49 protein-coding genes and 1 pseudogene (1 of these 50 running past the window's edge) are annotated in these 57671 nt (G+C 64.5%); 23 read left to right on the top strand and 27 right to left on the bottom strand.

Annotation, left to right across the window (positions count from 1 at the left end; translation table 11 throughout):
- A protein-coding gene (locus GGD65_RS28335) for an amidase (RefSeq protein ID WP_183237327.1) crosses the window boundary here: on the bottom strand, nt 1-243 show its 5' end (the start). 1107 nt of this gene lie to the left of the window's left edge; 243 of the gene's 1350 nt are visible here — the first part of the coding sequence; it begins with the start codon at nt 241-243; its stop codon lies beyond the left edge, outside the window.
- Between the two features lie 193 nt (nt 244-436).
- Between GGD65_RS28335 and GGD65_RS28330 the strand changes: the two genes are divergently transcribed.
- The 4 genes from GGD65_RS28330 to GGD65_RS28315 all read left to right on the top strand — a co-directional run bounded on the left by GGD65_RS28330 (nt 437) and on the right by GGD65_RS28315 (nt 4240).
- Nucleotides 437-850, top strand: a complete 414-nt coding sequence (locus GGD65_RS28330) for a Zn-ribbon domain-containing OB-fold protein (RefSeq protein ID WP_038957112.1) — start codon at nt 437-439, stop codon at nt 848-850.
- Nucleotides 851-853: 3 nt separating this feature from the next.
- Nucleotides 854-1993, top strand: coding sequence for a thiolase C-terminal domain-containing protein (locus GGD65_RS28325; RefSeq protein WP_183237326.1), 1140 nt, complete (start codon nt 854-856; stop codon nt 1991-1993).
- Nucleotides 1994-2096: 103 nt separating this feature from the next.
- Nucleotides 2097-3011 (top strand): SDR family oxidoreductase, encoded by a 915-nt coding sequence (locus tag GGD65_RS28320; protein WP_018315654.1) that lies wholly within the window; start codon nt 2097-2099, stop codon nt 3009-3011.
- A 116-nt stretch (nt 3012-3127) separates the two neighbouring features.
- Nucleotides 3128-4240 carry an SMP-30/gluconolactonase/LRE family protein gene (locus tag GGD65_RS28315; protein ID WP_183237325.1) on the top strand — a complete coding sequence of 371 codons (1113 nt, stop codon included), beginning with the start codon at nt 3128-3130 and terminating at the stop codon, nt 4238-4240.
- Between the two features lie 68 nt (nt 4241-4308).
- Here GGD65_RS28315 and ppc read toward each other — a convergent pair whose 3' ends face one another.
- The gene (gene ppc / locus GGD65_RS28310) at nt 4309-7107 is read right to left on the bottom strand and encodes a phosphoenolpyruvate carboxylase (RefSeq protein WP_183237324.1); all 2799 of its coding nucleotides are present in this window, start codon (nt 7105-7107) and stop codon (nt 4309-4311) included.
- Between the two features lie 845 nt (nt 7108-7952).
- Here ppc and GGD65_RS28305 point away from each other — a divergent pair.
- The 3 genes from GGD65_RS28305 (at nt 7953) to GGD65_RS28295 (ending at nt 10412) form a co-directional block, all read left to right on the top strand.
- Nucleotides 7953-8468, top strand: a complete 516-nt coding sequence (locus tag GGD65_RS28305) for a hypothetical protein (protein WP_183237323.1) — start codon at nt 7953-7955, stop codon at nt 8466-8468.
- 87 nt (nt 8469-8555) lie between these two features.
- Nucleotides 8556-8984 carry a hypothetical protein gene (locus tag GGD65_RS28300; RefSeq protein ID WP_018315649.1) on the top strand — a complete coding sequence of 143 codons (429 nt, stop codon included), beginning with the start codon at nt 8556-8558 and terminating at the stop codon, nt 8982-8984.
- 510 nt (nt 8985-9494) lie between these two features.
- The gene (locus GGD65_RS28295; RefSeq protein WP_179740078.1) at nt 9495-10412 is read left to right on the top strand and encodes an NADP-dependent oxidoreductase; all 918 of its coding nucleotides are present in this window, start codon (nt 9495-9497) and stop codon (nt 10410-10412) included.
- A gap of 66 nt (nt 10413-10478) precedes the next feature.
- Here GGD65_RS28295 and GGD65_RS28290 read toward each other — a convergent pair whose 3' ends face one another.
- From GGD65_RS28290 to GGD65_RS28270, 5 genes are all read right to left on the bottom strand, one after another.
- Nucleotides 10479-10883 carry a YccF domain-containing protein gene (locus tag GGD65_RS28290; RefSeq protein ID WP_018315647.1) on the bottom strand — a complete coding sequence of 135 codons (405 nt, stop codon included), beginning with the start codon at nt 10881-10883 and terminating at the stop codon, nt 10479-10481.
- An 89-nt stretch (nt 10884-10972) separates the two neighbouring features.
- Complete coding sequence (locus GGD65_RS28285; RefSeq protein WP_018315646.1) at nt 10973-12058, bottom strand: rhomboid family intramembrane serine protease; 1086 nt, start codon at nt 12056-12058, stop codon at nt 10973-10975.
- An 87-nt stretch (nt 12059-12145) separates the two neighbouring features.
- Nucleotides 12146-12940: an enoyl-CoA hydratase/isomerase family protein gene (locus GGD65_RS28280; RefSeq protein WP_179740076.1), complete on the bottom strand. Its 795-nt coding sequence runs from the start codon at nt 12938-12940 to the stop codon at nt 12146-12148.
- A gap of 160 nt (nt 12941-13100) precedes the next feature.
- Nucleotides 13101-14645: an acyl-CoA synthetase gene (locus tag GGD65_RS28275; protein ID WP_183237322.1), complete on the bottom strand. Its 1545-nt coding sequence runs from the start codon at nt 14643-14645 to the stop codon at nt 13101-13103.
- A 127-nt stretch (nt 14646-14772) separates the two neighbouring features.
- A complete protein-coding gene (locus tag GGD65_RS28270; RefSeq protein ID WP_092259438.1) occupies nt 14773-15582 on the bottom strand; it encodes a crotonase/enoyl-CoA hydratase family protein in 810 nt (269 codons plus the stop codon).
- A 116-nt stretch (nt 15583-15698) separates the two neighbouring features.
- Here GGD65_RS28270 and GGD65_RS28265 point away from each other — a divergent pair, with 116 nt between their 5' ends.
- Nucleotides 15699-16571 (top strand): SDR family oxidoreductase, encoded by an 873-nt coding sequence (locus GGD65_RS28265; protein WP_183237321.1) that lies wholly within the window; start codon nt 15699-15701, stop codon nt 16569-16571.
- A 278-nt stretch (nt 16572-16849) separates the two neighbouring features.
- Complete coding sequence (locus tag GGD65_RS28260; RefSeq protein ID WP_183237320.1) at nt 16850-18427, top strand: fatty acid--CoA ligase; 1578 nt, start codon at nt 16850-16852, stop codon at nt 18425-18427.
- Nucleotides 18428-18544: 117 nt separating this feature from the next.
- Here the strand turns inward: GGD65_RS28260 and GGD65_RS28255 are convergent, their stop codons facing one another.
- Nucleotides 18545-19819, bottom strand: coding sequence for an acyl-CoA dehydrogenase family protein (locus GGD65_RS28255; protein ID WP_183237319.1), 1275 nt, complete (start codon nt 19817-19819; stop codon nt 18545-18547).
- A gap of 213 nt (nt 19820-20032) precedes the next feature.
- On the opposite strand from GGD65_RS28255, the gene GGD65_RS28250 reads away from it, so the two are divergent.
- Complete coding sequence (locus GGD65_RS28250) at nt 20033-20812, top strand: enoyl-CoA hydratase-related protein (protein ID WP_179740068.1); 780 nt, start codon at nt 20033-20035, stop codon at nt 20810-20812.
- A 168-nt stretch (nt 20813-20980) separates the two neighbouring features.
- On the opposite strand, the gene GGD65_RS28245 is transcribed toward GGD65_RS28250, so the two are convergent.
- Genes GGD65_RS28245 through GGD65_RS28235 form a run of 3 tightly spaced genes read right to left on the bottom strand, consistent with a single transcriptional unit; the run spans nt 20981 to nt 23133 of the window.
- Nucleotides 20981-21358, bottom strand: coding sequence for a DUF6285 domain-containing protein (locus GGD65_RS28245; RefSeq protein ID WP_018315638.1), 378 nt, complete (start codon nt 21356-21358; stop codon nt 20981-20983).
- A gap of 3 nt (nt 21359-21361) precedes the next feature.
- Nucleotides 21362-22348 (bottom strand): phosphotransferase family protein, encoded by a 987-nt coding sequence (locus GGD65_RS28240; RefSeq protein WP_183237318.1) that lies wholly within the window; start codon nt 22346-22348, stop codon nt 21362-21364.
- Nucleotides 22345-23133, bottom strand: a complete 789-nt coding sequence (locus tag GGD65_RS28235; protein WP_018315636.1) for an enoyl-CoA hydratase/isomerase — start codon at nt 23131-23133, stop codon at nt 22345-22347. Before GGD65_RS28235 ends, GGD65_RS28240 begins: the two co-directional genes overlap by 4 nt.
- Nucleotides 23134-23300: 167 nt before the next feature.
- Between GGD65_RS28235 and GGD65_RS28230 the strand changes: the two genes are divergently transcribed.
- From GGD65_RS28230 to GGD65_RS28220, 3 genes are all read left to right on the top strand, one after another.
- Nucleotides 23301-24080, top strand: coding sequence for an SDR family NAD(P)-dependent oxidoreductase (locus tag GGD65_RS28230; protein ID WP_183237317.1), 780 nt, complete (start codon nt 23301-23303; stop codon nt 24078-24080).
- 107 nt (nt 24081-24187) lie between these two features.
- A complete protein-coding gene (locus GGD65_RS28225) occupies nt 24188-24568 on the top strand; it encodes a VOC family protein (protein ID WP_018315635.1) in 381 nt (126 codons plus the stop codon).
- Between the two features lie 293 nt (nt 24569-24861).
- Nucleotides 24862-26139: an acyl-CoA dehydrogenase family protein gene (locus tag GGD65_RS28220; protein WP_183237316.1), complete on the top strand. Its 1278-nt coding sequence runs from the start codon at nt 24862-24864 to the stop codon at nt 26137-26139.
- Nucleotides 26140-26553: 414 nt separating this feature from the next.
- On the opposite strand, the gene yghU is transcribed toward GGD65_RS28220, so the two are convergent.
- Complete coding sequence (gene yghU / locus GGD65_RS28215) at nt 26554-27429, bottom strand: glutathione-dependent disulfide-bond oxidoreductase (protein WP_183237315.1); 876 nt, start codon at nt 27427-27429, stop codon at nt 26554-26556.
- A gap of 319 nt (nt 27430-27748) precedes the next feature.
- Between yghU and GGD65_RS28210 the strand changes: the two genes are divergently transcribed.
- Both GGD65_RS28210 and GGD65_RS28205 read left to right on the top strand, forming a co-directional pair.
- On the top strand, nt 27749-28882 hold the full coding sequence (locus GGD65_RS28210; RefSeq protein WP_183237314.1) for a nitronate monooxygenase: 1134 nt from the start codon (nt 27749-27751) through the stop codon (nt 28880-28882).
- Between the two features lie 213 nt (nt 28883-29095).
- Nucleotides 29096-30610, top strand: coding sequence for an acetyl-CoA acetyltransferase (locus GGD65_RS28205; protein ID WP_183237313.1), 1515 nt, complete (start codon nt 29096-29098; stop codon nt 30608-30610).
- A 116-nt stretch (nt 30611-30726) separates the two neighbouring features.
- Here GGD65_RS28205 and GGD65_RS28200 read toward each other — a convergent pair whose 3' ends face one another.
- From GGD65_RS28200 to ltnD, 7 genes and pseudogenes are all read right to left on the bottom strand, one after another.
- Nucleotides 30727-31929, bottom strand: a complete 1203-nt coding sequence (locus GGD65_RS28200) for an efflux RND transporter periplasmic adaptor subunit (protein ID WP_183237312.1) — start codon at nt 31927-31929, stop codon at nt 30727-30729.
- A pseudogene (locus GGD65_RS28195) lies at nt 31916-35096 on the bottom strand (efflux RND transporter permease subunit). Before GGD65_RS28195 ends, GGD65_RS28200 begins: the two are co-directional and overlap by 14 nt.
- A gap of 168 nt (nt 35097-35264) precedes the next feature.
- The gene (locus GGD65_RS28190; RefSeq protein WP_183237311.1) at nt 35265-36959 is read right to left on the bottom strand and encodes a methyl-accepting chemotaxis protein; all 1695 of its coding nucleotides are present in this window, start codon (nt 36957-36959) and stop codon (nt 35265-35267) included.
- 237 nt (nt 36960-37196) lie between these two features.
- Nucleotides 37197-38888 carry a methyl-accepting chemotaxis protein gene (locus GGD65_RS28185; RefSeq protein ID WP_183237310.1) on the bottom strand — a complete coding sequence of 564 codons (1692 nt, stop codon included), beginning with the start codon at nt 38886-38888 and terminating at the stop codon, nt 37197-37199.
- 168 nt (nt 38889-39056) lie between these two features.
- A complete protein-coding gene (gene otnK, locus GGD65_RS28180) occupies nt 39057-40331 on the bottom strand; it encodes a 3-oxo-tetronate kinase (protein WP_018315626.1) in 1275 nt (424 codons plus the stop codon).
- On the bottom strand, nt 40328-41110 hold the full coding sequence (gene otnI, locus GGD65_RS28175) for a 2-oxo-tetronate isomerase (protein WP_183237309.1): 783 nt from the start codon (nt 41108-41110) through the stop codon (nt 40328-40330). The genes otnK and otnI overlap by 4 nt, the downstream gene beginning before the upstream one ends.
- 14 nt (nt 41111-41124) lie before the next feature.
- The gene (gene ltnD / locus GGD65_RS28170) at nt 41125-42042 is read right to left on the bottom strand and encodes an L-threonate dehydrogenase (RefSeq protein ID WP_183237308.1); all 918 of its coding nucleotides are present in this window, start codon (nt 42040-42042) and stop codon (nt 41125-41127) included.
- 104 nt (nt 42043-42146) lie between these two features.
- Between ltnD and GGD65_RS28165 the strand changes: the two genes are divergently transcribed.
- Nucleotides 42147-42833, top strand: a complete 687-nt coding sequence (locus GGD65_RS28165) for an aldolase (protein ID WP_183237307.1) — start codon at nt 42147-42149, stop codon at nt 42831-42833.
- Nucleotides 42834-43216: 383 nt separating this feature from the next.
- A complete protein-coding gene (locus tag GGD65_RS28160) occupies nt 43217-43618 on the top strand; it encodes a hypothetical protein (protein ID WP_183237306.1) in 402 nt (133 codons plus the stop codon).
- Between the two features lie 16 nt (nt 43619-43634).
- On the opposite strand, the gene GGD65_RS28155 is transcribed toward GGD65_RS28160, so the two are convergent.
- From GGD65_RS28155 to GGD65_RS28130, 6 genes are all read right to left on the bottom strand, one after another.
- Complete coding sequence (locus GGD65_RS28155; protein ID WP_018315621.1) at nt 43635-44339, bottom strand: ABC transporter ATP-binding protein; 705 nt, start codon at nt 44337-44339, stop codon at nt 43635-43637.
- Entirely contained in the window at nt 44323-45054 is a 732-nt protein-coding gene (locus tag GGD65_RS28150) for an ABC transporter ATP-binding protein (protein ID WP_018315620.1), read from the bottom strand. The genes GGD65_RS28155 and GGD65_RS28150 overlap by 17 nt, the downstream gene beginning before the upstream one ends.
- Nucleotides 45051-46034: a branched-chain amino acid ABC transporter permease gene (locus tag GGD65_RS28145; protein WP_018315619.1), complete on the bottom strand. Its 984-nt coding sequence runs from the start codon at nt 46032-46034 to the stop codon at nt 45051-45053. Before GGD65_RS28145 ends, GGD65_RS28150 begins: the two co-directional genes overlap by 4 nt.
- A complete protein-coding gene (locus tag GGD65_RS28140) occupies nt 46034-46867 on the bottom strand; it encodes a branched-chain amino acid ABC transporter permease (protein WP_244550725.1) in 834 nt (277 codons plus the stop codon). Before GGD65_RS28140 ends, GGD65_RS28145 begins: the two co-directional genes overlap by 1 nt.
- Before the next feature lie 195 nt (nt 46868-47062).
- The gene (locus GGD65_RS28135) at nt 47063-48307 is read right to left on the bottom strand and encodes an ABC transporter substrate-binding protein (RefSeq protein ID WP_026201530.1); all 1245 of its coding nucleotides are present in this window, start codon (nt 48305-48307) and stop codon (nt 47063-47065) included.
- A gap of 89 nt (nt 48308-48396) precedes the next feature.
- Nucleotides 48397-49212, bottom strand: a complete 816-nt coding sequence (locus GGD65_RS28130) for a putative hydro-lyase (protein ID WP_179740045.1) — start codon at nt 49210-49212, stop codon at nt 48397-48399.
- A gap of 119 nt (nt 49213-49331) precedes the next feature.
- Here GGD65_RS28130 and GGD65_RS28125 point away from each other — a divergent pair, with 119 nt between their 5' ends.
- The 4 genes from GGD65_RS28125 (at nt 49332) to GGD65_RS28110 (ending at nt 53679) form a co-directional block, all read left to right on the top strand.
- On the top strand, nt 49332-50249 hold the full coding sequence (locus tag GGD65_RS28125; RefSeq protein WP_018315615.1) for a LysR family transcriptional regulator: 918 nt from the start codon (nt 49332-49334) through the stop codon (nt 50247-50249).
- 33 nt (nt 50250-50282) lie between these two features.
- Nucleotides 50283-51533 carry a Zn-dependent hydrolase gene (locus tag GGD65_RS28120; protein WP_018315614.1) on the top strand — a complete coding sequence of 417 codons (1251 nt, stop codon included), beginning with the start codon at nt 50283-50285 and terminating at the stop codon, nt 51531-51533.
- Nucleotides 51534-51545: 12 nt separating this feature from the next.
- The gene (locus GGD65_RS28115) at nt 51546-52457 is read left to right on the top strand and encodes an NAD(P)-dependent oxidoreductase (protein ID WP_183237305.1); all 912 of its coding nucleotides are present in this window, start codon (nt 51546-51548) and stop codon (nt 52455-52457) included.
- A gap of 148 nt (nt 52458-52605) precedes the next feature.
- Nucleotides 52606-53679, top strand: a complete 1074-nt coding sequence (locus tag GGD65_RS28110; RefSeq protein ID WP_183237304.1) for a malate/lactate/ureidoglycolate dehydrogenase — start codon at nt 52606-52608, stop codon at nt 53677-53679.
- Nucleotides 53680-53862: 183 nt separating this feature from the next.
- On the opposite strand, the gene GGD65_RS28105 is transcribed toward GGD65_RS28110, so the two are convergent.
- Entirely contained in the window at nt 53863-54936 is a 1074-nt protein-coding gene (locus GGD65_RS28105; RefSeq protein WP_183237303.1) for a tartrate dehydrogenase, read from the bottom strand.
- A gap of 154 nt (nt 54937-55090) precedes the next feature.
- Here GGD65_RS28105 and GGD65_RS28100 point away from each other — a divergent pair, with 154 nt between their 5' ends.
- Nucleotides 55091-55867 (top strand): SDR family oxidoreductase, encoded by a 777-nt coding sequence (locus GGD65_RS28100; RefSeq protein ID WP_183237302.1) that lies wholly within the window; start codon nt 55091-55093, stop codon nt 55865-55867.
- Between the two features lie 122 nt (nt 55868-55989).
- Complete coding sequence (locus tag GGD65_RS28095) at nt 55990-57408, top strand: amidase (RefSeq protein ID WP_179740264.1); 1419 nt, start codon at nt 55990-55992, stop codon at nt 57406-57408.
- A 53-nt stretch (nt 57409-57461) separates the two neighbouring features.
- Here GGD65_RS28095 and GGD65_RS28090 read toward each other — a convergent pair.
- Nucleotides 57462-57671 (bottom strand): transposase (locus GGD65_RS28090; RefSeq protein ID WP_183236947.1); only part of this gene is annotated, 210 nt, incomplete at its 5' end.

Raw genomic sequence — 57671 nt, 5'->3', positions numbered from 1 at the left:
CAGATCCTTGATCGAGATCGGGATGCCGGCATAGCGCGATGGCGCCGCCTTGGCCTTGCGCAAGCCGTCCATCGCGTCGGCCGCGGCGAGCGCGGCGTCTTTGTCGACATAGAGGAAAGTGCGCTGGCCCTCCCCGGCGGGATCGGCGATCCTGGCGATGCAGGCTTCGACCAGCTTGCGGGCGGTGGTGCGGCCGCTTTCGAGGTCTTCGGCGAGCTTCGCCAGCGTCGGAAATTCGGGCATGTCTGTCTCACGGAATATTGTCGCGCGCAATCTATAGCGCTGGCTCAGTTCGACACAAGCATTGTGCGCATGATGGCATGCATGCGTATTGCTGGACCGTTGACGCACCATGGTCGATTGTCGCATCAAGCTCGAAACGGGCGGGCGTGAAAGCCTGCCTATCAAGATTTGCTTTCTGGGAGGGCGTTCCCACATGGCCGAACCGCAACGGGCGCGACCGAAACCGACGCCGGAGACCCAGCATTTCTGGGACGGCACGAAGGCGGGCGAATTGCGCCTGCAGCGCTGCGACGCCTGCGCGCATGTCTACTTCCCGCCGCGCCCGTTCTGCCCGTCCTGCGCCTCGCGCAAGGTCAGCATCTTCAAGGCGAGCGGCAAAGGCTTCCTCTACAGCTACGTGATCAACCACCGCCCAGCCGCGCCCGGCTTCACGCCGCCTTATGCGATCGCGGTGGTGGAGCTTGCCGAGGGACCGCGGATGATGAGCAACATCATCGACTGTCCGCAGACGCCCGAGGCGCTCGAGCTCGACATGAAGCTCGAGGTCGCCTTCCAGGCACTCGACGACAAGATCACCCTCCCCGTGTTTCGTCCGGCGAAGGGGTAGACCATGCGCAGAAACCAGGTTGCCATCGTCGGCGCGGCCGAGACCACCGAGCTTGGCGTCATCCCGAACGCCTCGCAGCTCCAGCTGCACGCGGATGCGGCGCTCAACGCCATCGCCGATGCCGGACTGAAGCTCTCCGACATCGACGGCTTTGCCACCGCGGTCGAGACGCCGCAGCAGGTCTGCCACTATCTCGGCATCAAGCCGACCTGGGTGGACGGCACCTCGGTCGGCGGCTGCTCCTTCATGCTGCACGTTCGGCATGCCGCGGCGGCGATCGAGGCGGGCCTGTGCAAGACCGTGCTGATCACGCACGCCGAGAGCGGCAAGTCGATGATCGGCAAGGCGCCGCGCTCGATCCCCGCCGACAGCCTGCAAGGCCAGTTCGAGGCGCCCTACGGCGTCTACGGTCCGCCCAGCATGTTTCCGATCCCCGTGCTGCGCTTCATGAAGACCTACGGCATCACGCATGAGCAGCTCGCCGCCGTCGCGGTGGTGCAGCGGGAATGGGCGGCGAAGAATCCGCGCGCGATGATGAAGGATCCGATCACGGTCGCCGACGTGCTCAATTCGCGCATGATCGCCTATCCGTTCCGCCTGCTGCAATGCTGCCTCGTCACCGACGGCGGCGGCGCGCTGATCCTGACCTCGGCCGATCGCGCCAGGGATTTTCCGCGCAAGCCCGTCTACATCATGGGCACCGGCGAGAGCGTGGAGACGCCGATGGTCAGCCAGATGGAGACCTTCAACTCCTCGCGCGCGTTCAAGACCGCAGGCCCCCTCGCGTTCAAGGAAGCCGGCATCGCCCACAAGGACGTCGACCACCTCATGATCTACGATGCGTTCGCGCATCTGCCGCTGTTCGGCCTCGGCGACCTCGGCTTCATGCCGCATGAGGAGACCGGCAAGTTCATTGCCGACGGCAACACTCGGCCCGGCGGGAAGCTGCCGCTCAACACCAATGGCGGCGGATTGAGCTACATGCATTCGGGCATGTACGGCATGTACGCGCTGCAGGAGAGCGTGCGCCAGATGCGCGGCATCGCGCCGGCGCAGGTGCCGAACGCGAAGATTTCGGTGTGCCACGGCGTCGGCGGCATGTTCGCGGCAAGTGGCACGATCGTGTTTACGAACGAGAGGTAAGGCACCGTCATTCCGGGCGCGCGCAGCGCGACCCGGAATCTCGAGATTCCGGGTCTGGTGCTTCGCACCATCCCGGAATGACGGGCACAACAGGAGGCATCCCATGACTAAATCACTGCAGGACAAGGTCATCATCGTCACCGGCGCTGGCCGCGGCATCGGTCGCGAGATCGCGCTGCTTTGTGCGGCGGAAGGCGCCAAGGTCGTGGTCAACGATCCCGGTGGAGCCTCGGATGGCGCCGGTTCGAACGCGGCGCCCGCCGAGGAGGTGGTCGAGGAGATCAAGAAGCGCGGCGGCACCGCGGTTGCCAATTTCGAGTCGGTCGCCGAAGCCATCCCCGCCAGCAAGATCGTGAAGACCGCGACCGATCATTTCGGCCGGCTCGACGGCGTCGTCAACAATGCCGGCATCTTGCGCGACATGATCTTCCACAAGATGAGCGTGGAGGCGTTCGAGGCCGTCATCAAGGTGCATCTGATGGGCTCGTTCTACGTCAGCCACGCCGCCGCGCGAATCTTCCGCGAGCAGGAGTCGGGCTCCTTCGTGCACTTCACCTCGACCTCCGGCCTGATCGGCAATTTCGGCCAGGCCAACTACGCCGCCGCCAAGCTCGGCATCGTCGGCCTCTCCAAATCCATCGCGCTCGACATGGGCCGTTTCAATGTCCGCTCCAACTGCGTCTCGCCGTTCGCCTGGACGCGCATGATCGGCACCATTCCGACCGAGACTGAGGCCGAGAAGGCGCGGGTCGAGAAGATCAAGCAGATGGGTCCGGAGAAAATCGCCCCGCTCTGCGGCTATCTGATCTCCGATGCCGCCAAGGACGTCACCGGGCAGATCTTTGGCGTGCGCATGAACGAGATATTCCTGTTCAGCCAGAACCGTCCGATCCGCTCGGTGCAGCGGAGCGAAGGCTGGACGCCGCAGTCGATCGCGGAACATGGCATGCCGGCGCTGAAGGGCTCGTTCTACGAGCTGGACCGCTCCGCCGACATCTTCACCTGGGATCCCGTCTAGCCGCATTTCCGGCATCCCTGCCCTGCGATCTCCGGTTGTCTCGGCCGGAGATCGCCCCGGTTTACGCCCGATTGCGGGCGAATGGTGTCCTCCCAACGAAACTTTGGGAGGAAACCATGACAAGAACACTGACCAACTCCGACGACACCTCTGTAACGGGCGGCCTCGGCCGCCGCACGCTGCTCAAAGGCACGGCGGCTCTCGCCGCATCCACTGTCCTCGCCTCGCGAGCCGACGCCCGCGACTTCGGCGCCAATGCCGAGCCGCAGCGCTATCCCGACCCCGACATCATCGCCATCGACCCCAAGCGCTTCAAGGCCAAGGTCGGCAACACCGCGATCAAGCGGCTCTACACCGGTTGCCTGTGGGCGGAGGGGCCGGCGTGGAATGCGCAGGGACAATATCTAGTCTGGAGCGATATCCCCGCCAACCGGCAGCTGCGCTACCTCGACGACGATGGCCACATCTCCGAGCAGTTCCACAAGCCGTCGAACGAGGCCAATGGCAATTCGTTCGACACAGAGGGACGCCAGCTCAGCGCCGAGCGCACGCGCCTCATCCGCTATGAGCACGACGGCTCGGTGACGGCGCTGGCCGAGCAGGCCGGTGGCAAGCCGCTTAACGGCCCCAACGACATGGTGGTGCATCCCAACGACAAGTCGATCTGGTTCACCGATCCCGGCTACGGCGCGATCAGCATCTACGAGGGCAAGCTGGCCAATACCGGTTCGCTGCAGCCGCACCAGAAGGAAGCCGTCTATCGCATAGATGCCCAGACCGGACAGGTGGCCAAGGTCGCGGACGAGCCGTTCAAGCCGAACGGCATCGCCTTCAGCCACGACTACAAGAAGCTCTATGTCTGCGACACCGGCATCACGCATTACCCTGAGGCCAAGAACGTGGTGTGGTCCTACGACATCGACGGCGCCAAACTGTCGAACCCGAAGAAGCTGATCGACATGACGCTCGACGGCAAGTCGGGCTTCCCCGACGGATTACGCGTCGACACCGAGGGCAACATCTGGGTCGGCGCCGGCTGGGTCGGTCCCGGCTATGACGGCGTGCAGGTGTTCGCGCCGAACGACGGCGCGCGCATCGGACAGATCCTGCTGCCCGAGACCTGCGCCAATGTCTGCTTCGGCGGCAAGAAGCGCAACCGCCTGTTCATGACCGCGAGCCAGTCGCTGTACGCGGTCTATGTGGAGACGCAGGGCGCGCATTTCTGTTGAGATAGGCGAATGGTGGGTGGCGAATGGCGAATAGAATCCATTCGCTACTCCCTATTCGCCATTCGCATTTACCCCGTATTCCGCAGCCCCGCCGAAATCCCATTGATGGTCAGCTGAATCCCGCGCAGGACCTGCTCGTCCGGGTTCTGCGCGCGGTGCTCCTTCAACAGCTCGACCTGCACGTGGTTGAGCGGATCGAGATAGGGGAAGCGGTGGCGCACGGAGCGCTCCAGCAGCGGATTGCCCTGCAGCAAGCGGTCCTGCCCCATGATGTCGAGCAGCGTCTCGATGCAGGAATGCCACTCGCGGCGAATGCGGCCGAAAATCTTCTCCCGCAAGGCTTCGTCGGGCACGAGTTCGGCATAGCGCGAGGCGATTGCGATCGAGCTTTTCGCGAGCACCATGTCCATGTTCGAGAGCAGCATGCGGAAGAACGGCCATTCCCTGTAGAGCTCTTTCAGGAACGGCATGCCCTGTTGCGGATGCTCCGCGATCCACTGCTCGACCGCGCTGCCAAAGCCGTACCAGCCCGGCAACATCAAGCGGCATTGCGCCCAGGAGAACACCCAGGGAATCGCGCGCAGATCCTCGATCGCGCGCGTCTTCTTGCGCGAGGCCGGACGGCTGCCGATGTTCAGCGTCGCGATCTCGTTGATGACGGTGGACGCCCAGAAATAGTCGACGAAACCGTCGGTCTCATAGACCAGGCCGCGATAAGCTCTAAACGCGAGGTTCGACAATTCATCCATCGCGGTCAGATATTCGCGGCGCGGCGCGCTCTGGCGCGGATTGAGCAGGCTCGCCTCCAGCGTTGCGGCGGCGAGGATCTCCAGATTGTTGCGGCCGACCTCGGCGTTGGAATATTTCGACGAGATGATCTCGCCCTGCTCGGTGATGCGGATCTGGCCGTTCACCGCGCCGCCGGGCTGCGCGATGATGGCGTCATAGCTGGGACCGCCGCCGCGGCCAACCGAGCCGCCGCGGCCGTGGAACAGGCGCAGCCGAACGTGATGCCGCTCGAACACGTCGACGAGACCGATCTCGGCCTTGTAGAGCTCCCAGCCCGAGGTGACGAAGCCGCCGTCCTTGTTGCTGTCGGAATAGCCGAGCATGACCTCCTGCACGCTGCCGCGGCTGTCGACGAGGCGGCGGTAATCGTGCAGCGACAGCATGCGATCCATGATGCCGCTGGAGGCCTGCAGATCCTCGATGGTCTCGAACAGCGGCACGATGTTGATGGCGCTGCGCCCGGAGGGATGGACGAGGCCGACCTCTTTTAGCAGCACCGCGACCTCGAGCATGTCGGACATGCCCTTGCACATCGAGATGATGCATTGGGGAATGGCGTCCGAACCGAACATCGCATGCGCTTCAGCGGCGGCATGGAAGACGTTGAGCTCGCCCATGGTCTCGTCGCTGTACTTGACGAAGGGCGAGACCAGCGCGCGCGTCGAGCGCAATTCATTGGTGAGCAGCGAGATGCGCGCCTCTTCGCCGAGCGCGAGATAGGACATGCCGGGATTGGCGGCGTCCATCAGCTCGGCGATGGTGCGTTCGTGTACCGCCGAGTTCTGGCGGATGTCGAGCCGCGCCAGGTGGAAGCCGAAGCAGTCCACCGCGCGCCGCAGCAGCCGCAGCCGGCCGCGGGCGATGACGCGGGCATTGTTGGAGATCAGCGAGCGGTGCAGCACGTCGAGATCGGCCTGCAGCTCCTTCACGCTCGCATATGGCGCACCCTTGCCGACCGGCCGGCGCGTGATCTCGACTGCGAGCTTTTCGGCCGTCGCGGTCAGGCGCGCGTAGATGCCGGAGACCGCCAGACGATAAGGCTCGCCACTCCGGTGCGGCGAGGTATCCGGCGAGCGCTCCGCCAGGTTGCGCAGCTCTTCCGAGACGTCGGCAAGATGCGCCGCGATCGACAATTCCGAGCCGAGCACGTGCAGCTCGTTCAGATAAAACTGCATCACCCGGCTCGACTGCAGACGCAGCGTGCCGCGCATCACGTCGGCAGTGACGAAGGGATTGCCGTCGCGGTCGCCGCCGATCCAGCTGCCCATGCGCAGGAACGAGGCGAGCTCGGAGGCGGCCTGCTCGCCGCCCTCCTCCAGCCGGTCCTCCAGCGCGTTGACCAGCCGCGGCACCTCACGCAGGAAGGTGTAATCATAGAACGACAGGCCGTTGGCGACCTCGTCGAGCACGTTGAGCTTGGTCCGGCGGAGCAGGTTGGTCTGCCACAGCGTCAGCACCTCGCGGCGCAGCTGCTCATCGCTGGCATCGGCCTCCTCCGCGGTCAGCGCCACGCGCTCGCGGCGGTCGAGCAGGCCTGCGACCTCCATCTCGCGGTCCATCGTGCTCTTGCGGCGCACCTCGGTCGGATGCGCGGTCAGGACCGGGCTCACCAGCGCGGACTTGAAGAAGCTGCGGAGTTGATCGGGCTTGATGCCGGCGTCCCGGGCATGGGCGAGCGTTTCCGCCAGCACGCCGGAGCCGCCGTTCTTCGCAGCGCTGCGGGCGCGCATCTGGCGGATGTTGTTCTGATCCTCGGCGATGTTGGCGAGGTGGGAGAAATAGCTGAAGGCGCGGACGATCCGCACCGTCTCGGAGGTCGACATGCTGTCGAGGATCTGCTCGAGCTCGCGGCGGGCGAGCCGGTCCTCGTCGCGGTGGAACCGGATCGAGGTCTGCCGGATGCGCTCGACCAGATCGAACACATCGGCGCCCTCCTGATCGCGCACGGTGTCGCCGAGGATGCGCCCGAGCAGGCGGATGTCGTCCCGCAGCCGCGCATCGGCCTCCAGCGCCTGGGCGTCCTCAGGGCGATTGGCGCGATGTTCAGCGCCGTCGGATGATATGGTCTGGAGGGACATGGCTCGCTCCTCTTCAAGAGCTCCCTTGAAGAGCTTCCTGGGCTCCTCGGCCCAGCGGAGTGTGCGATATTTTTCTACCGCAGTGCAAGACGAAGTTGGAGGCGGTGCAAACTGGCGGCCACGCTCGTGTCCCGGACGCGCCTGCAACGCTCAAGCGTTGCTGCGCAGAGCCGGGACCCCAAAAGCCACACCGTCCCTGCCGCCTTCTGGGCCCCGGCTCAGCAGCGCACCACGCCGCGAAGACGCGTCGCGCTCGCTGCGTCCGGGGCACGAGGCTTTCTCTTTGTACCGATAAGCACGCCTTCGCCTTCTCGCGGCGTATTCCGCCCGAGCTTTGCTGTCCGTTTCGCCCTCATCGAGAACAGAGGGCGCAGGGAAGGCCAGGCGCCGGCTGGCACCCGAAGGTCCGCACGCGACAAGACGCACGCGGGGTGACCACAGGTGACGCCGGGACATCCCGGCCTTCCCTGCGCAATGGTTTTACGGCTTATGGCGCGCTCTCCCCGGGGAGCGATGCACTATTGCCCCCGTCGCCTTGCGGATCACTGATGCGCGCACCCGGTCGGGGCGCCTCACCACCGCAAGCCTTGACGCCAGACTGCGGGCGTCAGGACCACACGCTTTTGCCGTCCGCGGACGTCCCTCCCCGGACAGCCGGAAGCTCGCGCGTGCTCGCCCCCGACGCCGAAAAGAAACGCTGTGACCGCGCCGTGTCGTGCCGCGGATCGCAATGGCTCACGGGATTTGCCCGCCCTGCCATCACCTCACGCGCCGGCGCTGCCGCGTCCATCGCATCCCGGCCTACGTATCGTGACGATCGCGAAACGCCCCTTTGACGGGCCGGGATGGAATGCGGTTTAGCCGAAATAACGAATTCGGTCAATCAGAATATTTTGCAGCGCCAGCGCTTGACCTGCATGTGGTGTGTTTTGCCCGACGGGCACCCCGAGGAATATGATAAGGATAGTCAATTGAACGGCCGTCATGAACGTAAAGACGCAGATAACAACGACATGGCACGCCATTCACATTCACAATGTGCAGTTCGGCTAATGGCGGACTTCTTCTTGATGATCTTCGGTTGGAGCTGGCTAGCCCCCATTTTCGTGACAATTGTGGGTGGAGTATTTGCCCTGCGGGCGCAAGGCAGGCGATGGATCATCCACCTCTGCGTTTTCGGATGTTTGTTAGCGGCCTTGCCCACGTTCATTAGTCTATGGGGCAGAATAGACCCGGACGCAGCGAGCGAGCCGACAAACGCCTTCACGGCGCTGCTTTATTTCATTGTAATGGCGGGGTTTGGTCTTGCGTACTCAATCTTCGCCTTGGTACTTTTCTACACGCGAAGGCGTATTGCCTAAGCTTTGATGATCGGCTTCGCGTCTGCTAGCGCGTAGGACGGGTTGAGCCTTGCGAAACCCATCATGTTGCGTCGTCGGCGGAGCTCGATGGGTTTCGCTTACGCTCTGAACCAGGCCATGCCGAAGTATTCTCCCATCGATGCAGGCGTAACGTTTGACTGCGACGAGAGCGACCTTCTCTCCATCAGGTGGGAGGCAGAATGCCTGGTGGCGGACTTTCTACTGCCTGCGACTGAAAAGCGAAGCCTTCGCGTTCGCTTCGATGGCGCGACCATCGTGCGTCTTTTGGACGAGATGCCGCTCAGTACTGAAGAACAGCCCACGAGAAACGAAGGTCTCGTTCCCCGACATTTCGCCTACCGCGTCGACGGTGCCGCGTTCGCCGATGCGCAGTCGGCGACATGGAAGAAGGTTCATCGTCCTGTGCAACATTACCAGTTTATCACCGGGTGGGGCTGCATGGACGTACTTTCCGGCGTTGAGCCGTCCTTCGAAATCGTCGAACTCGAAAAGTGACGTCGGCACCTAGGATGGGTTGAGCACTTGCGAAAGCCATCCTGCTTCGTCACAGGCGGAGCGATTGATGGGTTTCGCTGGCGCCTACCCATCCTACGGGCTGAGTCCGTCTGCATTGCGCAATGTGGCGACGATACCCTCGTGATCACAAGGTATCGTGCGGCCGGAAGGCCGCCCGTTGCCATCGACCGCCAGGAATTCCGGGCAGCAACTGCCTGGACGCCGAGCTGGGCCTGGATAGGGTTGTCAGCTCTGGCAATCTGTTCGCCGTCTCAATGGCCCTTGGTACAGCCGAATTTTGCAATCTTGGTACTGGTCTCATCACCAGGCGTGACGCATCTAACTGCTAGTACCACGAACGAAGCGATCCCGATCGGCAGTCTCAGTGGGAGCCCGTGTCAATGCAGACCGCGGACACTTCCACACTGTCTGGCAGTTTGTGGATAGCCGTCGCGGCTCACACTGACTGCAACCGTTGGGTCAAGAGACAATGACTGAGGAGACAATCCAATGAAGGCGATCGTTGTAACGGAACAGGCCGCGGGAACGGCGGGGATGAAGCTGGTGGACCGGCCCGAGCCGCAGGCTGCGATAAACGACGTCGTGGTTCAGGTTCATGCGTCGGGATTTGTCCCGACTGAGCTGACGTGGCCTTCGACCTGGACTGATCGCCTCGATCGCGACCGAACACCATCGATCCCTGGACACGAGCTGGCCGGAGTGGTCACTGCTCTTGGCTATGGAACGACAGGGCTGGTGTTAGGACAGCGGGTGTTCGGCCTGGCGGACTGGTATCGCGACGGCACGCTGGCCGAGTATGTGGCGATCGAGGCGCGCAATCTTGCGCCGCTGCCGGGCGACGTCGAGTTCACAGTGGGGGCGAGCCTGCCGATCTCGGGGCTGACCGCATGGCAAGGGCTGTTCCAGCATGGCCGTCTCAAATCGGGGCAGAGCATCCTGGCACACGGCGCGGCCGGCGCAGTCGGGTCGATGGTGACGCAACTCGCACGAGAGGCCGGCGCCTACGTCATCGGCACCGGACGCGCCGCTGACCGTCAGACGGTGCTCGATTTGGGCGCAAACGAGTTCGTCGACCTCGACAAAGACTCGCTGCAAGACGTCGGCAAGGTCGATCTGGTGTTCGATGTCATCGGCGGTGACATACAGAAGCGGTCGGTAGAACGCATTCGAGCCGGAGGAACATTGGTGACCATCGTCGGGCCGGCCGAGGCGCGGCCCTCCGATGGATTGGCGGTCGACTTCGTCGTCGAGGCGGATCGCGCCCAACTCAGTGAGATCGTCCAGCGGGCGCGGGACGGACGACTGCGGACGAACATCGGCAAGGTCTCGACCTTCGACGATGCGGTCGCCGCCTTAAATCCGACCGGGCGACGCAAGGGAAATACGATCATTCGCGTTCGTCCCTGAGCGAGCATGCTCATTGATGTCCGCAGCGCGCAGGATGGGGTGCACTTGCGAAACCCATCCTACGCCTCAAGCCGGCACGATTACCTTGCCGATCGGCCACAGCGCGATGCCTGCGAGCTTGAGATGGGCCCAGGCGAAGGGGATGCCGATGATGGTGATCGCGAGCGCCAGTGCGGTCAATAAGTGGCCGAGCGCCAGCCACCAGCCGGCGAGCACGAACCAGATGATGTTGCCGATCACGCCGAGCGGGCCGGTGCCGATATCCTCGACACCGGTCACGTCGTAGCGGCTGACCGCCCGCGAGCCGAACGGCAACAGCGTGTAGACGGCGATGTTGAACGCTGCCCGCGCCCAGGGCAGGCCGATGATGGTGATCGCCATGATGACCGCGGCGATCACCCAGCCGAACGCCATCCAGGCGCCGCCGAAGAGGATCCAGAGGATGTTGAGCAGCATGGAAACGGGGGTCATGGGATGATCCGGAGGTGGATGATCCCGTGCATATAGGCATGAAATCTGTCTCTGCTAAGACGGCCCCGATGTCCCCCTCCCCTCCAAGCTCATAATCCGTGACGCCGGCTGCGTTCGGCGCGCAGCGATGTGCCGACAAACCCAACATCCTCGATCCCGCGCGAGATCTCCTTTGAGCAGAGCCAAAGCGTCAGCGCGGCGGCGCCGATCGCGGCCAGCCCCGAGATGACAACAGGACTAGGGCAGAATGTGGCGAGTAAGTTGTCGAGCGGGACAGACCCGGTGGGCCAGCGCGGGCTGCAAGACGATGCCAGGGCCCAACCGGACAGCATCACGGCGGCCGCGTTCACACCGGCCAAAATCGCCACGACGATCGCAAGGCCCTTCTTGACGGAGAGTGCGAGATCAATCGTCTTCACGACGGCGCAATACGCGACCACGGCGACGAGAGCCGGGACCCATCCAGAACCCCCGGCTGCGATCGCCTGGGCCTGACCGCTCCAGGCCCACAGCGCAACGACGCACCCGAGCAGTGTCAGATTGACCTTCACGGCTTCGGGAAATTTGCAGCGAAGCACCCACACATTCGCTTTCTCGATCAGGTCCAGCACCGCGCAGGCGATCAGCCCGGCCGCAAAACCACCGAGATGCACGCCCCAGTCGATCCGCGAATTGCCGAGCGCAAACGCGATGTTCAATCCGATATTGATCGCGAAGAAGTCGAACCTGAGGTCGAGCTTGCCGAGGATCCACAGGCAGAGCAGCGCTCCGAGGATGCCCGAGGTGGCGCCGGACGCGCCGACCGTCAAATACGGCGTCGAATGGATGCCATTGCCGATGACGGCGCCGAACACCATCGCGCACAGGTAGATGACAAGGAAATAGGCCGGCCCGACCCGCCGCTCGAGATGTGCGCCCCACAGCACCAGGCACAGCATGTTCATGGTGAGGTGGACGAAATTGACGTGCAGGAAGCCATAGGCGACGAGGCGCCAGTATTCGTGCCGCGCGATCGCGGTCGCATACATGCCGCCGTAGCGATACAGCAGCTCCGCCGGCGCCGCCGGACCGCCCGCCTGGATGAAACAGAACCCCGATGCGAGGACCGTCACCGTCATCAGCACGTAGACGGCGGCATGGGGGACTTCGAAGAAACCGGCACGGTATGAGGGCATGGATGATCGCAGGGGATTGGCGTGGGAACGCCAACCTAGCCGAGCCGCTCGATGATTGCTACTCCAACGCGTACCAGACGCCCCCGGCTACCGCCCCTCGAATTTCGGCTCGCGCTTCTCCATGAACGCCTTCATGCCCTCGGCCATGTCCTGGGTTTTGAACAGCGGCAGGAGCTGGAGATAGACGTGGTGGACGTGGTCGTGGAAATTCTCGTTCAGACCCATCCGCATCATGCGCTTGGAGGCCTGCACCGCCAGCGGCGCGTTGGCGGCGATCTCACGGGCGATGGCCGTGGCGCGGGTCATCAGCTCGGCATCCGGCACGACCTCATTCGCAAGGCCCCATTCCAGGCACTCGCGCGCGCTCAGCGTGCGACCGGTGAAGATCAGCTCGGCCGCCTTGGCCCAGCCGAGCATGCGCGGCAGCAGCCATGTGCCGCCGGATTCCGGCACCACGCCGCGCTTGACGAAGGCGGCCGCGAGCTTCGAGGACTCAGCCATGATGCGGATGTCGCACCCAAGCGCGGTGTCCATGCCATAGCCGGCCGCGCCGCCGTTGACGGCGCAGATGGTCGGCTTGTCCATCGCCTGCAATACCGTCGGCGGCGTGTTGCGGAGGTTGATCGTGGTCGGAGAGGACGCCGCGCTGAGGCCGTTGCCGTCGCGCTCCTTGCGCAGATCAAGGCCGGCGCAGAACGCCTTGCCCTTGCCGGTGAGGATGACGACGCGGACATTCTTGTCCTCGTTGGCCTCGGTCAAAAGGCGCGCGAGGTCGTTCAGCATCGGACCGGAGATGGTGTTCATGCGCTCCGGCGCGTTCAGGGTGATGGTCGCGATGTGGTCGGCGACGGTGTAGAGGACTTCGTTGGCGGCGTCGGTCATGACAGATGTTTCCTTGTCCCTGATCTCGTAGGGTGGGCAAAGGCGCGTTTGCGCCGTGCCCACCAATCTTTCCGGATCACATTCAGAACGTGGGCACGCTTCCGCCTTCGCTCTTCGAGCTACGGCGGACCAGTCGCTTTGCCCACCCTACGGCACCGCCTCAGATCTTCCGCCCCGCCTGCTCCCAATAGGGATCGCGGAGGCGGCGCTTGAAGATCTTGCCGGAATCTTCGCGCGGCAGGCCGCTGCGGATCTCGATGTGTTTTGGAACTTTGTAATCGGCCAGATGCGCCTTCAGCGCGGCGCGGACGTCGGCGGCTGCGAGCGCGACGCCGGCTTGCGGCTCCACCACGGCCATCAGCGCCTCGCCGAATTCGGCGTCAGGGATGCCGAACACCGCGCAATCATGCACGCCGGGGACAGCGTGCAGCACCGATTCGATCTCGGCCGGGTAGATGTTGACGCCGCCCGAGATCACCATGTCGCGCTTGCGGTCGCAGATGAAGACGTAGCCGTCCTCGTCGATGTAACCGACGTCGCCTGAGGTGATGAAGCCGTCGCGGTCGATCTCCGAGCGCTTCTCCGGCTTGTTGTGGTAGGTGAAATCGGCAAGCGCGGCCATGCGGGAATAGATCTCGCCGATCTCGCCCACCCCGAGCACGCGGCCGTCCTCACCGAGGAAGCGCAGCTCCGCACCGGGCGAGATTTTGCCGACCGTGCCGGGCTTCTTCAGCGCGTCCTGGGAGGTCGCGAACGTCACCGCGCTGGACTCGGTCGAGCCGTAGAATTCGTAGATCACCGGCCCCCACCATTCGATCATGGCGCGCTTGACGTCGGCCGGACATGGCGCGGCGGCGTGGATGACGTGGCGCAGCGAGGAGACGTCGTACTTCTTGCGCACCGCCTCCGGCAGCTTCATCAGGCGGATGAACATGGTCGGTACCATGAAGATGGTGTCGATTTTGTAGTGGTCAATCAGTTCAAGGAATTCTTCGGCCTCGAAGCGCGGCATCAGCACCAGCGCGCCGCCGAGCTTGCCGGCGCGGATGCCGAACGAGTTCGGCGCGGAATGATACAGCGGGCCCGGCAGGATCGCGCGGGCGCCGGGCTTGAGCCCATAAATCATCGCGCGCATGCGCTCGCCCGCCGCCTGCTGCTCCGGCGTCGGAGCGTTGCGGCGTACGCCCTTGGGGTGGCCTGTCGTGCCCGAGGTATAGATCATGTTCATCGGCTGCGGCACAACGGGGCCGTCATAGGGCTGGAATTGCGCGAGCCAGGGTTCGAAATCGATGGCGAAGTCCGGCGTCTTCAGATGATCGGGATTGATCCTGTAGTTGGACAGGATCTCCGGCGGCGTCGGCACGCTGAGCACGGTGACGCCCTCAGGGATCGCATCGCGCAGGGCATGCAGCATGTCGGCGTGCCCGATCAGCACGGACGTGCCGGTGTCGTTCAGGATGTAGGTGATCTCTTCCGGCTTGAAGTGCCAGTTGATCGGAACGCCATAGGCCCCGAGGCGCATCGCGGCGTAGGCGGCCTCCAGAAAGGCGATGTCGTTGCGCATCAGCATGCAGACGCAATCGCCTTGGCGGACGCCGATTCTGGCGAGGCCGGAGGCGATGCGGTCTGCGCGGGCTCCGACCTCAGTGTGGCTGCGGCGCCGGTCGCCGGAGACGATGCCGAGGAAGTCAGACGTTTCGCTCATTGTTGTTTTTCTTTTTGCTGGAGTTGCCCCTCATGGTGAGGAGGCGCGAAGCGCCGTCTCGAACCATGAGAGCCCGTGGCCCATCCCTCGAGACGCCGCTGCGCGGCTCCTCGGGATGAGGACCGAGCTAATCCGCATACTTCGCCGCGCGCTTCTCCAGATTGGAGCGCACCGCTTCGGTCTGGTTCGCGCTGCCGATCAGCTTCTGCTGCTCGACCGACTCCGCCAGCAGTGCCGGACCTGGATCGACCGAGAGATTGTTCAGCAGCCGCTTGGCCGCGCGGATCGCATCGGGGCTTTTTCCCGCGATCTCGCGCGCGACTTCGAGCGCCGCCGCGCGCGGGTCGTCGCAGATGCGCGTGGCGAGGCCGTATGTCATCGCCTCCTGCGCGGAGAAGATGCGGCCGGTATAAGTGAGGTCGCGCAGGATGTCGTCGCGCACGAGGCTCGCAAGGATCGGCGTGCCCGCCATGTCAGGCACAAGACCCCATTTGATCTCCATGATCGACATCCGCGCGTCCGCGGAGAGGAAGCGCATGTCGGCGCCGAGTGACAGCTGGAAGCCGCCGCCGAAGGCGACGCCGTGCACGGCCGCGATCACGGGAACCGGAAGCTGGCGCCAGCCCCACACCGCCTGCTGCGGAAAATTCGCCTGGCCGTGGGTCCGCTTGGTGAGATCGCGATTTTCGCCACCCGGAATTCCATTGCCGCCCTTCTCCTTCATGGCGGCAAAACGCCCCATGTCGAGACCGGCACAGAAGGCGCGGCCCTCGCCGGAAAGGACCACAGCGCGCACGCTCTTGTCCTTCGAAAGCCGGTCGGTTGCGGCGACAAGGGCCTCGAACATCGCCTGATCCAGCGCATTCATCTTGTCGGCGCGCACCAAGCGCACGTCGGCGACGCCTTCCGAGATCGAGATCGAGACGCGCTCTTCCATGGATCAATTCTCCCCTGGTTCTTGCCTGTTCTTGTTCAGTGCCGCTTTACAGGACGCCGGCGGCCGGATTTAGTCAATCGACCAATTAACTGACATTCCGTACGGGAGAAACAGCCATGTTCAAGGAAAATCTTCTGGCCGGACGGCGCATTCTCGTGACCGGCGGCGGCACTGGACTCGGCAAGTCGATGGCGGCCCGCTTCCTCCAGCTCGGCGCCGAGGTGCATATCTGCGGCCGGCGCAAGATCGTATGCGACGAGACCGCGACCGAGCTGATGGCCGAGTATGGCGGCCGCGTCACCAGTCACGGCGTCGACATCCGCAACGCACTCGCGGTCGAGGAGATGGTGGAGACCATCTTCCGCGACGCGCCGCTGACCGATCTCATCAACAACGCCGCCGGCAATTTCATCTCGCGCAGCGAGGAGCTGTCGCCGCGCGGCTTCGACGCAGTCGCCAACATCGTCATGCACGGCACGTTCTACGTGACGCAGGCGATCGGCAAGCGCTGGATCGCGGCCAAGCAGCCCGGCAACGTGGTGTCGATTACCACGACCTGGGTGCGCAACGGCTCGCCCTACGTGGTGCCGTCGGCGATGAGCAAGTCGGCGATCCATGCCATGACGATGTCGCTCGCGGCCGAATGGGGCCGCTACGGCATCCGCCTCAACACCATCGCGCCCGGCGAGATCCCGACCGAGGGCATGAGCAAGCGCATCAAGCCGGGTGACGAGGCCGGCGCGCGCACCAAGGCGATGAACCCGATGGGCCGCGTCGGCACCATGGAGGAACTGCAGAACGTCGCGGTGTTCCTGATCTCCGGCGGCTGCGACTGGATCAACGGCGAGACCATCGCCATGGATGGCGCGCAGGCGCTCGCCATGGGCGGCAATTTCTACCAGCTCCGCGACTGGAGCGACGACGACTGGAAAACCGCGCGGGAGAGCATCATGGCGCAGAACGAGAAGGACCGGGCGAAGCGGGGGTAGTTGTCTGGCGCGAATGCGGAGGCATGTAAGGGGCTGACGTCTTCGCCCCACCCTCACCTGTCGTCCCCGCGACCGCGGGGACCCATAACCACAGGGAGGAGTTGTGGCGCGAGACGGTAACTCCGAGTCTTCGCAAAACTTCTCCCTGTGGCTATGGATCCCGGATCTGCGCGCGCTTGAAGCGCGCTTGTCCGGGACGACAGCCGGGCCCCATCTTGTCTTCACCCGCGGATGACGCCAAACTCCGCGGCATAAGAACAAGACTCCACGGGAGAAACATGTCCACACAGCCATTGACAACTCTCGCCGACATGGTGCGCGAGCGCGCTAAAAGCCGCGGCAACGCCATCGCCTACGAGTTCGAGGGCCGCACCACCAGCTTTGCCGAATTCGACGCGAGGACCAACAAGGTCGCCAACGCGCTGATTGCGGTGGGCGTCAACAAGGGCGACCGCATCGCCTATCTCGGCAAGAACAGCGACCTCTATTTCGAGCTGCTGATGGGCGCGATGAAGGCGGGCGTGGTGATGGCGCCGGTGAACTGGCGTCTCGCGGGGCCCGAGGTCGCCTTCATCGTCGACGATTGCAAGGCCGCGGTGCTGTTCGTCGGGCCGGAGTTCATCACGCAGGTCCGCCAGATCAGGGACCAGCTGCCGGGCGTGCGCACTGTCATCACCACCGAAGGCGGCGCGCCGGAATGGCAGGATTTTCCGGCCTGGCGCGATGCGCAGAGCGGCGACGATCCCGGGGTGCCGATCGCGACGCGCGACATCGCGATCCAGCTCTACACCTCGGGCACCACGGGCAAGCCGAAGGGCGCGATGCTGAGCCACGCCAACTTCCTCAACCTGGTGCAATCGGGCAATGCCGAGGACAAGCCGGAGTGGAACCGGTGGTCGACCGACGACGTCTCGCTGGTGGCGATGCCGGTCTTCCACATCGGCGGTTCCGGCTGGGGTGTGATGGGCCTATATCACGGCGCCCGCGGCGTGATCGCGCGCGAATTCGATCCGACCAAGATTCTGGATTTCTTCGAGCAGTCGGGCATCACAAAGCTGTTCATGGTGCCGGCGGCGATGCAATTCGTGGTGCGGCAGCCACGCGCCAGGACGGTCGATTTCTCGCGGCTGAAATACATGCTCTATGGCGCCTCGCCCATACCGGCGGCGCTGCTGAAGGAGTGCATCGAGGTTTTCAAATGCGGCTTCGTGCAGCTGTATGGGATGACCGAGACCACCGGCACCATCGTCGCGCTGCCGCCGGAGGATCACGTCGAAGGGCTGGAGCGGATGCGCTCGGCGGGCAAGGCGCTGCCGGGTATCGAAATCGCAATCCTCGACCTCGACGGCAAGCCGTTGCCGCCACGAGAGGTCGGCGAGATCGCGACGCGCTCGGGCTCCAACATGGCGGGCTACTGGAATTTACCGGAGGCGACCGCCGCGACGCTTCGTTCCGACGGCTGGCTGCGCACCGGCGATGCCGGCTATATGGACGAGGACGGCTATCTCTACATCCACGACCGCATCAAGGACATGATCATCTCGGGCGGCGAGAACATCTACCCCGCCGAGGTCGAGAGCGCGCTGTGCGATCACCCGGATGTGGCCGAAGCCGCGGTGATCGGCGTGCCCGACGACAAATGGGGCGAGGCGGTGAAGGCCGTCGTGGTGATGAAGCCGGGCAAAGAGGCGAGCGTCACCGACATCATCAACTTCACCCGGACGCGCATCGCCGGCTACAAGACGCCGAAGAGCGTTGAGTTCCTGCCGGCCCTGCCGCGGAATCCGAGCGGCAAGATCCTGCGGCGGCAGTTGCGCGAGCCGTATTGGGCGGGGAAGAATCGACGGGTGAATTGATCCGCGGTGCCGTAGGGTGGGCAAAGGCGCAAAGCGCCGTGCCCACGATCTCGTTCCGTATTCAAGGTGTGGTGGGCACGCTTCCGCTTTGCCCACCCTACGATTGCAGTGCAAGCCTCAATGCTTCCCCGGCCCCATATAACCGAACAGGAATCCCGCCACCTTGCGCATCTGGATCTCTTCGCTGCCCTCCGTGATACGATACCTGCGGTGGTGGCGGTAGATGTGCTCGAACGGCTTGTGGCGTGAGTAGCCCATGCCGCCGTGGACCTGCATGGCGCGGTCGGCGGATTCGCAAGCGAGGCGGTTTGCCCAGTAGTTGCACATCGAGACGCGATCCGAGAGCGTGCGCTCGATCTGCTCCTCGGTGAGCTGGTCCATCTCCCAGGCGGTCTTGCGGATCAGAAGGCGCAGCATCTCGGCCTGCGTCGCAAGCTCGACCAGCGGGAACTGGATCGCCTGGTTCTCGGCGAGCGCCCGTCCGAACGGCTTGCGCTCGCGCGCGTATTTCACACTCTCGTTGATGCAATAGACCGCCGCGCCCAGCGAGCTCGCAGCTTGGCGGATACGGTTCTGATGCACGAAACACTGCGCCAGCGACAGGCCGCGGCCGACCTCGCCGAACAGCGCATCCTCAGGCACGAACACGTCGGTAAAGCTGACGCGGGGGTGGTCGGTCGGCATGTTGAAGGTCCACATATATTCCTCGACCTTGACGCCAGGGCTCTTGGCCGGCACCAGGAAGCAGGTGATGCCGCGGGCGTCGCCGTCATTGCCGCCAGTGCGCGCAAACAGCGCACAATGCGTCGCGACGTGCATGCCTGTGGTCCACATCTTCTCGCCGTTGATGATCCAGCCCTTGACGTTGTCGCGGGTGGCGGGCACCGCGCGCGTCTCCATGTGGGTGGCGTCGGAGCCGTGATGCGGCTCGGTCAGGCCGAACGTGATGCGGTACTTGCCCCTGATCGAGCCGTCGATCATCGCCTTCTGATCGTCGCGGCCATAGCGATCGAGCATGGTGACGACGGGGAAGTTGCCGACGATGGAATGCTCGTTCTGCAGATCGTTGTGCAGGCCGAGACCCTTTGCGGCAAAATGCTCGCGGATCACGGCCATCCAGAGATTGGAGCCATCCTTGCCGCCATATTGCCTCGGCACCGGAAAGCGCAGATGACCGGCCGCGTCGGCGAGATCTTTCGCCTTGCGCAGCAAAGCCTCCCATTCATGCCGCGGCAGGCCGCCATTCTCGAAATCGGTGCGCGCCCATTCGCGGCGATGATCGAAGAAGCGGATGTTGTCGTCGGCCTCTTCCAGCGGCTTGATCTCGTGTTCGATGAAACGATCGAGCTCTCCGAGATAGGCGACGAGATCGGCTGGCAATGAGAAATCCACAGGTTCTCTCCCGGATTGATTTTATCGTTTTGCGTTAAGGCGCTAGGCGCATTTCCGCTTCGTGCGATTAAGCTGAGAAGAGCGCGTGCAAGTCAAGCAAAGCGAGGCGTGTGACGCGCGCAAGGCGCACCAGCGCAATTCGATGGTGCCCCAGCGCCCACGCGCGGTAATATGCCGGCAATATTCCTTCGGAAGAAAATGCGGGAGCGCGCGATGGAGCTGAAATTCTCAAAGGTGGAACGCAAGGGGCCGATCACGATCGTCACGCTGTCGCGTCCCGAGGTCTACAACGCGCTGCACACCGATGCGCATTTCGAGCTGCAGAAGGTGTTCGACGATTTCTCCGCGGATGCCGAGCAGTGGGTCGCGATCGTCACCGGCGCCGGCGACAAGGCGTTCTGCGCCGGCAACGATCTGAAATGGCAGGCAGCGGGAGGAAAACGCGGCTGGGACAAGGGCGGCTTTGCCGGCCTCACCGCGCGCTTCGACTGCGACAAGCCGATCATCGCCGCGGTGAATGGCGTCGCGATGGGCGGCGGCTTCGAGATCGCGCTGGCGTGCGACCTCATCATCGCCTCGGAGAATGCGACCTTCGCCCTGCCCGAGCCGCGCGTCGGCCTTGCCGCGCTCGCCGGCGGCCTGCACCGGCTGCCGCGGCAGATCGGGCTGAAGCGCGCCATGGGCATGATCCTCACCGCACGCCATGTCAGCGCCAAGGAAGGTTTTGAGCTCGGCTTCGTCAACGAGGTGGTGCCGCAGGGCGAGGCGCTGTCGGGCGCGCTGCGCTGGGCGGACATGATCACCAAGAACTCGCCCATGTCGATCCGCGCCTCCAAGCAGGCGATCCAGAAGGGACTCGGCGTCTCGCTGGAGCAGGCGATCGAGGAGCAGCGGGAGTATCCGGCGGTGAAGGCGATGGTGGCCTCGCAGGATTACATCGAGGGCCCGAAGGCGTTTTCCGAGAAGCGGCCGCCGAAATGGGTGGGGAAGTAGGACCGTCCCTCCCGTCACGACAACGGATTTCGCCAACATAACCGCTGTCATGCCCCGGCTTGACCGGGGCATCCAGCACGCCGCGGCATCTCAGTATATCGCTGCCCTCTCTGGAATACTGGATCGCCCGGTCAAGCCGGGCGATGACAGCGGAGAATGTGGCGCTGCCTACCCGCCTCGCCCCAGCTCCCGCTTGTACGACGCGTAGTTCGGCTGATCGACGGCGAGCTTGTCCATGGTGGTCGCCCACAGATGCTCGGCGAGGCCCGGCGTTGCGAGGCCAACCTCGCCGTTGGCGATGCGCTCGGCGAGCGTGTGGTTGAGTTCCGCCACCGATCCATCCGTGCCGAGCAGCGCGCGCAGGCGCTCGACCTCCGCAGCATCACTCCCCTCTTCCCGCGTCAGCTGGCGCGTCACGAGATCGAGGATGTTGATGGCGACGCGCAGCTTGAAGGCCTGGTGGCCGGAGATCAGCGGGGTGATGTCGTTGCGCAAGAAATCGGCGACTGACTTGGTCAGCTCGATCGGGGTTGGTTCGTCCTGCATGCGTCAGCTCCCGCGCGGCGCCAAGAGCCGCAACAGATCGATCTCGGTTTCGCTCGCGCGGCGGCCGATCATGGCGCGTTCCATGGAATGGTCAGGCCCCTCGCGAAAGCGCTGCATCATGCCGCCGCACATGATGCCCCAGCGCAGCGTGCCCATCACTTCCCAGAATTTCACGCGCACCGGATCGACTTGGCGGCCCGCAGCCTCATAGCCCGCGAACAGCTCCTCGCGCGAGCCAAAGCCGCCGACGGGCTTGTCGATCTCGCCGAAACGCCAGGAGTTGACGCAGACCCAGCCGAGATCCTCCATGGGATCGCCGAGATGGGCGAGCTCCCAGTCGAGCACCGCGCGCACGCCATTGCGGCCGATGATGAGATTGCCGTTGCGGAAATCGCCGTGCACCAGCGTCTCCTCAGCCGACGGACCCGGATCGTTGTCGCGCAGCCAGCGCAGCGCCAGCTCGAACACCGGCTTGGGCCAGTTCAGGCTGCGATAATCGCGCTGGAACTCGGAAATCTCCTGCGTCGCCGACCTGCTGCGAAGCTCGGGCAGCTTGTCCTTTGGCAGCCGATGAAGGCCAGCAAGAATGCCGCCGATCTGCCGCGCCAGATGCGGCCGCGCCGCCGCATATTCGTCATCGCGAAGAATCTTGCGCGCGATGGTCTCGCCCTCGACCCTTTGCATGATGAAGCCGGTGCCGAGATCATCCTCCGGCACGAGCACATGCATCACGCGCGGCGACGGCACGCCGGCCTCATAAGCGAGCTGCATCAGCTGCGCTTCAGCCGCAAGACCCGCCGCGCGCGTCGGCGCTGCGCCATAACCCTTCGGCGAGCGGCGCAGGATCGCGCCGATCCCGCCATCGGGATGCGTGATGTCGAAGCGCCAGGTTTCCTGACTGGCGCCGCCCGACAATCTGGCCGCGCCGGTGATGCCGGTCGCGCCCTTGCACCAGCGCCGGACGCTGCGTGAAAGCTCGGCTTCGATCATTTGCCTTTGAACTGCGCGGGACGCTTCTCCAGGAACGCGCCGACGCCCTCGCGGAAATCCTGGGTGTCGCCGGCCCGAAGCTGGCACTGGAATTCGAGATTGAGCTGATCCTCGAAGGAGTTTTCGGGGCTGTCCCAATAGAGCTTGCGGATCAGCGACAGCGCCACCGTCGGGCCGCTGGCAAGATCGCGCGCGAGCTTCATGGCCTCCTCCATCAGCACGCCGTCGTCATAGACGCGGTTGACGAGGCCCCATTCCAGCGCCTTCTCCGCCGGCAGCCGTTCGCCCATCAGAGACAATTCGATCGAGCGCGCCCGGCCGACGAGGCGCGGCAACAGCCAGGTCGAGCCGCAATCCGGTACGAGGCCGATGCGGCGGAAGGCCTGCAGGAAGTAGGAGGACCGCGCGCATAAAATCATGTCGCCGAGCAGCGCGAAGCTCATGCCGGCGCCTGCCGCCGGGCCGTTGACCGCGGTCACGATCGGGCAGTGCAGATTGCGGATGCGGCGCAGGAACGGATGAAAGCCGGTCTCCAGCGTCAGGCCGGCCTTGGTCTTCTTCGACTGGTTGTTGCGGCCTTGCAGATTGGCGCCGGTGCAGAACGCGCGGCCCGCGCCGGTCAGCACCACGCAGCGCACCTCGTCCTTCTTCTCCTCAATTGCATCGAGCGCCTCGGCGAGACCACCCAGCATGTCCACGGAGACCGCGTTCATCACCTCCTGATGGTCGAGCCTGAGGATCGCGACCGAGCCATCGAAATCGAGCGTGACGTGTTTGAACTGCATGGTTTCCTCGTCAGTTGCAGCCTGCGTCAGTTTCGCAGACCGGAATTACTTTTGCCGGGGCGCATATTTGATTTTTGGCGCGGTCTTGTCCATGGTGATCAGAGCATAGCAAGCAATCTTGCGCGCAGCGGCTGATGCGCCGCATACCCAAAAACAGGAAACGCGCCATGAACCTTTTCGACCTCTCCGGCCGCGTCGCCGTGATCACCGGCGGCAATGGCGGCATCGGCCTCGGCATCGCGCAGGCGCTCGCCAGCCAGGGCTGCAACGTCTCGATCTGGGGCCGCAACGCCGACAAGAACAAGGCTGCTGCCGCGAGCATGGCGGGGCTATCAGGCAAGGTCGATACCCGGGTCTGCGACGTTACCGATCCGGCTTCGGTCAATGCCGCGATGAAGGCGACGCTCGACATTTTCGGCCGGGTCGACGGCTGCTTCGCCAATGCCGGCATCGGCGGCGGTGGCCGGCGTTCCTTCATCGAGCGCACCGAGGAGGAATGGCGCACGATGTTTGCGACCAATCTCGACGGCGTGTTCCACGCGTTCCAGGCCGCGGCGAGACACATGACCGACCGCGCCAATGCCGGCGATCCCTTCGGCCGGCTGGTGGCAACCTCCAGCCTCGCCTCGATCTTCGGCACCGCGCGCAACGAGCATTATGCCGCAACCAAGGCCGCGATCAACGCGCTGGTGCGCGCGCTCGGCGTCGAGCTCGCCCGCCACGGCGTCACCGCCAACGCGATCCTGCCGGGCTGGATCAAGAGCGACATGACGTCCGGTCTCATGGCCAACGAAAAATTCGTCGCCAACGTCATGCCCCGCATTCCGGTGCGCCGCTTCGGCGAGGCATCCGATTTCGGCGGCATTGCGGTGTATCTGATGAGCAAGGCGTCGTCGTATCATACGGCCGACACGTTCGTGATCGACGGCGGCTACACCGCGTTTTGATTTTCGTAGCCCGGATGGAGCGCAGCGCAATCCGGGACAGCCAAAAGCAAGCAAGACCCGGATTTCGCTGCGCTCCATCCGGGCTACAACATTGAGGGAATGGGCAAATGTTCTCACACATCATGATCGGCACCAACGACCTCGACAAGGCCAAGTCGTTCTACGACGACCTGCTGAGCACGCTCGAAGTGCGGCCGGCCAGGGTCGACGGCCACCGCATCTTCTACATCACCAAGACCGGCGTGTTCTCGGTGTCGAAGCCGATCAACGGCGAGCCGGCGACTTGCGCGAATGGCGGCACGATCGGCTTTGCCTGCAATTCGCCTGAGCAGGTCGATGCGTGGCACGCGGCTGGCGTCGCAGCCGGCGCAAAATCAATCGAGGATCCGCCGGGCATCCGCCAGGGCCCGGGCGGCAAACTGTATCTCGCCTATTTGCGCGACCTCGACGGCAACAAGATCTGCGCGATGCATCGGATGCCGAGCTGACGTAACCGGCGCTGTCATTCCCCGCGAAAGCGGGGAATCCAGTACGCCGCGGCTTCTCGATTCAATCACTGCCGCCTCTGGGATACTGGATCGCCCGATCAAGTCGGGCGATGACGGCGGAGAGTGAGGCTCGCGCCTGCCGCCTCACTCCACCCCATTCAAACAACATTTCAAACGCCCTCGCGATATTCCATCGCGTGGCATGGCTGCGCGTGAAAAATGCGCGCTCGCACTTTGGCCGCGCTGCGACTATTCTTGCGCCCAGAACGATCTCAGCGTCCCCGGGAGGAACAATGACAAAACACACCTACATTCCCCGCACCACCAACTACACCCTCAATCCCGGCGACGAGCTCAACGACCTCCGGATGTCGGACCAGGTCCGGCCGCTCTACGATCACGTCAAGAAGTTCATCCGCGACACCGTCGAGCCGATGTCGATCGAGTTCGCCAAGGCCGGCGAAGGCAAGGAGGACCGCTGGAGCTTCACGCCGAAGCAGCTCGAGGTGCTGGAGAAGGCCAAGAACAAGGCCAAGCAGGAGGGCCTCTGGAACTTCTTCCTGCCCGACGACGAGACCGGCCAGGGCCTGAAGAATCTCGACTACGCCTATATCGCCTCCGAGCTCGGCAAGAGCCCGCTGGCGTCCGAGAGCATGAACTGCTCGGCGCCGGACACCGGCAACATGGAGGTGCTGGAGCGCGTCGGCACCAAGGAGCAGAAGGAGAAGTGGCTGAAGCCGCTGCTCAACGGCGAGATCCGCTCGGCCTATGTCATGACCGAGCCGAACGTCGCCTCCTCCGATGCCAAGAACATCTCGACGACGGCAAAGCTCGTCGGCGACGAATGGGTGATCAACGGCGAGAAGTATTACATTTCCGGCGTCGGCGACCCCCGCTGCAAGATCCTCATCGTGATGGTGAAGACCAATTCGGATGCAGCGCCCAGCAAGCAGCAGTCGCAGATCCTGGTGCCGCGCGACACGCCCGGCGTCGAGGTGCTCGGGCCGATGTACGTGTTCGGCCAGGACCACGCCCCGCGCGGCCACATGCACATGCGCTTCAACAATGTGCGGGTGCCGAAGGAGAACATGCTGCTCGGCGAAGGCCGCGGCTTCGAGATCTCGCAGCTCCGCCTTGGCCCCGGCCGCATCCATCACTGCATGCGCACCATCGGCAAGGCCGAGAAGGCGCTCGATCTCATGGTGCAGCGTGGCCTCACCCGCGAAGCCTTCGGCAAGAAGATCGCCCATCTCGGTGGCAACATGCAGATCATCGCCCAGGCGCGCTGCGAGATCGAGGCGATGCGGCTGATGGTGCTGAAGGCGGCCAAGGCGATGGACGTGCTCGGCAACAAGGAGGCCCGCGTCTGGGTCTCCATGGTCAAGGCCATGGTGCCCGAGCGCGCCTGCAAGATCATCGACCAGGCGATCCAGATGCACGGCGCTACCGGCATCTCGCACTGGACCCCGCTCGCCGAGATGTATCAGGACGTCCGCCATCTGCGCTTTGCCGACGGCCCGGACGAGGTGCACTGGATGGTGGTCGGACGCCACGAGCTAAGCATGGCGTAAAAGGTCTCTCCTCTTCCCGCTCGGGAAGAGCCGTAGGGTGGGCAAAGGCGCGCACTTCGCGCGCCGTGCCCACCGTCGCGACCTCGCAAGGAATGGTGGGCACGCTTTCGCTTTGCCCACCCTACGAAGATCGTAGGGCGGATTAGCGAAGCGTAATCCGCCGAACTTTCATGTGACGAAGATGGCGGATTACGCCTGCGGCTAATCCGCCCTACGCGCCTTGATCAGCCTTCGTAGGGTGGGCAAAGGAGCGTCAGCGACGTGCCCACCATCCCTCCATGTTGCGCTGGAAACCGTGGGCGCGCTTCGCTTTGCCCACCCTACGAAGATCGTAGGGCGGATTAGCGAAGCGTAATCCGCCGTCTTTCTTGCGAGATGGCGGATTACGCCTTCGGCTAATCCGCCCTACGAGACCTACGTCGCCGCTTCGACCTTGTCCTGCGTCTTCGTCTCGAAATCGCTCGCATCGTGCCGCTCGTGCAGCTGGCTGGCGGGATCGCCGGAGACGCGGTTGACCATGCGCCCGCGTTTCACGGCGGGGCGCTGCGCGATCTGGTCGGTCCAGCGCTGCACGTTCTTGTAGTCCTGCACCGAGAGGAATTCGCCGGCGCCATAGACCAGCCCCTTGGCGAGCGCGCCGTACCAGGGCCACACCGCCATGTCGGCGATGGTATACTCCTTGCCGCCGAGATATTCGTTGTCGGCAAGGCGCCGGTCGAGCACGTCGAGCTGGCGCTTGGTCTCCATCGCGAAACGGTCGATGGCGTATTCGATCTTGAACGGCGCATAGGCGTAGAAATGGCCAAAGCCGCCGCCGAGATAGGGCGCGCTGCCCATCTGCCAGAACAGCCAGGACATCGCCTCGGTGCGGCTCTTGATGTCCTTCGGCAGGAAGGCGCCGAACTTCTCGGCGAGATAAAGCAGGATCGAGCCGGACTCGAACACCCGGATCGGCTCCGGTCCGGAGCGGTCCATCAGCGCGGGGATCTTGGAGTTCGGGTTGATGTCGACGAAGCCGCTGCCGAACTGGTCGCCGTTGCCTATTCTGATCAGCCAGGCGTCGTATTCGGCCCCCTTATGGCCGAGCGCCAGAAGCTCCTCCAGCATCACCGTGACCTTCACCCCGTTCGGCGTCGCCAGCGAATAGAGCTGGAAGGGATGCTTGCCGATAGGCAGCTCCTTGTCGTGGGTGGGACCGGCGATCGGGCGGTTGATGCTGGCGAACTGCCCGCCATTTTCCTTGTTCCAGGTCCAGACTTTGGGCGGCACGTAGGCGGGGGTATCGGTCATGCGAGGAGCTCCGGCGGAAAGATGCGCCTGCATTAATTAGCCCGCGAATGGCCGATGACAAGCCCTCCGAGTTGCATTGCCGGGCGGGGCATCTCACCGTTTCGTCATGGCAGGCTCCGCCCGTCATCCGGCCGCCCGCAGGGCGAGCTCGGAATGACGGGCGTCAACTGGGACGCAGCGGCCTTCGGGTAGAGCGCGACGCCTACACACAAGATGCCTCGCCGAATCCGGCCTGTCATCGCCAGTGACGATCGGCTAGCGTCACCTTGCTTCGCGCGCGAAAGCAACGAGAACGCGAAGACCGCCGGGAGAGAGAGCCATGAAATCGCCGATCTGCGACATGCTGGGCATCGAGTTCCCGCTGCTGGCCTTCAGCCATTGCCGCGACGTCGTCGCCGCCGTCAGCCGCGCCGGCGGCTTCGGCGTACTTGGTGCCACCGTGCACACGCCCGATACGCTCGAACGCGAGCTGAAATGGATCGACGATCACGTCGACGGCAAGCCCTACGGCATCGACGTGCTGATCCCCGAAAACATCTCGACCTCGGGCGAGAAGGACGTCACCTGGAAGAGCCTGGAAGCGCGCGTGCCGCAGGAGCACCGCACCTACACGCACGAGCTCCTGAAGAAATACGACATCGAGCTGACGACCACCGAGGTCGCAGCCGATCAGCCGCAGCCGTTCGACGGAAAGACGGCGCTGCAATTGCTCGAGGTGTCCTTCAATCATCCGATCCGCCTGATTGCCAATGCGCTGGGCGTGCCGCCGAAGGCGATGATCGAGATGGGCAAGAAACACGGCGTGCCGGTCGCAGCGCTGGTCGGCGCCAAGGAGCACGCGCTGCGCCAGGTCGCGGCCGGCGTCGACATCCTCGTCGTGCAGGGCACCGAGGCTGGCGGGCATTGCGGCGAGGTCTCGACCATGGTGCTGGTGCCCGAGGTGATCAAGGCGATCAAGCCCATCCGCGACGTGCCGGTGCTGGCGGCCGGCGGCATCATGACGGGACGGCAGATGGCGGCGTGCATGGCGATGGGCGCGGCCGGCGCCTGGACCGGCTCGGTGTGGCTCGCGACGGTGGAAGCCGAGACCACCGAGATCTTTCGCGAGAAGATGATCGCGGCCTCTTCCCGTGATGCAGTCCGCTCGAAAGGCCGCACCGGCAAGCCGGCGCGGCAGCTCCGCTCGGTCTGGACCGATGCCTGGGACCGCGCGCCGGACAGCCCCGGCGCACTGCCGATGCCGCTGCAGAGCATCGTCAGCCGCGATGCCTTCAATTCGATCGACCGCGCGGCGGCGAGCGGCAACGCCAAGGCGCGCGATCTCGTCAGCTATTTCGTCGGCCAGGGTGTCGGGCTCATCGACAGCGTGAAGTCGGCGGGCGCGGTGGTGCAGGAGTTCAAGGAAGATTTCGCCGAAGCCGTCGAGCACATGAATGCGCTGGTGGCGGAGTGATGGAGTGTGTAGCCCGAGTGTCGCCCGCAGCCCATCCTTCGAGGCTCGCCAAGCGCCGCAAGCGTCGCTCGGCCCGCACCTCCAGCGACAATGGCTTCGCCATTGCGCGGGGATGACGCTTCCTCCGTAGCCGTCACCCTGAGGTGGCCGCTTCTTCAGCGGCCCTCGAAGGGCGACGGCGTGCCAAGAATCTGAAACGTGAAGCAAGAAGAAATGACCAATTCCCCTACCTCCGAAGACCGCATCCCCGTCATCGTCGGCATCGGCGAGATTGTCGATCGCCCGAAAGACATCACTGACGGCCTCGAGCCGCTCGACTTGCTGGAGCAGGCACTGCGGCGCGCGGAAACAGATGCCGGCGCAAAGTTGCTCGGCGAGGTGCAGTCGCTCGACGTCGTCAACTTCCTGAGCTGGCGCTACCGCGATCCGGAGCAGCTGTTGGCGCAGCGCCTCGGCATCACGCCTGCGCATTGCTATTACGGCCCGGTCGGCGGCGAGAGCCCGATCCGCTATATCCACGAAGCCGCCAAGCGCATCGCACGCGGCGAATGCAGCGTGGCGGCGGTGTGCGGCGCGGAAGCGCAATCGACCGCGACCAAAGCGGAACGCACTGGGGCAAAGCTCCCGTGGACACCGTTTGCCCATGATGTCGAGGAGCCCAAGCGCGGCGCGGCATTCCAGAAGCCGTTGGCGGTGAAGCTCGGCGTGTTTCGTCCCGTCACCGTCTATCCGTTCTACGAGGCCGCCTCAGCCGCGCATTGGGACCAGACGCCGCGCGAGGCGATGGCGGAGTCCGGCACGCTGTGGTCGCGCTATTCGGAAGCCGCCGCGCAAAATCCCAATGCCTGGCTGAAGCGGCGTTATGCGCCCGAGGAGATCACGACGCCGACCGCGGACAACCGGCTGATCGCCTGGCCCTACAACAAGCTGATGGTCGCCAACCCCAGCGTCAACATGGGCGGTGCGCTGCTGCTCACCAGCCTCGCCAAGGCGCGTGCGCTCGGCATCGCGGAAGACAGGCTGGTCTATCCGCTCGGCGGCGCCTCGGCGGAGGAGCCACGCGACTATCTGTTGCGCGACCAGTTCTACGAGAGCCATCCGCAGAACGCGGTGCTGAAAGCGGTGATGGACCTTGCCGGCGGCAACGGCAAAAACTTCGACGCCATCGAGCTCTATAGCTGCTTCCCCTGCGTACCCAAGATGGCGCGGCGAACGCTCGGCCTCGGCGCCGACGTGCAACCGACCGTGACCGGCGGCCTCACCTTCTTCGGCGCCCCGCTCAACACCTACATGACGCATGCGGCCTGCGCGATGGTGCGGCGTGTGCGCGAGGGCGCAAAACTTGGCCTGCTCTACGGCCAGGGCGGCTTCGTTACCAAGCATCACGCGCTGGTAGTGGCGAAGGCGGGGCCGCGCCAGGCGCTGGCGCAGGAGACGAGTGTGCAGGGCGAGGCCGACCGCAACAAGCGCGCGGTGCCGGAGTTCGTGACTGAGGCAAGCGGCAAGGGCAAGGTCGAGAGCTTCACGGTGCTCTACGGCCGCGGCGGCGAGGTCGAGCATGGCGTGGTGATGGTGCGGACGGAAGATGACAGGCGCACGCTGGCGCGGATTCCGGCGGGCGATAGCGCCACGCTGGCGCATCTACTCAACATGGACCGCACGCCGGTTGGCTCGCTCGGCGAGATCGCAATGGCGGCGGATGGCGTGCCGGAGTGGAAGGTTTCGTAGGGTGGGCAAAGCGGAGCGTGCCCACCGTCTTCACGTGATCAGGAAAGATTGGTGGGCACGGCGTAAGAGCGCCTTTGCCCACCCTACGAGAGCTGCGTCCGGGGCACGAGACCGCCCTACCCCTTCGGCGCCTGCTTCTCCGACGCGGTCGTCGGCTTGCCCTTCGCACCCGCACCGACGACACGCACTGCATCGCCGTCCGACAACCCGTCCGGCGGTGCCGTGATGACGCGGTCGTCCGCGGTGATCCCCGAGGCCAGCTCGATCTCGCGGCCGAGATCGCGGGCGATGGTCACGGGTTTGAACAGAACCTTGTCGTCCGCACCGACGGTGGCAACGCGCAGGCCGCTGCTGTTGAAGATCAGCGCGCTGGCGGGGATGCTGAGCGGCGCGGTATCGCGCTGGAGGTTGAGCTTGACGCTGGCATAGCCGCCGGGCATCAGCTCGCCTGAGGAATTGTCGAGCCCGAGCTGCATGCGCGTGGTGCCGGAGGCGACGTCGACGGCCTGCGAGGACGCCTCCACCGTCGCCTGGAAAGTCCGGTTCGGATACTCGGGCAGCGTGATCGTCGCCTTGGCGCCGATCTTGATCGCCGGCACGTAATTCTGGGGCACGTTGACGTAGACGCGCAGCTTGGTGATGTCGGAGATCACGAACATCGCCGGGCCCGAGCCGCCGCCGGCATTGATCAACGCGCCGACATCGGTGTCGCGCGCGGTGACGACGCCGTCGAACGGCGCGGTGATCTTCTTGTAGCCGGCCAGCGCTTCCAGCCGCTCGACATTGGCCTTGCCCGAATTGACGGCGGCATTCTTGTTGGAGAGATCGGCGGTGCGCTCGTCGATCTCCTGCGCGGAGACGAAGTTGGAGGCGACCAGCGTCTTGCGCCGGTTCAGCGTTGCTTCCGACAGCCTGGCGCTGGCCTGCTGGCTGGCGAGGTCGGCTCTAGCCTGAAGCAGTTGCTGATCGAGGTCCGGCGCCTCGATCTCGGCGATCACCTGCCCGGCCTTGACGCGGGCGCCGATGTCAGCGCTCCAGCTCTTCAGATAGCCCGACACGCGCGCGAAGATCGGCGCGCGATAATAGGCTTCCAGCCGGCCGGGCAGATCGATGGTGGCGTTGAGCGCCTTGGCGCTGGGCTGCGCCACCGCGACGCTGGGAACGGCCTGATCGTCGGTCCATTCCTTTAGCCTGGAGCCCTGCTCCTCGCGCGCGCGGATGCCGGTGCCGACGACGAGGCCGGCCGCGATCAGCGCCACCACGCCGAAGATGCCCAGTTTCCGGTGCGAAACCGGGGAGCGGGGTTCAGTGGGCGACATGCGGGGTCTCCAATGGGGCGGCGGCTTTGGCGCCTTGCTTTTTGTGGACCATACTGAACACCACGGGAACAAACATCAGCGTGGCGAAGGTTGCAAAGATCAGGCCGCCGATCACGGCGCGGCCGAGCGGCGCATTCTGCTCGCCGCCCTCGCCCAGACCCAGCGCCATCGGCGCCATGCCGATGATCATGGCAAGCGCGGTCATCAGCACGGGGCGGAACCGGACGAAGCCGGCTTCGAGCGCCGCGGCGACGGGATCGCCAAGCTCCTCGTAGCGCTCGCGTGCGAAGGAGATCACCAGCACGCTGTTGGCGGTCGCTACGCCCATGCACATGATGGCGCCGGTGAGCGCGGGGACCGACAGCGTGGTCCCGGTCGCGAACAGCATCCAGACGATGCCGGCGAGCGCGGCCGGCAGCGCCGTGATGATCACGAACGGATCGGACCAGGACTGGAAGTTCACCACGATCAGGAAATAGATCAGCACGACGGCGCCTAGCAGGCCGAACAACAAGCCGGTGAAGGCGCTGTTCATGGTCTGCACCTGTCCGAGCAGCACCACGGAGGAACCCTTCGGCACCTCCTTGGCGGTCTCGGCAATCACCTTGCGGATATCGGCGGAGACCGCGCCGAGATCGCGGCCCGAGGTCGTCGCAAAGATCTGCACCATCGACTGGATGTCGTATTGCGAGACAACCGCGCTCGAGCTCGAACGCTTGATGTCGGCGATGCCGCCGAGGATTGGTGACTGCGCATTGCCGGCCGCGGTGATCGGCAGCGTCTGCAGCGCGCTCAGCGAATCGATCTGGTACTGCGGCGTCTGCATCACGATCGAGTAGGACACGCCGTTCTCGGGGTTGAGATAGTAGGTCGGCGCCACCTGCGAGGAGCCCGCGAGATTGACCACGAGGCTGTTGGTGACGTCGCGCTCGGTCAGGCCGACATATTGCGCGCGGGTGCGGTCGACATCGATGTTGAAGGTCGGAGCGTTCGGCGATTGCTGGATGCGCGCATCTGCAACGCCGGGGATCCTGCGGACTTTTGCCAGCAGATTGTTGGCGTAAGCGAAATTGGCACTGAGATTGGCGCCGCGGATCTGCAGGTCGATCGGCGCCGGCGCGCCGAAGTTCAGGATCTGGCTGACGATGTCTGCGGGGAGGAACGCGAAGCTGACGCCGGGGAATAGCCGCGGCAATTGCTCACGCAGCACGCGTACGTGTTCTTCGGTCGGCTTGTGGCCCTCCTTTAGCTTGATCTGGATGTCGCCGTCCTGCGGGCCGATCACGCCGGTGTTGTTGTAGGTCATGTTGATTCCGGAGATCGGCATGCCGATGTTGTCGGTCATGGTCTCGATCTCGCCGGGGATCAGCTTGCGGACCGCCTTCTGCACGTCGGCGAGCTGGTTGGCGGTCTCCTCGACGCGGGTGCCGACCTGGGTGCGGACATGCATCAGGATGTTGCCGGCGTCGACCGCGGGAAAGAAATTGCGGCCGAGGAACGGCACCAGCGCGAAGGAGGCGCCGACCACACAGAGGAAGCCGATCACGAACACCGCGCGGTGCGCCAACGCGAGCCCGAGGAAGCCATGGTAACCGCCGCGGATGCGCTCGAACCGTGCCTCGAAGCCACGCTGGAACCAGACGAGCGGATTGCGCGATTTCGGCGGCCCGCCTTCATGATGGACATGCGCCTGCAACAAATAGTTCGCCATGGTCGGCACCAGCGTGCGCGACAGGATGAACGACCAGATCATCGCGAACATCACGGCTTCCGCCATCGGCACGAACAGGAAGCGCGCGACGCCCGAGAGGAAGAACATCGGCACGAACACGATGCAGATGCAGAGCAGCGACACGAAGGGCCGGCGTCACGATCTGGTTGGCGCCGTCGAGGATCGACTGCTCGACCGGCTTGCCCTGCTCCAGATGGTAATTGATGTTCTCGATCGTGACGGTGGCGTCGTCGACGAGGATGCCGACGGCGAGCGCGAGCCCGCCGAGCGTCATGATATTGAGCGTCTCGCCGATCGCCGACAGCATGATGATGGCGCCCAGCACCGACAGCGGGATTGAGACCGCGATAATGATGGTCGAGCGCCAGCTGCCGAGGAACAACAGGATCATGACGCTGGTGAGCAGCGCCGCGATCACGCCCTCGACCGCGACGCCCTGAATCGCGCCGCGCACGAACACCGACTGGTCGCCGATGAAGCCGATCTTGAGCGCGTCGGGGAGCTGGTCCTTGACCTCGATCACCTTCTGCTTGATGCCGGCGATGATATCGAGCGTCGAGGTCGCGCCCGCCTTCAGCACCATCATCAGCACCGAGCGGTTGCCGTCGACGTGGACGATGTTGGTCTGCGGCGGATTGCCGTCGCGCACGGTCGCGACGTCGCGCACATAGACCATGGCGCCGTTGACCGTCTTGATCGGGAGGTTGCCGAGCTCGTCGATCCTGAGCGGCGAGTTGTTGAGCTGGATGTTGTACTCGAACTGGCCGATCTTCTGGGTGCCGACCGGCGTGATCAGGTTTTGCGCGGCGAGCGCATTGGCGACGTCCTGGCCGGACAGGCCGCGGGCCTGCAGCGCGGTGGGATCGAGGTCGATCTGGACCTGGCGCTGCTTGCCGCCGAACGGGTACGGGATCGCCGCGCCGGGCACGGTGACCAGCGGCGTGCGGAGCTGATTGATGCCGATGTCGGCGAGGTTCTGCTCGGTCAGGCCGTCGCCCGACAGCGCCACCTGGATGATCGGGACGGTGGAGGCCGAGTAGTTCAGGATCAAGGGCGGCGTCGCGCCCGGCGGCATCTGCTTGATCAGCGTCTGCGAGATCGCGGTGACCTGCGCGTTGGCGGTGCGGATGTCGACGTTCGGCTGGAAGAAGATCTTGATGATACCAAAGCCGTTATAGGAATTGGCGGTGATGTGCTCGATGTCGTTGACCGTGGTCGTCAGCGCACGCTGGAACGGCGTCGTGATGCGGCCGGACATCTGGTCGGGCGGCAGGCCGGTGTACTGCCAGACCACGCCGATCACGGGAATGCGGATGTCCGGAAAGATGTCGGTCGGGGTCCGCAGCGCCGCGAGCGGTCCGATGATCAGCAGCAGGAGTGCCAGCACGACGAACGTATAGGGCCGGCTCAGGGCAATACGGACCAGAGCAATCATGCGCCAGGCAAATCCGGGTCAAGCGAGGATACGGAATCTGCCCCCACGGCGATCCCCATTCCCCTTTACCCGAGCACCGCCGGAAACGCTAATAACCAGAACTATCCTGCATTCACTTCCCTGCTACCGCACTGCGAAATCGACATCGCAGCTATGCGGCGGCCTGTCTCAGGCGGCGCGGACGGAGTTCAGGAACTTGCCGACCTCAAGCTTGAGACGGTTGGAATCGCGGGACAGCATCTGCGCCGCCGACAGCACTTGCGAGGATGCCGAGCCGGTTTCGGAGGCGTCGCGCTGGACGTCGCCGACATTGGACGAGACCTGCTGGGTGCCCTGGGCGGCCTGCTGAACGTTGCGGGCAATCTCCTGTGTGGCCGCGCCCTGTTGCTCCACGGCCGCGGCGATCGCTGCAGCAATCTCCGACAGGCGCGCGATGGTGCCGCTGATCTCGCCGATGGCACTAACCGAATCCTGCGTCGCCGCCTGAATGCCGCCGACCTGCTGGCCGATCTCGCCGGTGGCCTTGGCCGTCTGCTCGGCGAGCGCCTTGACCTCGGAGGCCACAACGGCGAAGCCGCGACCCGCCTCGCCGGCCCGCGCCGCCTCGATCGTGGCGTTGAGCGCCAGCAGATTGGTCTGGCCGGCGATCGCATTGATGAGCTCGACGACGTCGCCGATCCGCGATGCGGCCCGCGACAATTCGCTGACACGTTCGGTGGTGGCATGCGCCTGGCTGACCGCCTCGCTCGCGATCCGGGAGGAGTCCTGCACCTGGCGGCCGATCTCGCGCACCGAGGACGACATCTCCTCGGCCGCCGAGGCGACCGAATGAACGTTGCTGGAGGCGGCTTCCGAGCCGGATGCGACCACTGTCGCCAACTCCTGCGCGCGGCCCGCGGTCGAGGACAGCGTCGAGGCGGACGCCTGGAGCTCGGTTGCGGCCGACGACACGGTCTCGACGATCTCGCCGATCGCGGCCTCGAAGCCGTCGGCGAGCTTGGTCATGTCGGCCTTGCGCTGGGTCTCGGCACGGCGCTGCACCGCCTGCACCTCGTCGCGGCTGAAGCTGATGATGGTCTGCACGGTCTGGAGGTTGCGCAGCGCCTCGCCGATCTCGTCGTCGCGCTCGATCACGATGCGGTTGTCGAGCTTGTCCTGCACGAGGTTGACCAGAGTGCCGTTGAGCTGCTGCATCGGCCCCTGGATCGCGCGCATGGTTGCAAGTCCCGCGAAACCGACGACGAGGGCGCCAACGACGGCCAGCGCGGACAGCATCAGGCTGGCCGAACCGCCGGAGGCGAGCGCGCCGCCGATGCCGAGCGCGAGCATGAACAACGTCTGGAGCGCCATCGTCGTGACGAGGCGCGCCCTCAGCGTGCCGGTGAAGACGCTGAAGCGGTCGAGCCACGAGCGGCGACGGATGATGCCGGCGTCGACGCGATAACCGTGCGGCTTCTTCTCGCGGATCGCGCCGTAGACCTCCTCGGCGAGCTTGCGCTGATCGGCCGGCAGTTTTGTGCGGATCGAGGTGTAACCCTTGACCTGGCCATTCTCCCGGATCGGCGAGGCAGTCGCCAGCACCCAATAGAAGTCGCCGTTCTTGCGGCGGTTCTTCACCGCGCCGAGCCACGGCTTGCCGGCCTTCAGCGTGTCCCAGAGATTGTCGAACGCCTCCGGCGGCATGTCGGGGTGGCGAACGATATTGTGCGGCTGGCCCATTAGCTCGGCCGATGTGAAGCCGGCGGCCGCGATGAAGTCCTCGTTGAAGTAGCTGAGCTTGCCTTTGAGATCGGTGCGCGAAACGATCAGCGTCTCGTCGCTGACCGGATATTCGACATCGGTGACGGGAAAATTCTTGCGCATCGGAGCCCCAAATGAATTGATTATTTGTTCATTCCAATTCGGACGGCCGCTGTTCGAGTCGTCTTTGCGTTATTCTCATAAAGCGAATTTAACCAACCATGAAAGGGGAACCCCGTGCGCCTACGGGTGCTTCCCCATGATGCTACCTCTAGGCGAGATCATGCTACCGGCAGAAAAAGAAAACGAGCGGCGCTTTTGGCGCCGCTCGTTCCTGGAGGGATAGCTGTGTGCGAGAACTTACGCCGCGCGGACGTTGGTCAGGAACTTGCTGACCTCATTCTTCAGCCGCCCCGAATCGTTCGACAGCATTTGCGCCGCCGACAGCACCTGCGAGGAGGCCGTGCCGGTCTCGGTCGCGCCGCGCTGCACGTCGGTGATGTTGGAGGAGACCTGCTGGGTGCCCTGCGCGGCCTGCTGCACATTGCGGGCGATCTCCTGCGTCGCTGCGCCCTGCTCTTCCACCGCCGCTGCAATCGCCGACGAGATCTCCGAGAGGCGCTCGATGGTCGAGGAGATTTCCTTGATGGCGCCGACGGAGTCGTTGGTCGCCGCCTGGATGCCGGAGATCTGCTGACCGATCTCGCCGGTCGCCTTGGCGGTCTGCTCGGCGAGCGCCTTCACCTCGGAGGCCACCACGGCGAAGCCGCGGCCAGCCTCACCGGCACGTGCGGCTTCGATGGTGGCGTTCAGCGCCAGCAGGTTGGTCTGGCCGGCGATGGTGTTGATCAGCTCGACCACATCGCCGATGCGGGACGCCGCCTTGGACAACTCGCTGACGCGCTCGGTGGTGGCGCGCGCCTGACCGACGGCGTCGCCCGCCATCCGCGCCGATTCCTGCACCTGACGGCTGATCTCGCCGACCGACGAAGCCATCTCCTCGGTCGCCGAGGCCACCGACTGCACGTTGGTCGAGGCTTCCTCCGAAGCGCCGGCGACGGTGGTCGCCAGCCGCTGCGAACGGTCGGCGGTCGAAGTCAGCGTCGAGGCGGAGGCCTCTAACTGGGTCGAGGCCGACGACACGGTCTGGACGATCTCGCCGATCATGGTTTCGAATTCGCGGGTGATGTTGTCGACGCGGCGGCCGCGCTCGATCTTGGCTTCGGCATCCGCGGCCGCAGCCTCGTCGGCGGCCTTCTTGGCGATCAGCGCCTCCTTGAAGATCTGAAGCACGTCGGCCATGGCGCCGATCTCGGTCTTATCGCCCCGGTGCGGGACCTCGGCGGACAGGTCGCCCCTGCCCAGCGCCTGCATCGGCTCGATGATCGAGTTGATGCCCTTCGAGACGTCCTGGACGAGATAGAAGCCGACGCCGATGCCGATGATGATTGCGGCGCCGAGAATGATCGAGACCAGCATGAAAGCATAAGAATAACTGTCCGCAGCATCCTGTGCCGCCTGATCGCCGCCCTTGGTGTTGAGGTCGATGTCCTTCATCAGGACCTCATCCGACGCAAGACCGATCTTGTTGACGGTCTTGGTATTCAGCTCCTGCGCTTCGTGCGGGACCTTGCCGGCCTCCTTGCGCGAGAGCGCCATCACCTCCTCGGTGCCCTTCTTGTAGTCGTCCCAGAGTTTTGACCACTGGTTGTAGAGCGCCCGCTCCTCCGGCGAGGTGATCATTGCCTCGTACCGGCTGCGGATCTTGGCCAGCGCCTCGATCACTGTCACAGCCGTCTTTTCGTTAGCGAGCTTCTCGTCCAGGGTTTCGGACAGCATGTGCTGGCGGACCACGTTGCGATAGGTGATGACGCTCGCCCGAAGCTCGCCAAGCACCCGCACACTGGGCATCCAGTTCGTGGTGATGTCGATGGTGTTGGCGTTCATCGACCGCATTTTCATGACGGCCAGGAGACCCATGCCGGCCATTGCGACAAGCAGGAACGCCACGACACTGATGATCTTGGCGCGGATGGAAATGGTGGCGAGCATAATCGGGTCTCTTTGTGCTGGCGCGGTGCGCGTCCGGAAGTTTTACGAATCAACCAAAGGGAGCAGCACCAACATCCAACACCAGAGCACCTGCGCAGATGTTAACTACGACTCCGTACGAGTACGGAGCCTCAAAGAGATGAACACGTCGCTAAAAATGCTCTGCGCTCAGCGCATGAGCCTAAGCGCGTCGGAGAAAAATTCAGCGCCGCCGAAGTTTCCGGACTTCAGAGCGAGCAGCATGTCAGCTTGCGCGCCCACCGCATGCAGCACCGGGACACCTGCCGCGATTTCCACTCCCACGAGAAATCCGGGGATCTTCAACCGATCGACCACCGCACCGGAAGTCTCGCCGCCGGCAACGATCAGTCGCCGCACCCCTGATTTCACGAGGCTTTCCGCGATGTCGGCCATGGTCTGCTCGATCGCATGGCCGGCTGCGTCGCGACCGTGACGCGCCTGCAATGCGGCGACCTGATCGGGCGTCGCGCTCGAGGCGATCAGCACCGGGCCCTCCGCCAGCCGCGGCCTCGCCCAGTCCAACGCGCGCTGCGCTTCGCCGGCCCCCGTAATGATACGGTCAGGATCGAGATGAAGCACCGGCATGACGCGCTCGGCGTTGGCGATCTGCTGAAGCGTCGCCTGAGAGCAGCTCCCGGCGAGGCAGGCCGCCGGTCCACCGACGGCAGCGCCGGTCTCGCCGTTCGCCCTGGCCGATTTGACTTTACCCGTCGACACCAGCGCACGCGCGAGCCCGAGGCCGATGCCGGAGGCGCCGACCGACAGCCGATGTTCGGCGGCGACGAGGCCGATGGTTTCGAGGTCGCGATCGAAGACCGCGTCGATGATGGCCGCGCCGATGCCCTTGCCCGCCAGCTCGGCCAGCCGTGCCCGCACGGCATCTGCGCCGCGCGTGACGTTGGCGAGGTCGACGAGACCGATCTGCGTCCTACTCTGGCGCGCCAGCACGCGCACCAGGTTGGAATCGTGCATCGGGTTGAGCGGATGGTCCTTCAGCGGGCTCTCGTTGAGCGGCACGGCGCCGACGAAAAGGTTGCCCTGGTAGACGGTGCGGCCGGTCTCCGGGAAGGCTGGCGTCACCAGCACGGCACCTTCGCCGCTATCGGCACGCAGCGCGTCCATCACCGGACCGATATTGCCGGCGTCGGTGGAATCGAAGGTCGAGCAGATCTTGAACAGCACGTGGCCGGCGCCGCGGCCGCGCAGCCACTGATCCGCCGCACGCGAACGCGACACGGCAAGGCCGGCCTCGATCGAGCGGCTCTTCAGCGACACCACGACGGCATCGACCTCGGGCAGTGCGAGATCGTCCGCGGGCACGCCGATGGTCTGCACGGTGCGCAGGCCCGCGCGTGTCAGCGTGTTGGCGAGATCGGAAGCGCCGGTGTAGTCGTCGGCGATGCAGCCCAACGCAAGTGTCACGGCTTCACTCCTGCATAGGGCTTGAACCAGGCAAGGCCATCGGTGGTCTTGCCGCGCGGATTGTACTCGCAGCCGACGAAGCCGGCATAGCCGAGCCGGTCGAGCTCTTCGAACAGGAACGGATAGTTCAGCTCCTCCCCGTCAGGCTCGTTACGCGAGGGGATGCTGGCGATCTGGATATGGCCGATGATCGGCATCATCTCGCGCAGCCGCATCGTGACGTCGCCATGGATGATCTGGCAGTGATAGATGTCGAACTGGAGCTTGAGGTTCGGAAGCCTCAGCTCCTGGATCAGATCGCGCGCGAAGCCGAAATCGTTGAGGAAGTAGCCGGGCACGTTGCGCGCATTGATCGGCTCGAGCACGATGTCGATGCCGTGCGGGGCGAAGAACTCCGCAGCCCATGCCACCGATTTGTAGAACGCCTCGATCGCGACGCGCTCGCCGCGGTTGGCGATGCCGGCCATCAGGTGCAGGCGCTTGACGCCGGTCGCCTTGGCGTAAGGCAGCGCCGTCTCCAGGCCCGTCTTGAGATCGGAGAAGCGCGAGGGGAGCGCCGCAAAACCCTTCTCGCCGGCGTTCCAGTCGCCCGGCGGCAGATTGAACAGCGCCTGGGTCAGGCCGTTGCGCTTGAGGCGCTCGCCGACCGCCTCGGCGGGATGCTCATAGGGAAAGAGAAACTCGACCGCGGTGAAGCCGGCCTGGGCGGCGGCATCGAAGCGATCGAGGAACGGCACCTCGGTGAACATCATCGAGAGATTGGCGGCGAAACGGGGCATTGGAGTCCTCTTCGTTACTTGTCGCCGGGCAGCTTGACGCCTGTGACCTGCGCATACATCCGCGCCACCGAGGCGTCGTCGTCCCGGCCCATGCCGGCGGCTGATGTCATCAGAAACATCTGGAGTGCGGCAGCGGAGACCGGCACCGGGAACCTGGCACTGCGCGCCATGTCCTGGATGATGCCGAGATCCTTGACGAAAATCTCGACCGCGCTGCGCGGTGTGTAGTCGCCGTCCAGCACGTGCGGCATGCGGTTCTCGAACATCCAGGAATTGCCGGCGGAGGCCGTGATCACCTCATAGACCTTGCGGATGTCGAGACCCTGCTTGGCGGCGAATGCCATCGCCTCCGAGGCGGCGGCGATGTGCACGCCGGCGAGCAGCTGGTTAATCATCTTGAAGGCGGCACCTTGGCCTGCGGCATCGCCGAGCTCGTAGAGCTTCGCGGCCATGGCATCGAGCGCGGGCCGTGCCTTCGCGAACGCTGTGGGACTGCCGGAGGCGAGGATCGTCAGCTCGCCTTGCGCGGCGCGCTGCGCTCCGCCGGAAATCGGAGCATCCAGATAATGCCGGCCGGTTGCCTCCAGCTGCTTGGCAAGACGTCGCGCCACGTCCGGGTCCATCGTGGCGGAGGATACGAAGACGCTGCCTTCGGGCGTGGTCTCGGCGGCCCCATCCTTGCCGAACAGGACGGCTTCGGTCTGCGCGGCATTGACGACGACGCTGACGACGATGTCCGCGCCCTTGGCCGCCTCGGCCGGCGTTTTGGCACCCGCACCGCCATCCTTCACGAAACGCGCCACCGCCTCGGCCGAAACGTCGCAGCCGGTGACGGCGTGACCGGCGCGCTTCAGCGAGGTCGCCATGCCAAAACCCATCGAGCCGAGCCCGATGACCGCGATGCGCTGATTTTGTGACGTGGAGGCGGACATGCAACTAACCCTTGCGAACGTTTCCCGGACGGCCGGCTTTTGCGGCGGCTCGGCGAACCGATATCACGGCTTGGCCGCGCTGCCAAAGCGTGAGACAAGCGGGCATGACGGCCATGAGAACCGAAACCAGCAACGAGACAAGGCTGCGCGAGGATATCTGCCGCTTCGGACGGTCCCTGTTCGAGCGCGGGCTGACGCCCGGCTCCTCCGGCAATATCAGCGTCCGGCTGGACGGCGGCGGCTGGCTGGTGACGCCGACCAATGCCTCGCTCGGCTTCCTCGATCCTGCGAAGCTGTCGCGGCTCGACGAGAAGGGCCAGCTGGTGTCGGGCGATGCCCCGACCAAGGAAGTTCCACTGCACACCGCGCTCTATGACACGCGCGGCAGTGCACGCGCGATCGTTCATCTGCATTCGACACACTCGGTCGCGCTCTCGATGCTGCCCGAGATCGACCCGCGCGCCGCGCTGCCGCCGATGACGGCCTATTATCTGATGAAATGCGGCGCCACCGCACTCGTGCCGTACTACCGCCCCGGCGATCCCGCGGTCGCCGATGCGATCAAGGGGCTGGCGGGGAAATATTCATCGGTGCTGCTCGCCAATCACGGCCCGGTGGTTGCCGGCGACACGCTGGAGGCCGCGGTGTTCGCGACGGAGGAGCTGGAGGAGACGGCGAAGCTGTACCTGCTGCTGCGCGGGATGAACCCGCGCTATCTGTCGCCGGAGCAGGTGGCCGATCTGGTGAAGGTGTTCGGGGTGACGCTGCCGGAGCATGGGCACGGGCATTAGCCCGGCTCTCACCTCGTCATTGCGGAGAATATGGCGACGGCCGCCCGCCACACCCACCGACGTCATCCTGAGGTGCGAGCCTTGCGATGCATTCGCATCGCAAGGTGAAGCCTCGAAGGATGGGCTACAGGCGCTCGCGGCCCATCCTTCGAGGCGCGCAAGAGCGCGCACCTCAGGATGACGGCAGAGATCGTGGAACGAGACGATCGTAGCCCGCATGAGCAAAGCGATATGCGGGACCAGGGCCTTGGATATCGCTTTGCTCATCCGGGCTACGACACCGTCTGACACTGCCGGAATTGATTTGCATCACCGCGATCGCGAGCACATGATCCCCCTGTAATTGACTGAAGGAGTTGTTTCATCGATCCAGGAGAACTGTCATGGATTTCAAAGTATCCTGCGCCCTCCTCGCTGTGGCCTGCTTTATTGTCTTGTCACTTTCCGCAAACGCCCAGACGTCCGGGCGCGGCGGCGTCCCCGATCTCAAGGTCGAGGCCAACTGCAAGGCAACTCAGGAGATCGACAAGTCGCTGACCGAGCCGCAGTCCTACGAGGCCTGCATGAGCGACGAGCAGACCGCACAGCAACAGCTCGGGTCCATCTGGACGACAACGCCGGAGACAATTCGCATCCAATGCTACACCGAGGCCTCCGCCGGTGGTATCGAAAGCTATGTCGACCTGCTCTCTTGCATTCAGATGAATGGCTTCGGGCAACCCTCGGCACCAGCGCCGACGCTGCGTGGCGCAAGCAAGAACCGGAACAAGAAACAATCAGGATAGGGATCGTAGCGAGCGGCTACAATCCGAGATACGCCTTCCTCACGTCGGGATTGCCCCTGATCTCAGCCGCGGGGCCCTGCATCAGCACGCGGCCGGTTTGCAGGATGTAGGCGCGGTCGGCGATCTCCAGACACTCGGCCATGCGCTGCTCGACGATCAGAACGGTCATGCCCGCATCGCGGATGCGCTTTACGGCCTGAAAAATCTCGTCGACCAGTTTCGGCATGATGCCCTGCGAGGGCTCGTCCAGCATCAACAGGCGCGGGCGCGTCATCAGCGCGCGGCCGATCGCCAGCATCTGCTGCTCGCCGCCGCTGAGCGTTTCGGCGCGCTGCTCCAGGCGTTCAGCCAGGCGTGGAAACAGCTGGAAGACGAGATCGAGCGGTCCTTCGCGGTTCGCCTCGCCACGGTAGAGATAGCTGCCGAGACGCAGATTGTCGCGCACCGACAGGCGCGGGAACAGGCGGCGATTCTCCGGCACATAGGCAATGCCGGTCGCGGTGATGTGGTGCTGCGCCATGCCGTCGAGGCGCTTGCCGTCGAACGTCACGGTGCCCGAACGCGGACGCTCGGCACCGGCGATGGATTTGAGCAGCGTCGACTTGCCCGCGCCATTGGCGCCGGCGACGCAGACGATCTCGCCCTTCTGAACCTCGATCGAGATCGAGGAGATCGCGACCAGGCCCTGATAGGCGGTCGTGACTTCACGCACCGACAGCATGACGATCTCCCAGATATGCGCTGATCACCTTGGGATCGCGAACGACATCGGCGGGCTTGCCCTCGACCAGCACCTTGCCGAGATCGAGCACGATGGCGCGGTCGACCAGCGGCATCACGATTTCCATGACATGCTCGACCATCAACACGGTGATGCCGGCATCGCGCACCTTGCGCACCAGCGCGACACCGGTCTGCGCCTCGGTCGGCGTCAGGCCGGTGAGGACTTCGTCGAGCAGCAGCAGTTTCGGCTCGGTCGCGAGCGCACGGGCGACTTCGAGCCGGCGTTTCTCGGCCGGCACGAGGTCGCTCGCGAGCACGTCGGCACGCGCGGCAAGGCCGGTGAATTCCAACACCTCATGCGCCTTGCGACGGGCCTCGCGCATTACCGTGTTGCGCACGAGCGCACCGACGATGACGTTGTCGATGACGGTCATGGTCTCGAAGCTCTTGACCACCTGGAAGGTGCGGCCGACACCGCGCTGGCAGCGCTCGGCCGCCGGCATGTGGGTGACGTCCTCGCCGTCGAATAGAATCGAGCCTTGCGTCGGCGGCAGAACGCCGGCGATGAGATTGAACAGCGTCGACTTGCCGGCGCCGTTCGGGCCGATCAGGCCGACGATCTCACCGCGGCCGACCGAGATCGAGACGTCGCTGTTGGCGACGAGGCCGCCGAACCGCTGCCAGACGCCGCGGGTTTCAAGAAGCGCGGTCATCGTGCGGCCCCCGTCTTCTTCGGGCGTGAGAACAGGCTGAGCAGTCCCCGCGGCAAGGCCAGCGAGATGAGGACGATCAGCGTGCCATAGACGATGAGGTCGACACCGCGCCCGGAGCCGCCGAACTTGAAGCGGGTCAGCTCCGTCAGCGGGATCAGAATGGCGGCGCCGAGCACCGGGCCCCACAGGGTGCCGATGCCGCCGAGCACGGCGGGCAGCGCCATCAAGAGCGAAAACTGGAAGCCCATGACGCTTTCAGGATCGATGTAGGAGACGAACTGGGCATAGAAGCTGCCACCCACCGCGACCAGGAAGGCGGAGACGGCGGCCGCGCCCATCTTGGAATTGAAGACGTCGACACCGAGGCTTTCGGCCGCCTCCGGATTGTCCTTCACCGCACGCCACCAGAATCCCCATTTGGAGTTCTCCAGCCACCAGGTGACGAACCAGGCGAGGCAGCACAGCGCCAGCGCGAAATAGAAGTACGGCAGCTTGGTGCGCAGGAACTGGAATTTCAGCCAGCTGTCGCCGCGGATCGGGATGGTGATGCCCATCGCGGCGCCGGCCCATTCCCAGTTGTGGAACAGAAGCAAGCCGATCTCGGCGATGACGATGGTGGCGATCACGAAGTAATGGCCGCGCAGGCGGAAGAAGGGATAACCGAGCCCCATCGCGATCAGCGCCGACACCACGCCGCCCGCCAGCATGCCGAACCAAGGCAGCACGCCGAACTTCGTGAACAGCAGCTCGGTGGTGTAGGCACCCAGGCCGAAATACAGCGCGTGCCCGAGCGAGATCTGCCCGCAATAGCCGGACAGGATGTTCCAGCTCTGCGACAGTCCCGCATACATCAGGGTCAGGATCAGGATGTTCTGGACGACGACGTCCTTCACGAACAATGGCGTCAGCGCGGCAATCACGGCGAGCACCGCGGCGATGATGAGGTCGCGGCGGCGCCGCGCTGCAAAATCCTTGTCCATCAGATCGATCCGAACAGGCCGCGCGGCCGGATGAAGACGACCAGCAGGTAAACCGCGTAGATGCCGACCGATTTCAGCGACGGCGGCAGCACCAGCGCGGTGACCGCCTCGACGAGGCCGACGATGATGCCGCCGGCAAAGGCGCCGAACACGCTGCCGAAGCCGCCGAGCGCCACCGTGACATAGGCGATCAGCGCAAAGGACGCGCCGACATCGGGATAGATATAGAAGAAGCTTGCCATGATCGCTCCGGCGAGACCGACCAGCGCGGCACCAAGGCCCCAGCCGAACGCGAACACGCGGTTCTTGTCGATGCCGACCAGCGCGACCGCACCGGGATCTTCACGGGTGGCTTCCAGCGCGCGGCCGAAATCGGTGCGGTGGATGAAGAAGTAGAGGCCGGCAAAAGCGAGGATCGAGACCAGCGCGCCGACCAGCTGCGGCTCCGGCAGGAAGATGCCGGCGACCGAGATGGTTTTGCCGCCGAGCCAGGATTGCGGAATGCTGCGATAATCCGGCGTGAAGAAGAACTGCGCCAGGCCCCGCATCACGATGGCAAGGCCGAAGGTGGTGAAGATCTGCACCATGCCGGCGTTGGCCTTGGCCCGCATGGCAAAGCGAACAATGAGCAGGTAGATCACCGCTCCGAAGATAAAGAGCGCCGCGGCGACCAACGGCGCCGACAGCAAGGGGTCGATCGCGAAGAACGCGAACAGGAAGAAGGACAGATACATCGCGATCATCAGGAACTCGCCATGGGCGAAGTTCGTGACGTCCATCAGGCCGAAGATCAGCGCGAGGCCGACCGCGATCAGTCCGTACAGCAGGCCCATCAGGAGGCCGCTGGCAAGACTCTGGATAATGGCTTGGGCTGTCAAAAGTCTGTCCCCCGAAATAGATCCTCATCCCGAGGAGCGCGCACAAGCGCGCGTCTCGAAGGATGGCCCAGCCCTCGTCCTTCGAGACGCGGGCTACGCCCGCTTCTCAGGATGAGGGCGGGAGCTGCATCTGAGCTCCCGCGTCCAGTCTTACTTCATCGGCCAGACCGCTTCCGCGATCGCGGCCTGCGGCGGGAAGATGGTGACGAACTTGCCGCCGATATACTGCAGCAGAACCGGGTCGGCGTCGTTGTTCTGGCCCATCTCGTCGAACTTGACGCGCTTCCAGGGCATGATGGTCTGCTCGCCCGGGATGTCGGTCGCGGCCAGCGCATCACGGATCTTCTCGCCGTCGGTCGACTTGGCGCGGCTGATGGCGTCGGCAAGGATGATCAGGCCCATGAACTGGCGCGAGGTGAGGTCGTTGAAGTCCTTGCCCGACCGCGTCTTGAACATCTCGTTGATCTTGCCGACCATCGGGCGCTTCTGCGCGAGGTCGAGCGAGAAGGTGCCGCGCGAAATCACGCCTTCGAGCTTGTCGCCGACGGCATCGTACAGCGCCTTCTCGGAGAAGCCGGCGTCCTGCGCCACGATCGCGTTCGGCTTGTAGCCGAGCTCGGCCATGGTCTTGACCAGGAGGATGCCGTCGGTGGTGTAGCTCGAGGGCATCAGCACGTCGGCATTCGCAGACTTGAGCTGCTGCACTTCGGCCGAGAGCGAGGGCGAGTTGGCGCGATACTTGATGTCGGTGACGATCTTGTAGGCGCGCTCGCCGGCGATCTTGGCCTGGGCGTTGCCGGAATCGGTGCCGAAGATGGTGTCCTCGTGGAACAGCGACAGCGTCTCGATCTTGGTGCCCTTCTTCTTCATGGCATCGAAGAAGTCGAACATCGCGGCCGAATACATCTCATCATGCGGCGCGGCGCGGAAATAATACTTCAGGCCGCGGCGATGCAGGCTCGGCGAGGAGTTGTCGGCGGACACGAAGGGGACCTGGTAGCGCTCGCAGATCTGGCTGACGGTGACGGCGACGGCGCTCTGATAGGTGCCGATGATGGCGGAGACCTTCTCCTGCGTGATCAGGCGCTCGGCTTCGGCGCGGCCCTTCTGCGGATCGGCCTGGTGATCGGCGAACACGAGGCGGACTTTGGCGCCGCCGAGGCCCGGCAGGCCCTCGCCCTTCGCCAGCGGCAGGTCGAAATCGGTGTCCTTATTGATGACCTCGAGCGCGGTCTCATAGGCCTTCTGCGCGTCGACGCCCTGCTGCGCGCTACCGCCGGAGAACGGATAGATGACGCCGATCACGACTTCCGAAGTCTGTGCGCGCGCCGCCAGCGGCACAAGTGCAGCGGTCGCGGTGGCTCCCAACAACACGTCGCGGCGAGTGATCGTCATGGCAAAGTCCCCTGTTACTGTATTTCGTCTGATCGGATGAAGCGATTGATGGATGCGGTAAAGCCCGAAGAAGCAGCAAACGCTGCCCACTAAATCACGGCCATGGTCCTGTTCTTGAGATCCGTCACCAGCATCAGGCCGGGCGAATGCGTGATCGCGAACGGAAGCTTGGCGGCGTTGATCACCGATTGCGGCGTCACGCCGCAGGCCCAGAACACCGGAATCTCGTCGTCGGCGACCGGCACCGGATCGCCGTAGTCCGGCTTGGCGATGTCCTTGATGCCGATCAGATGCGGATGGCCGAGATGGACGGGCGCGCCGTGCACGGCGGGATAGCGCGAGGTGATCTGCACCGCGCGGATCGCATCCGCCGGCTTGAACGGACGCATCGAGACCACCATGGGACCGGCGAACGGACCGGCCTCGCCGCAGGCGATGTTGGTACGATACATCGGCACGCGCACATTGCGCTCGATGTGCCGGATCGGCATGCCCTCGTCGAGCAAGGCTTCCTCGAACGAGAAGGAGCAGCCGAGCACGAAGGTCACGAGATCATCGCGCCAATGCTTCGTCACATCGGTCGGCTCGTCGACGACCTCGCCGTCGCGCCAGACCCGGTAGCGCGGCACGTCGGTACGGATGTCCAGATCGACGCCGAGCGAAGGGACGAAAGGACTGCCGACATCGGACATGCCGATGATCGGGCACGGCTTCGGATTGAGCTGGCAAAAGCGATGAAAGGCGCTGGCATATTCCGCCGGCAGGATCGCCAGATTGCCCTGGACGAAGCCGGGGGCGACGCCGGCGGTGGAGGCGACCAGCCCTTGCCGATAGGCAAGCCGCGCCTTGCGGCTCGGAAGGGCGTCGGGCGTTTCAGTTTGCTGCACTGCCACCAAAACAGTCATGTAATCGACCTGCCTATAAACTCGACAAAGACAGCCAACACCAAGCGTGCTATAAAGTCTAATCGTCCTTTCTAATCGATATCGATAAATTCATTTTATCGACGAGGAAAATCCTTCCAATGCTGGACTTCAGGTCGATCGAGACTTTTCTCTGGGTCGTAAAGCTCGGCAGCTTCCGCGGCGCCGCAGCACGGCTCAACACGACTCAGCCGGCGATCTCCCAGCGCATTGCCCAGCTCGAGCGCGAGATGGGCGTGAAGCTCCTCAACCGCGACCACCGCGTCGCCTCGCCGACACCGAGCGGCCGGCAGATGATGGTCTATGCCGAGAAGCTGATCGGCCTGCGCGCCCAGATGATGGCGGAGATCGGCGATCGTTCGGCGATGCGGGGCGTGATGCGGCTCGGCGTCGCCGAGACCATCGTGCACACCTGGCTGCCGCGCCTCGTGAAGAGCGTGAACCAGGTCTATCCGAACCTGTCGCTGGAGATCGAGGTCGACATCACGCCCAACCTCACCGCGCGCCTGCTCGCGCAGGAGATCGAGCTTGCCTTCGTGGTCGGACCGCTGTCGGCGTCCGGCGTGCATAATCGCGTGCTCGCCGATTACCCGATCGGCTTCCTCGCAAGCCCTTCGCTCGGCCTCGGCAAAGGCCGGGTGACACCAGCGGAGCTTGCGCGGTTTCCGATCATCACCTTCCCGCGCAAGACCAAGCCTTACGAGGTCGTGCGCGAGGTGTTCGACCGGCCGGAGCTGCCGCCGATCCGGCTGCACGCGTCCGCATCGCTCGCGACCGTCATCCACATGGCGGTCGAAGGCCTCGGCGTCGCCGTGATCCCCGACGCGATCGTCGAGAACGAGCTCGCCGACGGGCGGCTGCAGCTGCTCGACACCGATCTTGCGATCGCACCGCTGACGTTCACCGCGAGCTGGCTCGCCTCGCCCGACGTCGTCGCCGTGGAGCGCGTCGCCGAGCTTGCACGGCAGATTGCGCAGAGCAGCCTCGCAGTTGACGCGCCCGCGCTGGCGCGTCATTGAAAAAGGCGCCGGACAATCGAGAGACCCCACCGCATGAGCCGAGCCGCCACCAATCTGCAAATCGATTCCGCCCGCCTCTGGGGCTCCATCCACGAGACCGCGCAATTCGGCGCGACGGCCAAAGGCGGCGTGCGGCGGCTGACACTGAGCAGCGAAGACAAGCTGGTGCGCGACTGGTTCCGCAAGGCATGCGAGGACGCCGGGCTCGAAGTGCACACCGACGCGCTCGGCTCACAGTTCGGCCTGCGCAAGGGCCGCGACATGTCGAAGCCGCCCGTCGGCATCGGCTCGCATCTCGACACCCAGCCGACCGGCGGCAAGTATGACGGCATTCTGGGCACGCTCGGCGCACTTGAAGTGATCCGCACGCTGAACGATGCCGGCATCGAGACCGAAGCGCCGATCTGCGTCGTCAACTGGACCAACGAGGAAGGCTCGCGCTTCGCACCCGCGATGATGGCCTCCGCCGCCTATGTCGGCGACTTCACCACCGACGACATTTTGTCGCGCAAGGACGCCGAGGGCACGACCGTCGGCCAGGCGCTGGACAGCATCGGCTATCGCGGCGACAAGCCGGTCGGCTTCCAGAAGCTCGGCTGTTTCGTCGAGCTGCATATCGAGCAGGGCCCGATTTTGGAGGCCGAAGGCAAGACCATCGGCGTGGTCGATTCCGGCCAGGGCGTGCTGTGGTACGACGGCAAGATCTCCGGTTTCGAGAGCCATGCCGGATCGACGCCGATGCCGCTGCGGCGCGACGCGCTGGCGACGTTGTCGGAGATCGTGCTGGCGATGGAATCCATCGCGAAGAAGCACGGCCCGAACGCGGTCGGCACCATCGGCGAAGCCGTGATCGCAAATCCCTCGCGCAACGTCATTCCCGGCGAGATCGCCTTCACCATGGATTGCCGCAGCGCGGACGGCGCCATCATGGACGCGCTCGATCGCGATCTGCGCGCCGCGATTGCCGAAATCGCCGCGCGCCGCAAGGTCGAGGTCAAGATCGACCTGGTCTGGCGCAAGCCGCCGACGCATTTCGATCCCAAGCTGATCTCGGCAGTCGAGAACGCGGCAAAGACGCTCGGTTATTCCTCGCGCCGCATCACCTCCGGCGCCGGCCACGACGCCTGCAACCTCAACACGATCATGCCGGCGGCGATGGTGTTCGTGCCCTGCAAGGACGGCATCAGCCACAACGAGCTGGAGGATGCCACGCAGGGCGACTGCACTGCCGGCACCAACGTTCTCATGCATACCGTGCTGGCGATCGCCGGCGTCGCGTCCTGACCGGAGAGAGCCATGCGCGGAGTTTTCGTCGACGCCAATGAAGCGCTTGCCGTGATCATGGAACGGCTGGAGAAGCCCGGGGATCCCAAGGTACGGATCCACAGGGATCCCGATATCAAGCCCGAGCAATACCCTGAAATCCTCGACGGCGCCGAGATCGCCATCGTCGATCACACCGCGCTGCCGACCGAGGTGGCGAAGAAATGTGCGGGGCTGAAGCACGTCGTGTTCCTCGGCACCGGCGCGCGCAGCTACATGAACCCGGAGGAGCTGTCAGAACTCGGCATCTCCGTGCACCTGATCAAGGGCTATGGCGACACCGCGGTCGCTGAATCCGCAATCGCGCTGATGTGGGCCTCGGCCCGCGTCATCGCGATGATGGATCGCGAGATGCGCGGCGGCAACTGGCTGCGCGAAGACGGTATGCAGCTCACCGGCAAGACGCTCGGCCTGATCGGCTTCGGCGGCATCGCCGCCGAGGTCGCGCGCATTGCGTCCGGCAGCGGCATGAAGGTGATCGCCTGGAATCGCTCGCCGAAGAGCCATCCGGGCGTGGAATTCACCGATCTCGAGAGCCTGCTGGCAAGGAGCGACGTCGTGTCGCTGCACCTGCTGCTCAACGACGAGACGCGCGGCATGATCACGCGCGACAAGATCGCAAAGATGAAGCCGGGCGTCATCTTCGTCAACACCGCCCGCGCCGCGATCGTCGACGAGCAGGCGATGATCGACGCGCTGAAATCCGGCCACATCCGCCATGCCGGCCTCGACGTCTTCAACACCGAGCCTCTGCCCGGCGATCATCCGCTGACAAAACTGCCGAACGTGACGCTGTCGGCGCATTCCGCCTTCCGCACGCCGGAGGCGAGCGAGAACCTGATTGAAGCCGCATTGGTTCATTGCCGCCGCATCGTGAATTCGTAGGGTGGGTTAGCCTTGCAGGTGCGCAAAGCGCATCTGCGAGGCGTAACCCACCTCTTTAGTTTCCGCGGAGACAGAAGTGGTGGGTTACGCCTTCGGCTAACCCACCCTACGCTCCCCGCCAAATTGTGAAAGGATAAGAGCAATAACAATGGCCGACTATCGCACCATCAAGGCAGAGCCGCTCACCAACGCCATCCGCGCCATCGTCAAGGCGGGCGGGTCTTCGGACCGCGAAGCCGAGCTCGTGGCCACCAATCTGGTCGAGGCCAACCTCAAGGGCCATGACTCCCACGGCGTCGGCATGATCCCGCGCTATGTCCAGAGCGTCACCAATGGTGGCCTCGCCGTGAACGCGCACGTCAAGATCGTGCTCGACACGGGGCCGCTCCTCACCCTCGACGGCCTCACCGGCTACGGCCAGGTGATCGGTCATGAAGCCATGGAGCTGGCAGCCGAACGCGCTAAGCGAAACGGCGTGTGCCTCGTCGGCCTCTCCAATTCGCATCACATCGGTCGCATCGGCCACTGGGCTGAGCAGTGCATCGACCACGGATTGGTCTCGATCCACTTCGTCAACGTCATTTCCCGCCCGATCGTGGCGCCCTGGGGCGGCAGCGATGCGCGCCACGGCACCAACCCGTTCTGCGTCGGCATCCCGCGCGCCGGCAAGGACCCGATCGTGCTCGACTTCGCCACCAGCCGGATCGCGCAGGGCAAAACCCGCGTCGCCCACAACAAGGGCGTCGCGCTGGAGCCAGGCACCATCATCGACAATGAAGGCAAGCCCACCACCAACCCGCGCTACACCGTGATCCCGCCGCATGGCGCGATCCTGCCGTTCGGCGAGCACAAGGGCTCGGGGCTCGCGCTCGTGTGCGAAATCCTCGGCGGCGCGCTCTCCGGCGGGCAGGTGGTCAAGGGCCCCTCCGACGGCAAGTACAACGTCCTCAACGGCATGCTCTCGATCGTCATCGATCCCGGCAAGCTCGGCACCGGCGAAAACCTCTCGCGCGAAGTCGAGAGTTTTGTTGCCTGGCAAACCGGCTCGCCGCCTGCCCCCGGCGTCGACAAGGTCAGAATCGCCGGCGAGCCCGAGCGCGAGACCAAGGAGAAGCGCCTTGCCGAAGGCATTCCGGTCGATCCGACCACCTGGCAGGAGATCATCGAGGCCGGGAAGAAGTTCGGGCTGGATCAGGCCGCGATCGAGAACATCGCTGGCTGAAAGGCGCGGGGCACGCCTCTCTTCCCTTCTCCCCTTGTGGGAGAAGGTGGCGCGAAGCGCCGGATGAGGGGTTCGTGCCGCGAAAAATTTTTGAGAGGTTTAACTCCGCGGAGAGATACCCCTCACCCGTCTCGCCGCTACGCGGCGAGCCACCCTCTCCCACAAGGGAGAGGGTAAAGAGCCTCAATCCACCATATCCGCGACAGCCTTGCCGCAGGCCGTGGTGTCGGCGTTGCCGCCGAGGTCCTTGGTGCGGAGCGTCCGTTCGGCCAGCGTGCGCTCGATCGCCTCGACGATCGATTGGCCGGCTTCCTTCTCGCCGAGATGCTCGAGCATCATGGCGCCCGACCAGATCGCGCCGATCGGGTTGGCGATGCCTTGGCCGGCGATATCAGGCGCCGAGCCGTGCACCGGCTCGAACACCGAGGGGAAATCGCCCTCGGGGTTGATATTGCCTGACGGCGCGATGCCGATCGTCCCGGTGCAGGCCGGGCCGAGGTCGGAGAGGATGTCGCCGAACAAATTGGAGCCGACCACGACGTCGAACCAATCCGGATGCAGCACGAAATTCGCGGTGAGAATGTCGATGTGGTACTTGTCCCACTTCACGCCCGGAAACTTCTTCGCCATCGCTTCAACGCGCTCGTCCCAATAGGGCATGGTGATGGAGATGCCGTTGGACTTGGTCGCCGAGGTCAAATGCTTCTTCGGCCGCGACTGCGCGAGCTCGAAGGCGAACTTCAGGATGCGGTCGACGCCGGTGCGGGTCATCACCGTCTGCTGGGTGACGAACTCGCGGTCGGTGTCGGGGAACATGCGGCCGCCGACGGAGGAATATTCACCTTCGGTGTTCTCGCGCACCACCCAGAAATCGATATCGCCGGGCTTGCGGCCCGCCAGCGGCGACGGCACGCCAGGCATCAGCCGCACCGGGCGCAAATTCACGTACTGGTCGAACTCCCTGCGGAACTTGATCAGCGAGCCCCATAGCGAGACGTGGTCCGGGATCTTGGCCGGCCAGCCGACCGCGCCGAAATAGATCGCATCGTGCTTGCCGATCTTCTCCTTCCAGTCGTCAGGCATCATCTGGCCGTGCTTCTCGTAATAGTCCCAGGACGAGAAGTCGAAATGGTCGAATTGCAGGGAGATCCCATGCTTCTTCGCCGCGGCCTCCAGGACGCGCAGGCCCTCGGGCATCACTTCCTTGCCGATGCCGTCGCCGGGAATGACCGCGATCCGGTATTGTTTCTTGCTCATCGAGAACGTCCTTGGTTGGTCCGGCAGTCGCCGCCTTTTGACCGCATTGCAATGGACCAAACGCAGCGGCAGTGCAACGCTGCACTGCAATGTTGACCATGGCGCGGCCAAGCGCCTACTGATTTCATCCTGTTCCTATCCTGCGAGTACCCTCATGGATCTGCATCTGCGCGGCAAGCGCGTCCTGATCACCGGCGCGTCCAAGGGCATTGGCGCCGCCGCCGCCGAAGCGTTTGCCGAGGAAGGCGCGCACCTCCTGCTCGCCGCCCGCAACGGCGACCAGCTCAAGACGCTGGCCGAGCGCCTGCGTTCCGCCCACCAGATCGATGCCGCAACGAGCATCGTCGATCTTCGCAAGGCCGAGGATCTGGCGCGGCTTGCGAAGAAAGCCGCCGACATCGACGTGCTCGTCAACAATGCGGGCGACATCCCCGGCGGCTCGATCGACAAGATCGACGAGGCGACCTGGCGTCACGCCTGGGAATTGAAGGTGTTCGGCTATATCAACCTGACGCGGCAGATCTACGCGCAGATGAAGGCGAAGGGCGGCGGCGTGATCGTCAACGATATCGGCGCAGCCGGCGAAAAGTTTGACGCCAATTACATCTGCGGCAGCGCCGGCAATGCCGCGTTGATGGCCTTCACCCGCGCGCTCGGCGGAAAAAGTCTCGCCGACAACATCCGCGTGGTCGGCATCAATCCCGGCCCCGTCGGCACCGATCGCCACGTCACCCTGCTCAAGACGCGGGCCAAGCACCAGTTCGGCGACGAGAGCCGCTACAAGGAATTCCAGAAGAGCCTGCCGCTCGGCCGTCCCGCGCATGCGCGCGAGATCGGCGATCTCATGGCGTTCCTGGCATCGGACCGCGCCGGCTATACGTCGGGCGTGATCTACACGGTGGACGGCGGCATCAGCGCTGGCTGGGGCTAACTCTATCCGCATCATTGCGAGCGAAGCGAAGCAATCCAGATTGTTGCCGCGGAGGGACTCTGGACTGCTTCGTCGCTTCGCTCCTCGCAATGACGAACACAATAAGCACAGGAGTAAAGTAATTGTCTCAAGACCTGATCCGTGAAACCGCCTGCGCCGTCGTCGACAAGCTGCGGTCCGGCGATGTATCGCCGCTCGAGCTGCTGGATGTTGCGGAGAAGCGCATCAGTGAGGTCGACGGCAAGGTCAATGCACTGCCGACCCTGTGTTTCGATCGGGCGCGGGACAACGCCAAGGCCTTGATGCGGAAACCCGCCGGCGCGCGGGGGCTGCTCGCGGGCCTGCCGGTGCCGATCAAGGATCTGACCGACGTTGCGGGCGTGTTGAACACGCAGGGCTCGCCGATCTTCAAGGACAATATCCCCGCCAAGTCCGACCTCATGGTCGAGAATCTCGAGGCCAACGGCGCGGTGGTCTACGCCAAATCCAACACGCCGGAATTCGGCGCTGGCGCCAACACCTTCAACGAGGTGTTCGGCGCGACCCTCAACCCCTGGGATACTTCAAAATCCGCGGCGGGCTCTTCCGGCGGCGCGGCCGTGGCGCTCGCCACCGGCATGGCCTGGCTGGCGCAGGGCTCCGACATGGGCGGCAGCTTGCGCAGCCCCGCGGCTTTCTGCGGCGTCGTCGGCATGCGCCCGAGCATCGGCCGCGTCGCACATACCCCCAAATCCGGCATCGATCGCAATCTCGGCGTGGTCGGCCCGATGGCGCGCAGCGTCGAGGACCTCGCGCTGCTTCTGGATGCGATGAGCGGCGATTATGCGGACGATCCGCTGTCGCTGCCGGCGCCCACGACCTCGTTCCTGTCGGCGGCTCAGTCCGGCAAGAAGCCGAAGCGCATCGCCTATTCGCCCGATCTCGGCATCACGCCTGTCGATCCCGAGGTGAAGGCGATCACGCGCAAGGCGGCGGAACGCTTTGCCGAGGCTGGCGCCATCGTCGAGGAGGCGCATCCGGACTGGCGCGAGGCGCATGAATGCTTCCACGTTCTGCGCGCCTTCGATTTCGCGATCACCAAGGCCAATCTGCTGCGCACCAAGCGCGACCTGCTCAAGCCCGAGGTGATCTGGAACATCGAGGAAGGCCTCAAGCTGACGGTCGAGCAGCTCGAACGCGCCGAGGCCCAGCGCGTCGGCATGACGGCGCGCGCGGTCGAGTTCTTCAAGACCTACGATTTGCTGCTGACGCCGACCACGATCGTGCCGCCCTTCCCGATCGAACACCGCTATGTCGCCGAATGCGCCGGCAAAAGGTTCGACAATTACGTCGAGTGGCTCGGCATCGTCTACGCCATCACGCTCGCCTGCTGCCCCTCGCTGTCGCTGCCATGCGGCTTCACGGCGTCGGGCCTGCCGGTCGGGGTGCAGGTGGTCGGTGCACCAAGGGGCGATGCGCAGGTGCTCGCGGGCGCGAAGGTGCTGGAGGATATTCTGGGTCTGCGCGGCACCACGCCAATCGATCCGAAGGTGAGGAAGTAATTCCACTCTACACCGCGCGCTCCGTAGCACTCCTCTCCCCTTGTTGTGCAGGACTATCGCATATGGCTGAGGGTGGCCAAGAGGAATGCGTTGTCCCAGCCAGCGCGCTTGATTTTACGCCGTAGGGAAGCGCGATCCGGGTGGGTTCGCAGAACATTGAGGGCGAGTCTGCGCAGAATGGCGAGATTCTCGGGGGCGTGGTCACAGCGCGAGCGGTTGCCATCCTCAGCGAAATGGACGTCGAGAACCCAATGGAGCTGATT

It is taken from the genome of Bradyrhizobium sp. CIR18 (genome assembly GCF_014198295.1).
Classification (GTDB): Bacteria; Pseudomonadota; Alphaproteobacteria; order Rhizobiales; family Xanthobacteraceae; genus Bradyrhizobium.
This window is presented reverse-complemented; position numbering and strand designations above follow the sequence as displayed.

Bases quoted from the DNA above. Each gene is read 5' to 3' on its own strand.
- GGD65_RS28110 (WP_183237304.1), top strand. From the start codon at position 52,606: ATGGCCGACTATCGCACCATCAAGGCAGAGCCGCTCACCAACGCCATC.
- GGD65_RS28155 (WP_018315621.1), bottom strand. From the start codon at position 44,339: ATGCTGTCGGTGCGTGAAGTCACGACCGCCTATCAGGGCCTGGTCGCG.
- GGD65_RS28235 (WP_018315636.1), bottom strand. From the start codon at position 23,133: ATGCAGTTCAAACACGTCACGCTCGATTTCGATGGCTCGGTCGCGATC.
- GGD65_RS28290 (WP_018315647.1), bottom strand. From the start codon at position 10,883: ATGACCCCCGTTTCCATGCTGCTCAACATCCTCTGGATCCTCTTCGGC.
- GGD65_RS28140 (WP_244550725.1), bottom strand. From the start codon at position 46,867: ATGGGCCTGCTGTACGGACTGATCGCGGTCGGCCTCGCGCTGATCTTC.
- GGD65_RS28295 (WP_179740078.1), top strand. From the start codon at position 9,495: ATGAAGGCGATCGTTGTAACGGAACAGGCCGCGGGAACGGCGGGGATG.
- otnI (WP_183237309.1), bottom strand. From the start codon at position 41,110: ATGCCCCGTTTCGCCGCCAATCTCTCGATGATGTTCACCGAGGTGCCG.
- GGD65_RS28130 (WP_179740045.1), bottom strand. From the start codon at position 49,212: ATGACTGTTTTGGTGGCAGTGCAGCAAACTGAAACGCCCGACGCCCTT.
- GGD65_RS28315 (WP_183237325.1), top strand. From the start codon at position 3,128: ATGACAAGAACACTGACCAACTCCGACGACACCTCTGTAACGGGCGGC.
- ppc (WP_183237324.1), bottom strand. From the start codon at position 7,107: ATGTCCCTCCAGACCATATCATCCGACGGCGCTGAACATCGCGCCAAT.
- GGD65_RS28225 (WP_018315635.1), top strand. From the start codon at position 24,188: ATGTTCTCACACATCATGATCGGCACCAACGACCTCGACAAGGCCAAG.
- GGD65_RS28205 (WP_183237313.1), top strand. From the start codon at position 29,096: ATGACCAATTCCCCTACCTCCGAAGACCGCATCCCCGTCATCGTCGGC.
- GGD65_RS28265 (WP_183237321.1), top strand. From the start codon at position 15,699: ATGTTCAAGGAAAATCTTCTGGCCGGACGGCGCATTCTCGTGACCGGC.
- GGD65_RS28325 (WP_183237326.1), top strand. From the start codon at position 854: ATGCGCAGAAACCAGGTTGCCATCGTCGGCGCGGCCGAGACCACCGAG.
- GGD65_RS28250 (WP_179740068.1), top strand. From the start codon at position 20,033: ATGGAGCTGAAATTCTCAAAGGTGGAACGCAAGGGGCCGATCACGATC.
- GGD65_RS28210 (WP_183237314.1), top strand. From the start codon at position 27,749: ATGAAATCGCCGATCTGCGACATGCTGGGCATCGAGTTCCCGCTGCTG.
- yghU (WP_183237315.1), bottom strand. From the start codon at position 27,429: ATGACCGATACCCCCGCCTACGTGCCGCCCAAAGTCTGGACCTGGAAC.
- GGD65_RS28300 (WP_018315649.1), top strand. From the start codon at position 8,556: ATGGGTTTCGCTTACGCTCTGAACCAGGCCATGCCGAAGTATTCTCCC.
- GGD65_RS28125 (WP_018315615.1), top strand. From the start codon at position 49,332: ATGCTGGACTTCAGGTCGATCGAGACTTTTCTCTGGGTCGTAAAGCTC.
- GGD65_RS28230 (WP_183237317.1), top strand. From the start codon at position 23,301: ATGAACCTTTTCGACCTCTCCGGCCGCGTCGCCGTGATCACCGGCGGC.
- GGD65_RS28330 (WP_038957112.1), top strand. From the start codon at position 437: ATGGCCGAACCGCAACGGGCGCGACCGAAACCGACGCCGGAGACCCAG.
- GGD65_RS28240 (WP_183237318.1), bottom strand. From the start codon at position 22,348: ATGATCGAAGCCGAGCTTTCACGCAGCGTCCGGCGCTGGTGCAAGGGC.
- GGD65_RS28160 (WP_183237306.1), top strand. From the start codon at position 43,217: ATGGATTTCAAAGTATCCTGCGCCCTCCTCGCTGTGGCCTGCTTTATT.
- GGD65_RS28165 (WP_183237307.1), top strand. From the start codon at position 42,147: ATGACGGCCATGAGAACCGAAACCAGCAACGAGACAAGGCTGCGCGAG.
- GGD65_RS28260 (WP_183237320.1), top strand. From the start codon at position 16,850: ATGTCCACACAGCCATTGACAACTCTCGCCGACATGGTGCGCGAGCGC.
- GGD65_RS28220 (WP_183237316.1), top strand. From the start codon at position 24,862: ATGACAAAACACACCTACATTCCCCGCACCACCAACTACACCCTCAAT.
- ltnD (WP_183237308.1), bottom strand. From the start codon at position 42,042: ATGTCCGCCTCCACGTCACAAAATCAGCGCATCGCGGTCATCGGGCTC.
- GGD65_RS28275 (WP_183237322.1), bottom strand. From the start codon at position 14,645: ATGAGCGAAACGTCTGACTTCCTCGGCATCGTCTCCGGCGACCGGCGC.
- GGD65_RS28245 (WP_018315638.1), bottom strand. From the start codon at position 21,358: ATGCAGGACGAACCAACCCCGATCGAGCTGACCAAGTCAGTCGCCGAT.
- GGD65_RS28120 (WP_018315614.1), top strand. From the start codon at position 50,283: ATGAGCCGAGCCGCCACCAATCTGCAAATCGATTCCGCCCGCCTCTGG.
- GGD65_RS28145 (WP_018315619.1), bottom strand. From the start codon at position 46,034: ATGGACAAGGATTTTGCAGCGCGGCGCCGCCGCGACCTCATCATCGCC.
- GGD65_RS28285 (WP_018315646.1), bottom strand. From the start codon at position 12,058: ATGCCCTCATACCGTGCCGGTTTCTTCGAAGTCCCCCATGCCGCCGTC.
- GGD65_RS28320 (WP_018315654.1), top strand. From the start codon at position 2,097: ATGACTAAATCACTGCAGGACAAGGTCATCATCGTCACCGGCGCTGGC.
- GGD65_RS28105 (WP_183237303.1), bottom strand. From the start codon at position 54,936: ATGAGCAAGAAACAATACCGGATCGCGGTCATTCCCGGCGACGGCATC.
- GGD65_RS28185 (WP_183237310.1), bottom strand. From the start codon at position 38,888: ATGCTCGCCACCATTTCCATCCGCGCCAAGATCATCAGTGTCGTGGCG.
- GGD65_RS28190 (WP_183237311.1), bottom strand. From the start codon at position 36,959: ATGCGCAAGAATTTTCCCGTCACCGATGTCGAATATCCGGTCAGCGAC.
- GGD65_RS28270 (WP_092259438.1), bottom strand. From the start codon at position 15,582: ATGGAAGAGCGCGTCTCGATCTCGATCTCGGAAGGCGTCGCCGACGTG.
- GGD65_RS28200 (WP_183237312.1), bottom strand. From the start codon at position 31,929: ATGTCGCCCACTGAACCCCGCTCCCCGGTTTCGCACCGGAAACTGGGC.
- GGD65_RS28305 (WP_183237323.1), top strand. From the start codon at position 7,953: ATGGAATGCGGTTTAGCCGAAATAACGAATTCGGTCAATCAGAATATT.
- GGD65_RS28135 (WP_026201530.1), bottom strand. From the start codon at position 48,307: ATGACGATCACTCGCCGCGACGTGTTGTTGGGAGCCACCGCGACCGCT.
- GGD65_RS28150 (WP_018315620.1), bottom strand. From the start codon at position 45,054: ATGACCGCGCTTCTTGAAACCCGCGGCGTCTGGCAGCGGTTCGGCGGC.
- GGD65_RS28100 (WP_183237302.1), top strand. From the start codon at position 55,091: ATGGATCTGCATCTGCGCGGCAAGCGCGTCCTGATCACCGGCGCGTCC.
- GGD65_RS28115 (WP_183237305.1), top strand. From the start codon at position 51,546: ATGCGCGGAGTTTTCGTCGACGCCAATGAAGCGCTTGCCGTGATCATG.
- GGD65_RS28280 (WP_179740076.1), bottom strand. From the start codon at position 12,940: ATGACCGACGCCGCCAACGAAGTCCTCTACACCGTCGCCGACCACATC.